The organism is Brevibacterium sp. AGC70 (assembly GCF_057334195.1).
This window is the reverse complement of the sequence record NZ_JBHFIH010000002.1, coordinates 1-56,098: the sequence shown is the minus strand read 5'-3', so window position 1 is coordinate 56,098 and position 56,098 is coordinate 1. Positions and strand designations below refer to the sequence as shown.

Genomic DNA, 56,098 nt, shown 5'->3' with positions numbered 1-56,098 from the left:
TTCCTACGATGTCGCGGCACATTTCTCATTTCTGTCCCGGGTCTGTCTCGCGTCATCGTTCCGGTCATGTCCTACGTCATGGTTCCGACTGCTCCTGCTTTCCTCCGAGCCGGCCGGCGAAGATCATTGTGACTGCGCCGATGACGATCAGCACTGACAAGCCCCAGCGCAGCGTACCGAGGCTGGCGATGGTACCGACCAGCGGGCTGGTGCCCAGGAATCCGACCCTCATGATCCAGTTGACCAGCGTCACTCCTCCGGCTCTCCCCATACCTGGAATGTGAGCAGCAGCGCCGAGCGCTCCTGGAACCAGGGTCGCCGATCCGTACCCCATGAGTGCCAGTCCGACCAACAGCTGAAATGGCTCGAAGGCAGTGACGACACCGATCCCACCCAGGGCGATGAGGCCTCCCCCGAGGCGAGCTATCCGGCTGGCGCCGAAGCGCTGGACCAACAAGTCCCCACTGAAACGGCCCAGACACTGACTGCCGATGACCACGCTGAAGGCGATACCGGCGGTCGCGGCAGGCACCCCGCTGAACTCGACCGCTGCTATCGCGGACCAGTTGTTCGCAATGTCCTCAACAGCCGTTCCGCAGATTGCTACGACGGCCAGGGGCAGCGCCACCAGCAGAACCGCACGCTTCGAACTTGGTCGATCACCACCTGAAGGCTCGCTGACGTCGGCTGCGGCCTCAGCGTCAGCGCCCGTTGCTGCCCGTCGTCTGCTCAGACCGACGTCCCCGATCAGCCTGCGGGCCGACATGATCACGATGAAAGACACTACCGCGATCAGGGCCAGATGAACCCTCATGTCCACGCCGTTGCCTGCGGCAATGGTGGCAGCTGCACCGCTGGCGAGACCCCCGAGGCTCCACAGCGCGTGCATCGACGAGAGAATGACGCGCGACAGGCTCTCCTGCACCCCGATGCCGACGACGTTCTGCGCCACATCCACAATGGCATCGAAGAAGCCGACGAAGAACAGGCAGGCGGCCATCATCCAGCCATTGACGGACCACGCTGTGGCGGCCGCGGAGAGCCCCAGGAGAAGAGTGCCTCCAACGACGACAGCGTTGGCTCCGAACCGTGAGATGAGGTGAGCCGGGACGACAGAGGAGACGATGGCACCGAGGGCGAAGGAGGCGACGACGAGCCCGAACTCCAAGGAGGTCAGTCCCAGTCGCTCGACCAACAGCGGGTACCACGGCAGCAGTGCCGCGAACACGAGGCCGTTGCAGCTGAAGTAGAGACCGACGCCGGCTATCGCACGGGCTCCGGAGCTGGGCCGATAGCTCATTCGCCGGACTCGCTCGCCCGGCCGATCGAGCCGGGTCCTTCCTTCGCTTCACGTCGGCCTGCTCGCACATTCAGCCCGGCTCTCCCGAGCACGAGCAGAGTCAGCACGACGCCGAGGAGCTTCCACCACACGCCATCGGTCATGAACAGCAGCAACAATGCGGCCAGGATCGGGACCAGGTGGGACATCGACCACCCGACATAGCCTCCGAAACTCGGCATCGCCACGTTCGCCGAGTCCGCAACGGATTTCACCATGAAGTTCGGCCCATTGCCGATGTAGGTGATCGCCCCACCCATGACTGCCCCCAGGGACACCGCGATCAGCAGTGTCTCTGCAATACCAGCCACCCGGGGCTCCCCCGGCACCTGAGAGGCCATTTCGAAGAAGGTCACATATGCCGGAGCATTGTCGAGCACCGAGGAGAGGCCACCGCTGAAGACGAACAGTTTGCCGGTCAGAACGATGAGTTGGAAGTATTCCACCAAGGCATGGGAAACGGTGGAACCGGCTCCGCCGATGAGGAACCACACAGCGATCGGCACGCCGAGGACCAAGGCCACTGAGAGTTTGACGAGATTGCGGTCCCAGATCTTCTCAGTGGCCGGGAAGAGCGGCAGGACCGCGATGCAGCCCAACAGCAGAACGAACGGCAGAATACTCCACCAGGCAACAGCCATCCGGCGGTCCCTTTCTCATAACGGTGATGACGAGTTCCACCGATCTCGTCGACGATGACGTGGCACCACTCTACTGACGTTTGGGCCCAATCCCCGCAGTGGCCCACCTCACGGACAGTCGCGTGCTCAACCGCATGTCGGTGGCATACCCTGGGGTGCAGCTCATCGACGTCACATTCGCGCCGCGTGCCGAATGTCATCCTCAGGAGGAGACTCGCTTGTCTCAGAACGCCCCATCCCCCGATGGCAGACTGCACGGTCGAGATCGGGTGAACTCCCGTATCGTCGGAATCTCATTGGCCGCCGCGCTGGGCGGCTTCCTCTTCGGCTTCGACACAGCTGTCATCAACGGCGCCGTTGACGCCCTGGCAGAGGAGTTCGCCCTCAGCGCTGGCCTGAAGGGCTTCGCCGTCTCCTCGGCGCTGCTGGCGTGCGCACTCGGAGCCTGGTTCGCCGGCTCTCTGGCCAATCGCTACGGCAGACTCCCCGTCATGGTCGTCGCGGCGGTCCTGTTCCTCCTCTCTGCCGTCGGCTCGGGCTTGGCCTTCGGCGTCACGGATCTCATCATCTGGCGCATGGTCGGCGGACTCGGCGTGGGCGCTGCGTCTGTCATCGCTCCTGCCTATATCGCCGAGGTGTCCCCCGCCCGTGTGCGTGGGCGCCTCGGTTCGCTGCAGCAGCTGGCGATCGTGACCGGCATCTTCGCGGCACTCCTGTCGAATGCGCTTCTGGCATCGTTGTCCGGCGGAGCCGCCGATCCGCTGTGGTTCGGAATCGAGACCTGGCGCTGGATGTTCATGGTCGAGGCACTCCCCGCTCTGGTCTACGGACTCATGGCATTGGGGCTTCCGGAATCTCCGCGGTTCCTGGTGGCCCGTGGCAGAGAGGACGAAGCCGCACGAGTTCTGCGAGTCTTCACAGGGGTCACCGACACCGATTCCCTCATCGAACGGATCCGCGACTCGATCCGACGGGAGGACAAAGAGTCCTTCAAGGACCTCATCGGCAAACGTTTCGGCCTCAAGCCGATCGTCTGGATCGGAATACTGCTGTCCGTGTTCCAGCAGTTCGTCGGCATCAACGTCATCTTCTACTACTCGACGACGCTGTGGAAATCGGTCGGATTCGACGAGTCCAGTGCCCTTCTGACTTCGGTCATCACCTCGGTGACGAACATCGTCGTGACGATCGTGGCGATTCTCCTCGTCGACAAGGTCGGACGTCGGAAGATGCTGCTGGCCGGTTCGTTCCTGATGGGTATCGCCTTGGCAATGATGGCGGTGTCATTCTCGTTCGCCGAACTCGCCACCGCTGCCGATGGCACCACCAGTGCCCAGTTGGATGCGCCGTGGTCGATCATCGCGCTGATCTCCGCGAATGTGTTCGTCGTCGGATTCGGTGCCACATGGGGCCCTCTGGTGTGGGTGCTCCTGGGCGAGATGTTCCCCAATCGGATCCGTGCCGGTGCCTTGGCTGTCGCTGCTGCGGCCCAGTGGATCGCGAACTTCGCCATTTCGACGACGTTCCCGATCTTCTCCGACATCAGCCTGACCTTCGCCTACGGCTTCTACGCCTTCTTCGCGATACTCTCGTTCTTCTTCGTCTGGTGGAAGGTTCCCGAAACGAAGGGAATGGAGCTGGAGGACATGACCGAAGAGCTCACGGTGCGTCCACACGACTGACTCCGCCGAGGTTGTTCCTGGCAGGGCTGGTCACGCCGAGGCTGTCCCCGGCAGAGCCGGTCACGCCGAGGTTGTTCCGAGCAGGACCGGTCAGGCCGTGCCGTTAGCGGCGGGCTCGGTCTGCTCGTCCTTCTTCTTCAGCCCGATGAACAGGCCGAGGATGGCCAGGCCGAAGACGGCGCCGAGCCCGATCGTCAGTCCGGGCTCCGCCTGGTAGGCCGTGGCCAGGGCCTTGAATCCGATGAGGCCGACGGTCGAATAGATCAGGGCCCACAGAGACCCGCCGACGACGAGAGCGGGAAGATAGCGGCGGTAACTCATGCCGCTGGTTCCAGCCGCCAGATTGAGCACGGTCTGGACCCCGATCATGAGGAAGCTCACGGCGATCACCGGTGCACCGAAACGCTCGATCATCGCTTCGGCCTTTCGGTACTTGGGACCGGACATGATCGTGTCGATGCGTTCGATCCTGCGAATGCCCTTGCGTGCCAACCGCCCCAGGAGGAAGGTTCCTCCCGCGCGGGCCAGGATGATGCCGAACAGGATGAGCCACGTCACGGCGATGGGAAACGACCAGTTCAGTGGGTTCATCGTGAATCGTCGGCCCTGCACCCTGCTGCGTCTAGGTCTCCGCTGTCGGCACTGGCGGTGCGGTTTGCCTTGGCACCGCGGTACGCCCTCGCACTGCACGGATGGTTTCGATTGCTCACGCCACGATTGTACGCCAGGTGAGGTTAGTCTCCCCTCACCTGGCGTACTCTCCCGCTGTCGTGCTCAGCCGTTCGGCCCGGCTCCTCAGATGAGTTCGCCGCCCAAATGCACTGAGCTCACTCGCGACTCAATTCCCCTGACATCTTCGGTGCTGAGGTCGCCGTCGACCACCACGAGGTCGGCGAGCGCCCCCTCAGCGATCCGGCCGACGTTGTCATGTCCCAGCAGTTCGGCCGCGACGGAAGTCCCCGCTGCCAGTGCCTCGGTGGTGGAGAGGCCGGCGCCGGCCAGGAGGCTGATCTCTTCGAGGTTCTCACCGTGCGGGCCGACACCGGCATCGGTGCCCATCGCGATCTTCACCCCCGCCTCGTGGGCCTTCGTGATCGACTCTTGGTGCGCCTCGATCACTGAGTGGGCTTTGTCGACCACGGACTGAGGCAGAGCCGATCCGGCCTCGGAGGCTTTGATCACTGCCTGCGGAGCCTGCAGGGTCGGGACCAGGAAGGTGCCGTTTTCGAGCATGAGATCGATGGCTTCATCATCTAGGTAGATGCCGTGTTCGATGGAGCGCACTCCCGCACGGACAGCATTCTTGATTCCTGGCGCGCCCTGCGCATGGGACATGACGTGCGCGCCCTGGGCAGCCGCCTCGGCGACGATGACTGCGATCTCAGCCTCGGTGAACTGGGAGTGCCGGGGATCATCACGCGGCGAGAGCACGCCTCCTGTCGAGCAGATCTTGATGTGATCGGCTCCGGCTCGCAGCAGCTCACGAGTCTTGCGCTGCACCTCTTCGAGACCGTCGGCAACACCCGAAGGCCGGCCTGGGTGTGGGGCCAGGAACGGCGAATCGGCGCCCGATACCAGGTGGAAGTCACCGTGCCCGCCCGTCTGGGACATGATGTTCACCGCAATCGACAGACGTGGCCCGCGAACGATGCCCGTCTCGACGGCGACCTTCGCACCGAGGTCGGTGCCACCGGCATCGCGCACGGTGGTCACTCCGCCCTTGAGCGTCTTCTCCATATTGTCGACGGAGTTGTAGAACTGCAGCGAGAACGGATCATGGAATGACGAGGTGTTGCTGGCCCCCGTGCTCATCAGGTGCACGTGGCAGTCGATGACGCCGGGAATGATCGTCTTGCCGGCACAGTCGACATAGGTGTCTCCGGCATCGTGTGAACCCTGTCCACCCTCGGTGACCGAAGAGATCGATCCCCCGTCGACGACGATGTCTCGCAGCCCAGGAAGGAACCTGGTTCCATCGAAGACCTTGGCGTTCTTGAAGACTGTGACCATTGGCGTTCTCCTCATCATTGAAAATAGTGCGGGTGGCTTAAGGATAATGAAGTGCCAGCACCATAGTGAAGAGGCTCACGGTCCGAGATGTCATCACCGCCGTGTTCACGTTCGAGACACCTTGTCGATATATAGTCTTGGTCGGTGACTGGCGGCACGCACGCCGTCGTCCATCTCCAGCCCCGACCCGGAAGTCCTGTGACCATACATTCGGCTCAATTCCCCGCGACTTCGCGACCACGCGAGGACCGCACACTCATCGACGTCCTCCTCGAAGCTGCAGGCGCACATGGTGACCAGCCCGCAATCGATGACGGGCGCGGCGTCCTCAGCTATTCCGAATTGATCGTCGAGATCCGTGATCTCGCTCTCGAATTGGCCGCTGTCGGCATCGGGCCGGGAGACAAGGTCGGCATCCGAGTGCCTTCCGGCTCCGCCGACCTCTACGTCTCCATCCTGGCCACGATGATGCTCGGCGCTGCGTACGTTCCCGTCGACGTCGACGATCCCGATGAGCGTGCGCACACCGTCTTCACCGAGGCGGCTGTCACAGGCATCATCACCGCCGACCGAGCAATCGAGTCGCGAACCGATCGAGGTCCGCTCGCACGTTCCGAGCTGCGCCGCCCGACCCCCGACGATGACTGCTGGGTCATCTTCACCTCCGGGTCGACAGGAAAGCCTAAGGGCGTGGCAGTCTCCCACCGCAGTGCGGCCGCATTCGTCGACGCCGAGGCGGCGATGTTCTGTCAGGAGGAGCCGCTGGGGCCCGGAGATCGAGTGCTGGCCGGACTGTCCGTGGCCTTCGACGCCAGCTGTGAGGAGATGTGGCTGGCATGGCGACACGGCGCCTGTCTGGTCCCAGCGCCCCGCGCCCTTGTGAAGTCCGGGATGGACCTGGGGCCGTGGCTGTCCTCACGTGGCATCACCGTCGTCTCGACCGTTCCCACCCTCGCAGCGCTGTGGCCCGCCGACAGTCTCGATGCCGTGCGTCTCCTCATATTCGGCGGCGAGGCATGTCCGCCCGAACTCGGGCGGAGGCTCAGCGATGAGAGTCGCGAAGTCTGGAACACCTATGGCCCCACCGAGGCGACCGTGGTGGCCTGCGGGGCACAACTCGATGGTTCCGAGCCTGTTCGGATCGGACTGCCCCTGGACGGGTGGTCCCTGGCCGTCGTCGATGCGGCAGGTATCCCGGTCGCTGACGGCCAGACCGGTGAGCTCATCATCGGCGGGATCGGTCTTGCCCGCTACCTGGACCCGGCCAAGGACGCCGAGAAGTACGCTCCGATGCCGACCCTCGGCTGGGATCGGGCCTATCGTTCGGGCGACCTCGTCATCAGCGACCCCGAGGGATTGATCTTCGTCGGCCGAGCCGATGAGCAGATCAAGCTCGCCGGCCGTCGCATCGAGCTCGGTGAGATCGACGCCGCTCTCCAGGCCCTGCCCGATGTCGAAGGTGCTGCGGCCGCAGTGAAGCAGACTCCGGCGGGCTCGGACATCCTCGTCGGCTACATCGCGTCGGGCACGGCAAATCCCGGGGACCGCATCTCCGAATGGGAACAGGCACTGCGTGCCGAGCTGCCTGCGGCTCTTGTGCCGCGACTGACGCTCATCGACGAACTTCCGACGAAGACCTCCGGCAAGGTCGATCGCAACGCACTGCCTTGGCCGATGGGCGACAGCGCCGAGATCGAAGACAGCTCCGAGACCTTCGAGCCCGAGATCGAGTGGATCGCCGAGCAGTGGTCGGCAGTGCTCGGATCACGGCCAGGGTCGGACAGCGACTTCTTCACCTCGGGTGGCGGCTCACTGGCGGCTGCGCAGTTGGTCTCCCGGCTGAGGACCCAGCATCCCAGCGTCACCGTCGGCGACATCTATGCCCATCCGCGCTTCGGCGCACTCGCGAATCTGTGCAGCGCCGACGACGGAGCCGCGGCGGGCGCCGGGCGTCCGAAGCGGACGATCACACGGACCTCGAGGGGGATGCAGGCCTTCCAGACTCTGCTCGCGGTACCGGTCCACATCCTCGGCGGGGTCAGGTGGGTCGTCATTGCGATGGTGCTCGCGAATCTCGGCAGCAGCCTCGGCGCGGATCTCCCGGTCACGCCCTGGCCTGTGATCATCACCCTGTTCCTCGTCTTCGTCACCGCGTGGGGCCGTATGCTCATCTCCGCAGGTGCCGCGCGCGCACTCATGCTCGGTATTCGTCCGGGTGACTATCCGCGGTCGGGGTGGGTGCATAAGCGCCTGTGGCTGGCCGAGCACATCGCCGATCTCGCTGCGGCCGTCTCGGTGGCCAGCGCCCCCTGGGTGACCTGGTACGCGAAGCTCCTTGGCAACCGAATCGGCTCCGATGCCGATCTGCACTCGGCTCCCCCGGTGACCGGTTTCCTGACCGTGGGCGAGGGCGCCGCAATCGAGCCAGAGGTCGATCTCAAGGGCTGGTGGGTCGACGGCGACCTGCTGCGCATCGGCACGATCAACGTGGGCTCCAACGTGACGATCGGAGCTCGCTCCACCTTGATGCCGGGCACCCGAATCGGGGAAGGCGCACTGGTCGAAGCCGGATCGGCTGTGACCGGCAAGGTGCGCCGGAACCAGATCTACTCCGGTTCCCCCGCTGTCCGGATCGGCAAGGCCAAGAAGAGCTGGCCCGCTCCACCGCCTCGCCGGCGACTGCCCTTCCTGCTCTATGCTGTGGGCTCTCAGCTCAACGCGGCTCTGCCCTATCTGGCTGCTGTGCCGGGCATTGCACTGATGATTGCGGTCTCAGGCATCGGCGTCGTCGAGTCCCCGTTGCTCGTTCTCGCCTGGTCCCCTCTCATCGCCTGCATATGGTTCGTCTGCACGGCCCTGTTCATCCTCGTGTCGGTGCGGCTGCTGTCCATCGGAATGGAGGAGGGAGAGTTCCCGGTCCGCTCTGCTCACGGCTACCGTGTCTGGGCCACGGAGCGCCTCCTCGATTTGGCCCGTGATCTCCTCTTCCCTCTCTATGCCTCGATGCTCACCCCTTGGTGGCTGCGACTGCTCGGAGCGAAGGTGGGCCCGGGCACCGAGATCTCAACGGTGGTGTTCGTCCCCAAAATGACGACCATCGCCGCAGGTGCGTTCCTGGCCGATGACACCATGGTGGCCAGTTACGAACTCGGTCACGGGTGGATGCGAGCCGGCAAGGCGAAGGTCGGCAAGCGCGCCTTCCTCGGCAACTCGGGCATAGCCTCCCCTGGACGGCGAGTGCCCAAGAACGCACTGGTTGCCGTGCTGTCGGCAGCCCCGGCGAAGGCGAAGAAGGGCTCGTCGTGGCTCGGCTCTCCCCCTGTGCAGCTGCGCAGGGCAGCGGTCGACGCCGATGAGGCGCTGACCTATGCCCCGAAGCTCGGCGTCAGATCGGCCCGGGCGTTCTTCGAGACTCTGCGGATCACCTCGGTGATGGTCGCCGGTGCACTCGTCGCCGCGGTCCTCCTCACGATCGAGTTCCTCCTCGGACTGCCAGGGGCAGGGTCGTCTGCGGCCGGTACGGGCGCGATGGGCACAACTGGTGGCGCGGCTGGCGATGGCGGATCGTTCTTGGCCTCTGTCGGGCTCGCCCTGCTGACCTCGGGCATCGTGATGATGGCCGCTGGTGCGGTGGCGGCGGGGCTGGCCATCGCGGCCAAGTGGATCTGCGCCGGTCCCATCAGAGCCGGCGAACATCCCCTGTGGTCATCGTTCATCTGGCGCAACGAGGTCGCGGACTGCTTCGTCGAGCTCATCGCCGCACCATGGTTCGCCCGGAATGCCGTGGGGACTCCCGCCATCGTGTGGTATCTGCGGGCCATGGGAGCGAAGATCGGCCACGGAGTGTGGTGCGAAAGCTATTGGCTGCCCGAAGCCGACCTGGTCAGCCTGGGCGACAACTCCACGATCAACCGCGGCTGCGTGGTCCAGACCCATCTCTTCCACGACCGGGTCATGAGCTTGGACACCGTCGAATTGGTGCAGGGATCGACTCTCGGGCCCAACAGCGTGATACTGCCCGCCTCCAGCTTGGGCACGAATTCCACGGTGGGTGCGACCTCGCTGGTGATGCGCGGAGAGTTCGTGCCGGCCCACGCCTATTTCAGCGGCAATCCTGTCATACCCTGGGTGGATGCACCAGAACTTCCTGAGGGCGGATCCAGCGGGCCCGAAGCAACCCCAAGGCGGCACCACGATGCTTGATCCCTACACCCCGAACGTCGGTAACGCCGAGCTCACCATCGACCACTACGATCTCGACCTCGACTACCGGATCGGGCCCAACCGCCTCTCCGCACATGCGAGCCTGACGGGTCGTGTGCTGCAGGAGACGAAGACGATCCTCCTCGACCTCACAGGTCTGCGAGTCACGAAGGCCGCCGTCAACGGCAAGAAGGCTCGGTACTCCACACGGGGCAAGAAGCTGCACCTGACGACAGATCCCCTGCCGAAGAACCAGCCGGTGCGCATCGACGTCTCCTATGTCGGAAACCCGCAGCCCGCGATCGGAACCTGGGGTGACGTGGGCTGGGAGGAGCTCGAGGATGGCGTCCTCGTGGCCGGGCAGCCCGTCGGCGCCTCAACCTGGTTCCCCTGCAACGACCACCCCTCGGACAAGTCGAAGTACCGCATCCGCGTGCTCACGGAATCCGAATATACGGTCGTGTCCAACGGAGAACTCGTCGACAAGGTCCGCAAGGCCGGCCGCACGGCATGGACCTACGAGTCACGGACCCCCCTGGCGACATATCTGGCCACGGTGCAGATCGGCCGCTACCGACACGCTCAGATCGACGCCGAGGATGGTGCTGAGCCTTCTCCTGTCTCCCTGGGTCTCTACGCCGGTGAGCACTGGAGAGCTGCGTCCACGCGTCTGCAGATCCAGCATTCCATGATGAACGAGTTCATCGAACGGTTCGGTCCCTACCCCTTCGATCGCTACGACGTGGTCGTGACCGACGACGAACTCGAGATCCCCCTTGAGTCACAGCCTCTGTCCGTACTCGGCCCCAACCATCTCGGCGAGGAGTGGGAGGCCGAGCGACTCGTCGCCCATGAGATGGCCCATCAGTGGTTCGGGAACTCGCTGACGCCTCGGCGCTGGTCAGACATCTGGCTCAATGAGGGCTTCGCCTGCTATTCGGAGTGGCTGTGGTCGGAGGCATCGGGCCGCAGCAGCGCGCATGAGTGTGCGCAGACTTGGCGGGAGGCTCTGGCCGACGAGCCGCAGGACTTCGTGCTCAGCGACCCGGGCGGTCCCGATATGTTCGATGACCGTGTGTACAAGCGCGGTGCACTCTGCTTGCACGCGCTGAGGCTCGAGATCGGCGATGAGGACTTCTTCGCTGCGATCTCCGAGTGGACGACGAAACATCGTCATTCTTCGGTCGATACCTCGGATTTCCTCGAGTGCGTCTCTGGTGTAGTCGGCCGCGACCTCGCCGAGGTTGTCCGGCCGTGGCTGTTCGACAAAGAGCTGCCCGAGCTGGCCTAGTTGGTCCGGCTAGTTCGGCTGGCTGGGCTGGCTGGTTCCTGATGTCATGGCTGACTTCGCCTCAGTCACTTGAGCCGGCGGACGAGAATGTCGGCGTCTCCATTGCGCCCGACCGTGACGAAACCGCGGTCGTGGTAGAGACGAGCCGCGCCGTTTCCGTCCTCGACGGACAGGCTGACGGCTGGGAAACCGCTCATCTTCGCCAAGGTGCACACCACATCGAGGAGCATGCCGCCGATTCCTTGGGACTGATGATCAGGCAGAACAGCCAATGACAGCTCGGGGATGTCCCCGGCCACCCAGCCGTACCCGGTGAAGCGCGAACCCGCCTCGGCGGTGGTGTCGGTCGACTTTTCGATCACTGCATCGAACGCGGCCAGACGCAGCCATGCGAGTCCGATGATCTCCGGTTCTGAATCCGCGGCACCGGTGTGTCCGTCGGCGGACAGGTCGTCGGCAGGCTGCTCATCGGCAGGCTGCTCATCGGCAGGCTGCTCATCGGCGGACTGCTCATCGGCGGCGTCTCCACCGTTCGGGCCCTTCGCATAGGCGGCCACCGCAATGTCGCCCTCGCGCCCCCAGTCCTTGAAGTAGAAGGCCGCATCGTCGCGCTCGAGGAGCTCATCGACGTCGATCCTCGGCTTGTCCAAAGACCAGTTGAAGCACAGATCGAGGAAAGGTAAGAATGCCTCATCTGGGGTCTCTGGACCCAGCGGGCGGATCCGTGACCTGAGTTCGGTCCGGCGAGCCGCCTCGGCGGAATCCTGGTTCTGACGTTCGTTCATGAGGTTCCTTTCTCGACCGCACGAGCGATCCAACTGCGATTGCGCACCCGCCATCCCAACGTCAGCGCCCGAAGGCCGACGAAGCCGATGCAGAACGCGGCCCACAGGCCCAGAGCACCGGGCCAATAGAGGACGATCGGAATCAGCAGGATCGCATATCCGCCCACAGCAACCAATTGTGCCAGAGCCAGATATCTGGCGTCCTCGGCACCCATGAGGACGCCGTCGAGGACGAATACATAGCCGGCGATGGGCATACTCAGGGCCAGCACGGGAAGGAGACTCGTCATCAGTGCGACTACTGCCGGGTCCGAAGAGAAGCCGCGGGGGATGATTCCGGCACCTGCTAACAGGATGAGACCGACGATGACCCCGAAGACGATGCCCCACAGACACAGCCTGCGGTTGATCGCGGCCACCGCGTCGACGTTCCGTGCGCCCAGCTGCAGTCCGATCAGGGCCTGACCGGCGATCGCCAGTGAGTCAAGGGCGAGTGCGAGAGCGAAGAAGATGCTCTGTGCGACTTGGATCGCGGCGAGCTCGGTCGTTCCCATAGCGGTGGCGAGGAAGACGAGGATGATGAGAGCCGCGCGCAGGGATGCATTGCGCACCAGCAGCCAGCCGGAGGTCTTCGCCGAGGAGAGCACTCCGGACCAGTCTGGTCGGAACGTGGCGTGGAATCGTCGTGCCGCCCTGATCGAGATCGCCACATAGACGGAGCACATCCCCGCTTGCGCGATGACGGTGCCCAGCGCGGAGCCGGCAACTCCCATATCGAGGCCGTAGATGAAGATCGCGTTCAACCCGATGTTGGCGATGCATCCGGCCGCTGCCACGATGAGTGGTGTGCGCGTGTCCTGCAGCCCGCGCAGGAGTCCTGTGGCGGCGATGACGACGAGCATGAACGGCAGGCCCCACCAGGAGATGGCGAGATAGGAGTGCGCCCCCTCGGCTATTTCAGCGCCGGGTTCGAAAGCAGCGATCACCGGCTTGAGCAGAGGCAGCCCGATCGCCAGCAGCAGCACTGAGGTGCACAGGGCAAGCCAGATTCCGTCGAAACCCGCGTTGATGGCACCGGAGCGGTCTCCGGCACCCATTCGCCTGGCGACCCGAGGGGTGGTGGCATAGGCGAGGAAGATCATCAGTCCGAGGACGGTCTGCAGAATCGTCGACGCGATCGCCAGCGATCCCAGTGAACCGGCGCCGAGGTGGCCGACCATGGCCGTGTCAGAGAGCAGGAAGATGGGTTCGGCAATCAGTGCTCCGAGGGCCGGAAGTGCCAAACGGAGAATGTCTTTGTCGATCGCTGCCACGGATTGAGTCTAGCGAATCGGTGACGCAGCTTCTCAACACGGTTGCGCAGGCTCTCGTGTCGGTGGCGCTCGTTCCTGTGTCGGTGGCGCAGCTTCTCGCGTCAGTGGCGAATGGGATCATTTAACAACAAACAGGACTTTTTCTACAGTAATTGCCGAAGAATCCTCATATGAGTCTCAAAGCGACGTCTTTACGCACTATATCTATTTTCTATCCCTTGATTGTTCGTCTATTATTCGAATCTTCCCGGCTTTACGTTCTATTTTTGGTTATACTGTGACTAGACGCCAAATTATCAGCAGACTCCACATCGCAGTGGAGAGGAGGCGACGCGATGAAGCACATGGACGATGACAGCTCTCACTTCGGTGTGCACTCGGATGATTCCAGCTCATCAGCCTTCAGCGGCCGCAGCCTTGATATCGATGAAGATTCGCCATTCAGCGACCTGTCGGCTGTCTACGCCTGCAGCGACCAGGCACAGTTTGCGGCACTGGACGCAACCAGCAGCATCTTCGTCCGAGAGGTTGCGCACTACCTTGGCCTCGCGGGTCCTGACCTGACGAATCCATACGACTTCGCGCCGCTCGCGGAGACCGTCAGTCGACACAGCTGCCGCAAACGCCCCAGCGGCCGTTCCACGAAGAGCACGAAGGCGAGCGCCAAATCGGGCAACACGGGTGACGCGGGTGACACGGGTGGGGCGGGCGAGGCGGGCACAGCTGACGCCGCCGGCGGGTCAAGCAGAAAGAAGGACCGTGGAGCGGGGCGAAGGAAGCGTCGTGAACAGAGGGAAGCCCGAGAACATCCTGAACCGCTTCCCGACTTCCCTGCGTACAGACCCACGTCGACGTTCAACGGATGGACGCATCAATACGCTTGTGCCGAAGACATCAGCGAATACTCGGCACTGCTCGGCGCGACTACGTCCGGAGCCTATAAACACATCACCTCTGCGATGACCTTGGTGCACGGGCTCCCGAAGTTCCACCAGCGTTGCGTCGACGGCGATTTCACCATTGAACATGTTGCCTTCGTGACGCGTCGTTGCCGGGACGTCGCATTCAGATACCTGCCGAGCATTGATGACTATCTGGCCGACAGGCGTGCGGATATCACAATCGAAACGTTCAAACGCTCTCTCGCGCTGAAGATCGCGGCGACCCAACCAGCACAGGAGACCCTGGAGAAGGTCGCAGTTCGCCGCCGAGTCGATATCAGCACGGGTGATGACGGCACCGCCTACCTCACTCTCACCGGGCCAGCCCCCGAGCTCCACGCCTGCTATAGAAGAGTCGAAGCATTCGCTCGCTCCGTCTACAAGGGAAACACTTCCGCGTTCGGCGACCAGCTGAGCCCCGGAGACTCATTCGAAGACGACCGCGGCATCGATGCGCTCATGCTCGACATATTCACTCGTACCCGGCCGCAGCTGAAACTGCGGATCACCAGCAACAACACCACAACTGGCGAGACGACGAGTACCGACTTCCCGATCGACGGTCTGTTCGTGGGACCAGACGGTGTCCCCATATCTCCTGAAGAATCCCTACTCGATTACATCGAGCGGACCTTCGGCAAGATGGACGACGAGGTTTCAGCGCCGGCCGACGCCGAAAAGGAAGATCAGGGGCAAGCATCGTCCGACTGCTGGCTGCGCGACCCACGGTTCTTCGAAGCGCTGAAGAACAGCCGACCAGCACCCGGTACCTCATTTTGGCCGACAGGGTTCGACCCTGATACGGCATTCGGCTCTGGTTCCTCGTCCGAACCTGACGGATCAACGTGCGAAGTCAGCTACGAGGTTCTCCTCGACTTGCCCACCCATGAGTATTGGCTCTCCCACCAGGCGCGGACGACGATCACCGTTCCTATGTTCACGCTGCTCAGCCAGTTCCTGGCTACCTCCGACGACGCAGCGAACGCAGCAGAAACCGCAGCCGCAGAAGGAACAGAGGCAGCCACGGCGACAACGTCTGCTTCGACCGACACCGCTGCCGAGCAACGGACGGATACAGATGTATGTGATTTGGCCGGAATGCTTCCAGACGGCTCTCCCCTTCCAGCCGACATGGCGCGCCGGCTCGCGGGATGTGCATCGATATGGACGCGGATCCTCACAGACCCAGCGACCGGCACGCCGCTCGATGCAAAGGCCACCAGTTACACGATCCCCAACAGCATTCGACAGCCTCTCGCCGCACAATGGATGAACTGCACCGTGCCCGGTTGCACTCGTCGTGCCGAGCTCACCGAGGTCGATCACATCATTCCCTTCGACCACGACAGTCCACAGACCGGCGGTCTAACTCGATTCGGCAATCTCCACAATCTGTGCAAGCTCCATCACCAAGCGAAGACAGACCGGAAGTTCTCAGTCAGAATGACAGAACCTGGGCGGCTCGAATACATCTTCAGGCACGGAATCACCACCGAAGTCATGCCGCCCGACAATCCGATCAACGTCGAGCACGCGAGACTCTTCCTCAAGTATTTCGCCACCGCCCCGCCCCAGGCGACTGTTCCACCACCGGCTGCGTCTTCGACAGCCGCGCCTCGAACAGCTGCGTCCTCGACGGAATCTGCACCTCAGAGGGAACCTGCACCCGCTGACACAGAGAATCCGCCCAGGAAGAAGAACCGACGCCAGAGATCAGAGACGGCAGAAGAAGAGCCGTCGACCATGCAGTCCAAAACTGCACAGGCGACGGCTGGTCCCGCCGAGGGACTCCAGTCCCCCGGCCGGGCCGAATACATCGATCCCTTCTCCCACCGACCCGAACAGAACGCGAAGCAGTGGTTCTGGGACTCGGGTGAACAGCCACCGTTCTGATTACTCGGTATGTTCTGATGACTCAGTATGTTTCGATGACTGAGTTTGCTCTGATGGCTCAGCCAGCCCTGATGTATCAGCTGGCTCTGGTGTTTCTCTCGGTGATGTTGACTCAGCAGACTTCGAAGAGTCCCGCAGCACCCTGTCCGCCGCCGATGCACATCGTGACGACGACATACTTGACTCCGCGACGACGCCCCTCGATGAGAGCATGGCCGACAAGGCGACTACCGGTCATTCCGTATGGGTGACCGACTGAAATACCGCCACCGTCGACGTTGTACTTCTCAGGATCAATCCCCAACCGGTCACGGCAGTAGAGGGCCTGCACCGCAAATGCTTCGTTGAGCTCCCACAGCCCGATGTCATCGATCGACAGCCCCTGTGCCTTGAGCAGCTTCGGAACCGCGAAGACGGGCCCGATCCCCATTTCGTCGGGATCACAGCCGGCCACTGCCATACCTCGATAGATGCCCAGTGGCTCCAGACCTCGCCGACTCGCTTCATCGCCCGACATCAGCACCGAAGCAGAAGCGCCGTCGGAAAGCTGCGAGGCGTTGCCCGCTGTGATGCTCGGAACCTTGGACGCATCGCCGGGCTTGAGCACGGGATTCAACCCTGCCAAACTCTCCAATGTCGTCGATGGACGGTTCCCCTCGTCGCGCTCAAGCGTCACCTGCTGGGTCGACGATTCCTTCGTCTCCTTGTCGACGACGATCTTCGTCGACGGCAACGGTACGATCTCATCATCGAACCGACCGGCCTCCTGAGCGGCGGCAGTCCGCTGCTGCGAGGACAGCGAGTATTCGTCCTGCGCTTCACGACTGATTCCATACCGCTCTGCAACCACCTCGGCGGTGGCGAGCATCGGGTAGTAGATTCCGGGAACATGTTCGACCAGCCACGGGTCCTGCGCCCGGTACATGTTCATCTTGTCGTTCTGCACCAGCGACACCGACTCAACGCCTCCGCCGACTGCGATCTCCTGGCCGTCGAAGAGAATCTGCTTCGCTGCCGTCGCAATGCCCATCAGACCGGAGGAACACTGACGATCGATCGTCATTCCGGGGACTGTTGTGGGGAGTCCTGCTCGGAGTGCCGCTTGGCGTGCGACGTTGGTGGACTGGCTGCCCTGCTGGAGGGCCGCACCGAGGACGACGTCATCGACTTCGGCCCCTTCCAGACCGGCCCGTGAGACAGCGTGAGAAATGGCGTGGCCAGCAAGTTCCTGGGCCTGAGTGTCGTTGAACGCTCCTTTGTACGCCTTTCCGATCGGAGTTCTTGCGGTGGAGACGATAACTGCTTCGCGCATGATGTGCCTTTCTTCAGTGTGGTGCGCCGGACCTGAGTTCGCCGCGATGATCGTGGAACCAGAATTCGCTGCGGGTCAGTCCTTCGGCCCTCCGGCCACATAGATAACCTGACCGGAGACGAACCCGGCGCCTTCGGAAGCGAGGAATGAGGCGGTGTGGGCAATGTCTTCGGGTTTTCCCGTGCGCGCCACCGGAATCTGGCCGACTCCCGCTGCGATGAAGTCGTCATAGTTCACGCCCATCCGCTCAGCGGTGGCTTTGGTCATATCTGTTTCGATGAGGCCGGGCGCAATCGCGTTTGCCGTGACCCCGAACTTGCCGAGTTCGATCGACCACGTCTTCGTCATCCCCTGGATCCCTGCCTTGGCAGCAGAGTAGTTCGTCTGCCCGCGGTTGCCCTGCGCCGATGTCGACGACATCGATACGATGCGTCCGAATTTCGCTTCCACCATGTATGACTGAACGGCCTTGGTCATCAGAAATGCCCCGCCGAGATGAACGGAGAGGACCTTTTGGAATTCCTCGTGAGTCATCTTGAACAGCAGGTTGTCCCGAAGAATGCCGGCATTGTTGACGAGGACGGTCGGAGCACCGAGAGTCTCCGCGACAGTCTTCACAGCGGACTCGACGGAGGCTTCGTCAGAGACATCGGTGTCGACTCCCAGCCCCTTCATACCTGCGGATTCGACAGCCTTGACCGAGTCTTCGGTGGGGCCCATGTCGAGGATCGCGACGTTCATTCCGTCCGAGGCCAGGCGCTGGGCGATGGCGGCTCCGATGCCGCGGCCGCCACCAGTGACGATTGCTGTCCGAGTCATGACGATTTTCCTCCGAGATGATAGTTCGTAATTGATGACGAGGAGGGTGACCTGGATCTCACCTCTCGCAGTTTCCACCATAGACCACAAAAGTAACTGAACGATTGTTTGCTCAAACATTGGACCGCGGATTTCACCCGCCTTTGCCAGATGCCCACGTAAGTGCGAACCGGGCGCAAGCCAGGCGCAAGCCACGGGTGAGCCAGGCGCAAGCCAGGCCGCACAAGCACGAAGGACAGATGACAAGTAAGCATGAAGGACAGATGACAAGTAAGAAGGACAGATGTCAGGGATTTCGAAAATGCGATTGACATCACATTTGATGATGTATAGGTTCCTATCTAAGCCTCAATCGAATATTCGTTCAGATTGGCTTCGGGCTTCCGCTCAGGCATCCCGACAACCTTGAGGAGCGTTGTTGCTCCGTCTCACTTTTCAAAGGAGAAAAGATGACCTCAACCCCGCGAAGGGCGAGCCGTCCTGTGCTTGCGGCGGCCGTGATCAGCACATTCGCACTGACCCTCGGAGCCTGCGGTGGGGGCGGTGGAAGCGGTGACTCCGGTGGCGATGACTCGGTCGTCATCGGCTATACCGGCCCCCTGAGCGGCGGCGGCGCGGCCTATGGAGAGAACGTCCAGACGGGCCTCCAGATGGCTGTCGATGACCTCAACAAGGATGGGCTCGAAGTCGGCGGGAAGAAGGTCACTATCGAGCTCAAATCCCTTGATGACAAGTACGCACCCTCCACCGCGGCTAGCAACGCCCAGCGTCTGGCAGACCAGGACAAAGCACCTGTCGTCGTCTCCCCCAATGCCGGCGCGATCAAAGCGATTCAGCAGATCAACGACGGCCGATCCAAGTTCATGATCTCCGCGTACACCTCGGATCCCGCCATCGTGCAGTCTGACAATCCGCTGACGATGATGATTCCGCCGAACTTCGAATCCTACGCCAAGCCGTTCACCGAACAGGGAATGAAGAATGGTGGCAAGAAGCTCGCGCTGCTCGGCACACAGAGTGAATACGGTCAGCAGTGGACGAAGGCAATCACGGACGAGTGGAAGAAGGCGGACGGCAAGATCGGCGCAGACAACAGCATTGACTACGCCACCGTGTCGGACTTCGCGGGCCCAGTCTCAAAGGCCCTGTCCGAGAAGCCGGACAGCATCTTCGTCGGTGGCCCCTCACAGCCGACTGCGCTGATCATGGAAGAAGCGAAGAAGCAGGGCTTCGAGGGCAGCTTCCTCGTCATGGACCAGGCGAAACTCGACGAGATGGCAACCGTGACGAAGCCCAAGAACCTGACGAATTCCGTCGGAGTGCTGCCCGTCAAGGAATACGAAGATCCGGGCACGAAGGACTTCCTGAAGAAGTTCGCGGAGGTTGCCGGTGAGAAGAAGGTGGCGACCAGCGAGACGGCGCTGAACTATCAGAGCATCGCCATCATCGCCAAGGCGATGGAGGTCGCAGGGACCACCAGCGATCCCGAGAAGATCCGGGCGGCAGTGCCGGATGCGCTGAGCGAGGTCGACGACAAGTACAAGGTCAACGGCTTCCCGACGAAAATCACCGATCAGGGGCATTTGATGAATCCTGAATTGGAGGTCACCTACCTGAACAAGGACGAGAAGTACACGAAGGTACCCGTCGAACAGGTTTCCGACGCCAAGTAGTCACCATCGTCGGCGCTTCCCACAGCGGGGTATGAGCTTCATGCCCCGCTGTCGCGCCGTCTGACGTCCTGTGAGGATTCGCTTCATGACACTTTTCACCCAACAGCTCTTCAACGGCGTTGCACTCGGCGGTGTGTACTGCCTTGCCGCAATCGGTCTGACCCTGGTCTTCGGCGTCCTGCGCATTCCCAACCTCGCGCACGGTTCGCTGTACATGCTCGGCGCCTACGTCACGTACTTCTTTCTGACCACTGTCGGCGTGCCCTACGTGGCTGCCATCGGCATTGCAGCACTCATCCTGTTCGTCCTCGGTGTACTGCTCGAACGCTTGGTCTTCCACCCTCTGCGCAACTCACCGCACACTCATCACATGATTGCCGCCATCGGCGCCATGTTCTTCTTCCAGGCCGTCGCGCAGGCGATCTGGGGTGCTGATTTCCGGAGGATGGAGACACCGATCTCCGGAAGCCTGAAGATTCTGGGCGCAGAGATCTCCACGCAGCGCATCGTGATCATCGTGACTGCGGTCGTTGTGCTCTCCCTGCTGACATGGTTCATCAAACGGTCCATTCACGGCCAGACGATCGAGGCCATCGAGCAGGATCGGACCGGAGCCGCTCTGGTCGGAATCAACCCCGCGATGGTCTCGATGCTCACCTTGGGCCTATCGGCACTTCTGGTGACAATCGCCGCCGGCCTCGTGTCTCCCATCAACCTCCTCTCCCCCACTATGGGTGATTCGCTCAACCTGAAGGTGTTCGCGATCATCATCCTCGGCGGGCTCGGTTCACTGCCGGGCGCCATCGTCGGCAGCTTCGCGCTTGCGATCACCGAGACGATGACATCGACGTACATCTCCTCGGCTGTCGGCGAAGCCGTGGCCTTCATCGTTCTGGTGGCGGTCCTGGCGATCAAACCCACGGGCCTGTTCGCAAAGGCGGTGCAGCGATGAGTGCACTGAAGAATCCTCGAATCATCGGAACCTTGGCCGTTCTGCTCATCATTGCCCTGACACCGATGGCATTCGGCGATGAGAATTACATCATGCGCGTGATCACCGTCGGCCTGTGTTCGGCGATCGCGGTCTACGGGATGAACATCATCCTCGGCTTCACGGGGCAGCTGTCACTGGCCCAAGGCGGGTTCTTCGGAATCGGAGCTTATACAGTCGGCTTGCTGACGACCGATTTCGACTGGTCGTTCTGGCAGGCTTTCCTCGTCGGAGTGGTCGGCACTTCTGCCATCGGGTACCTGTCCGGACTGATCGCACTGCGTACGAAGGACGAGTACTTCGCCATCTTCACGATGGCCATCGGCTTCATCATCTACCTGACCATCAGCCGGTGGGAGGCGGTGACTCACGCCCATTCCGGCGTCAACAATGTGAAGTTCCCCGAGGCTGGAGACATCGTGGACTTCAGCAATCCGACAGCGATGTTCTACCTCGTCTTCATCATTCTGCTGATCTGCGTCTACATCACCTACGCGATTCGACGCTCAAGCGTTGGACGCACGCTGCTGACGATTCGCACCAGCGAAGACCTTGCCGATGCGATCGGCGTCAATGTGGGGCTGAGCAAGCAGCTCGCCTTCGCCGCCTCGGCGTTCTTCGGCGGGATCGGCGGCGGCCTCTACGCCTCCGTGGTCGGTTTCATAGGCCCCGATGCGGCGACCGTGGACAAGACCTTCGAGTTCCTGATGTTCATCCTTGTCGGAGGAATGGGCACTGTCGCGGGGCCACTGGTGGGCACAATGATTGTGACCTTCCTCTTCGAGCTCTTCCAGGACTTCCAGGCCTACCGTTTCATCGTGCTCGGACCCATCATCATCGCTCTTGTGATCTTCGCACCTCGCGGAATCGTGGGGTATCTGGGAGGGTTCATCGACAAACGAGCTCGGAAACGACGGATCGGCTCGGCCCACAAGGATGGGGCTGCCCGGTCACACGGCAACGCACAGGCAGACGGCACTGCCACAACAGACGACTCTGTTCGGGCCGCCAAGTCTGCCGACTCAGACGGCTCCACTCGTGCCGGCGCCGCTGAGCGCAGGGAAACGGCTGCCGACACCATCACCACCGAGGAGGAGAAGTGATGCTGCTCGAAATTCGAGGGCTCGGGAAGCGCTTCGGCGGCCTCGATGCCGTGAAGAACGTCGATCTCGATGTGCAGGAAGGACAGATCACCGCTGTGATCGGCCCGAACGGTGCCGGCAAGTCAACGCTGTTCAATCTCATCCACGGGTTCTATCGCCCCACCGCCGGAACCGTGTTCTTCAACGGTCGTGATATCACCCAGTCGTCTCCGCACAACTCGGTCAACGGAGGTATTGCGCGAACCTTCCAGACGACGCACCTCTTCGATGATTCCACGCTGTTGGAGAACGTGTTGGCCGGTCGCATCGTGCGTTCCAGGTCCCATGTGTTCGACGCGATCTTCCACACTCCACGGCATCGACGCGAATCGGCGCTCAACCACGACAAGGCGCTCGAGGCACTCGAATTCTGCGGTGTCGCCGAGTTCCGCCACGATCTTGCTTCAAATGTGCCGCAAGAAGTGCAGAAGCGTACGGCCGTGGCCATGGCGTTGGCGACCGAACCGGAGCTGATACTCCTCGACGAGCCGGCAGGAGGCATTCCCGAAGAGGAGACGACGGACTTCGGCAATCTCATCCGTTCCCTGCCCAGTCGCGGGGTGTCGGTGCTGTTGGTCGAACACAAGATGTCGATGGTCATGGACCTGGCGGACACGATCCTCGTCCTCGATCACGGCCAGAAACTGGCGATCGGCTCTCCAGCGGAGATCCAGAGCAATCCAGACGTGATTCGTGCCTACCTGGGATCGACCAAGGATGAGGAGAACTGATGCTGTCTCTGGAGAACATAAGCGTCGGCTATGACGCGACTGATGTGCTGCACGGGGTGAGCATCACCGCTCGGCCCGGTGAACTGACGGTGATCCTTGGTGCGAACGGGTCTGGGAAGACCACCTTGTTCAAAACCATCAGCGGACTTCTGCGAACTCGCTCGGGAACGATCGAATACGACGGGCAGACGATCCAACGAACGCGCCCCAACAGCATCGTCAAGCGCGGCATCGCACATTGCCCCGAGGGGCGGCATCTCTTCGGGAAGATGTCAGTGGAGAAGAATCTTCGGCTGGGCACGTACCCGCACAGGGACCGCACCCGCACCGAGGAGATCCTGAGCGAAGTGCTCGAGCTGTTTCCCATCCTGAAGGAGAAGTCAGCCCAGCCGGCAGGTTCGTTGTCAGGCGGGCAGCAGCAGATGGTGGCGATCGGTCGCGCACTGATGTCGGATCCCAGTCTGCTGATCTTAGACGAGCCGTCTATGGGGTTGGCTCCCCTCGTTGTCGAACAGGTGCTCGAATCGATCGCCCAGATCAACAGGAACGGGATCGGTGTGCTGCTCAGTGAGCAGAATGCGAAGGCTTCATTGGCGATCGCTCACCGCGGTTATGTGCTGGCAGAAGGACGTGTAGTGCTCGCCGATGATGCCGAGAGACTGCTCGACAATCCCCAGGTGCAGGCAGCCTACCTGGGGTTGTGAGCGAGCTCGTCGGAACCGCCGACGCTCATTCGAAGCGTGAGACGTCTCCGGCCCCGACGCGTGCGACCTCGGGTTCCCGACCGGTGAAGTCGATGACGGAGGTGGGAACTGTTCCCGGCACTCCCGACTCGATGACCACATCCACATCGTGTCCGATCTGATCGACGACATCGTCGGCCTGGGTCAGCGGGTCCTCTGCGCCAGGCAGCAGCAGCGTCGATGACAGAATGGGTTCGCCCATCGCCTCAACAAGTGCCAGAGCAGTGACATTCTCCGGGATCCGCGCACCGACCGAGTGCTTTTTGGCGTGCATCATACGACGTGGGACTTCCTTCGTCGCCTTCATGATGAACGTGTAGGGCCCCGGGGTCATCGACTTGATGACCCTGAAATCAGAGTTGTCGACGATGACGAACTGTCCCAACTGCGCGAAGTCGCGGCACATCAGAGTGAAGTGATGTTTCGAGTCCAACTGTCGGATGCGGGTGATCCGCTCGATCCCAGCCTTGTTGTCTAAGGCACAGCCCAACGCATAGCACGAGTCTGTGGGGTAGGCGATCAGTCCGCCGTCCCGCAGAGTCTGCACGGCCTTTTCGATCATTCGGTTCTGTGGATTCTCAGGATGGATCTTCAGTAGCGTCGCCATACTTCATGCTAACCATTCACAGCGCACGAGGCGAGAGGCAAGGCACAATCGCTCGGACAATTCTTCGTCCGTCGACCCAAGGGGTCAATTCGTCGGCGACTCGTCTGCCCGCGTGCCAGGTGACTTGCCTGAGGTCGACACGTGAGCTTGCTCATCAGGTGACTCAGGTGGCTCAGGTGATTCAGGAGTCTCGCCGTCTGCATCGGACGCTGAGGCATCTTCCCCAGAGTCCTCCTCAGCCGTCCCGAGAGGCGACACCGGTGGGTCCTGCGCCGACGAATTCGCAGTCCCAGGGTCGGAGGCGATGAGGATGTTCACCCATTTCGCCTTCGGGTCCGCATCGACGAGCAGCGCCTTCAACAGCAGCGTCGCAGGCAGCGCGAGCAGGGCGCCGAGCCATCCGAACACCCACACCCAGAACAGCAGCGACAGGAAGGACACCAACGGTGTGACTCCGACAGACTCGCCTGTGAACTTCGGTTGGATGATCGATTGGATGACGAAGTTGAGCACGCTGTAGGCGATGACGACCCACAGGCCCGACTGCCACCCGCCGTCGACGAGTGCGAGCAGCGCGGGAGGAATGAGACCGATGACGAAACCGATGTTCGGAATGTAGTTCGTCAGGAATGCCAGCACACCCCAGACCCAGATCAGCGGCACATCGATGATCGCCAAGGCGATGACGTCGAGGAGAGCGACGATGAGGCCGAAGATCGTCGCCACGATCCAATAGCGTCGCACCCCACTGGCGAAGCCGCTCAGCGAGGCCGAAAACGCGGGTTTGGCGTCGTGCAGCATCAGCATGCGCTTATTGATGCCCATTGAGTCCATGGCGACGAAGAACACCGCCATCACCACGGTGGTGAGCAGGCCGGCGACCATCGAGACATTGGTCAGCAGCGGGTAGATGGCATCGAAGATGGATCTGACATCGAACTGTTTGAACTGCTCTTCGAGCACCGTGGACGTCACACCGATGTCGGATAGGAAGGCCAAGGCGTTCTGGTAGTTGGCGACCAGCTGCTCGCCGTAGCTGGGAATGAGGATCACGAGCTCTGCGACAGACCATGCCGTGAGCCCGAAGAAGCCGAAGATCATGACCAGCACGAGGATCACTGAGATACAGGCACCGATTGCCCGTGGGACCTTCAGCTTGGTCAGATAGTTCTGCAGCGGATAGACGACGATGTAGAAGTTCAGAGCCAGGAACACTGGAGCGGCGATGTCCTGAAGTCCCCTGAAGAACATCAGAGCATACGCGAGGCCGGCAAGAGTCAGCGCGATTACCAGCACCCTGGCAGGCTGACTCGTATGCCAAGGACGATGCTCCCGAGTCAGCCCCTGCGGCTGCTCGCGGATCTGACCGTCATCGCTCACTCAGCGCCCTTTCCGCTTCTCCCTGATCCGCATCGACACCTCAATGGGAGTTCCCTTGAATCCGAACGTCTCACGCAGACGCCTGATGATGAAACGACGATACCCCGGATCGAGGAAGCCGGAGGTGAAGAGCACGAATTTCGGCGGGCGAGATTGTGCCTGGGTACCGAACAGGATCCTCGGCTGCTTGCCGCCGCGCACCGGGTGGGGGTTCGCTGCGACCAGTTCCCCGAGAAATGCGTTGAGTCGTCCGGTCGGGATGCGCGTGTCCCACCCCTCCAGAGCCGCTTCCATCGCTGGGACCAGTTTGTCGGCGTGGCGTCCTGTCTTCGCTGAGATGTTCACTCGCGGTGCCCAGGCCACATGTGCCAGGTCCCGTTCGATCTCACGTTCGAGGTAGTAGCGACGTTCGTCGTCGAGCAGATCCCACTTATTGAACGCCAGCACCACGGCACGACCGGCTTCGGCGGCTGTCGTGACGATGCGGACGTCCTGCTCACTCAGCGGTTCCTGGACCTCGAGGAGGACCAGGGCCAGCTCAGCGCGTTCCAGAGCGGTCTGGGTGCGCAGCGCCGCATAGAAGTCAGCACCGCTGGCCTGATGTGCTCGACGGCGGATGCCGGCGGTGTCAACGAAACGCCACTGCTTGTCACCGAGCTCGATGAGTTCGTCGACCGGGTCACGGGTGGTGCCGGCGACATTGTCGACGAGCACACGGTCGGAGCCGATGAGCTGGTTGAGCAGGGAGGACTTTCCGACATTCGGTCGGCCCACCAGAGCGATCCGGCGCGGTCCGCCGTCTTCGATGCGGGTTTCGACGGCGGAGACCTCAGGCAGGATGTTCAGCACTTCATCGAGGAGGTCAGCGACCCCGCGACCGTGGAGTCCGGAGACCGTCCATGGCTGTCCCAGGCCCAGGCCCCAGAGCTCGGCGGCCATGAGCTCGCCGCGTTCGTCATCGACCTTGTTCGCTGCCAGGATGACGGGCTTCTTCTTCCTCCGCAGCATCTTCACGACCAGCTCATCGGTCGCGGTCGGGCCGGTCGTCGCATCGACGACGAGGACCACGGCATCGGCCATGTCGACTGCGACCTCGGACTGGATCGCGATGCGGGAGGCCATGCCCTTGGAATCGGAGTCCCAGCCGCCGGTGTCGACGAGGGTGAATTCCTTCGTGTTCCATTCCGCCCGGTAGCTCACCCGGTCACGGGTGACTCCGGGGACGTCTTCGACCACGGCTTCGCGGCGGCCGAGGATCCTGTTGACCAGGGTCGATTTGCCCACGTTGGGGCGACCGACGACGGCTAGGACGGGATCAGCCCCGCGGGTCTCTTCGGCTTCGAAGTCGAAGCCGTAGGCGTCGAGCAGTGCCCGGTCTTCGTCTTCGAGATCATAGCTGGAGAGTCCGGCTTCGAGAGCAGTCGCCCTCTTCTCGGCCTCCTCGTCGCTGATGTTCTCGAGACGCTCGGCCAGATGCTCGTCCGGGTTCTCGTGGAATTCTGAATCAGTCATTGTGAGTCCTTCACCAGTTTCAGCACCGTCTCGACCACCTGGTCGAAATCGATGTCACTGGTATCGAGTGTGTAGACGCCTTCGGAGGCCTCTAGGAAGCTTGTTGTCGCTGAGTCCTTGGCGTCACGGCCTGTGACCTGGGATTGGGTGGCGGCGAGTGCCTCGGCGTCGGCATTTCCATGGAGCTCCTTGGCCCGGCGGGCCACGCGCACCTCGTCACGAGCGGTCATGAGGATGCGGACCGGGGCATCCGGAGCCACAACGGTCGTGATGTCACGCCCCTCGACGACGATTCCCGCGGGTGCCGCGGCGATGATGGTCCGCTGCATGTCGATGAGTTCTTCGCGGGCATCGACGACGGCAGACACGGTCTGCACGTTCTCCGATACCTCGGGTTCACGGATCTCCTCGCTGACATCGATTCCGTCGACGGAGACGAAGAACTCGTCCGGATCGGTCGAAATCTCCAGATCGACCCCGCGCACCTGTTCGAGGACGTCGACCGGGTCGGTCACACCCCGGTTCAGGCACAGCCAGGCCATCGCACGGTACATGGCACCCGTGTCGAGGTAGCTGTAGCCCAATCGGCGGGCCGTTTCCTTCGCGGTGCTCGACTTGCCGACCCCGCTTGGTCCGTCAATGGCGACGACGCTCATGCAATTCCCTCTTTCTCGATGGCGGATTCAGGAATCTGCCATCCCTTCGACAACAAACCGATTTCAAGTTCCTGCTGGGTGGCCGGCACCACCGAGACATCGACGATTCCGAGCTTCTGGTCCGGTGCGTGGTCCATCCGGAAGTCCTCGACGTTGATGTTCAGGTCACCGATGTCCTTGAACAGTGTGGCCAGGGTTCCCGGGGTGTCGGGAATCAGGATCGTGACTACAGCATATTTGGTCGGAGCCTGTCCGTGCTTGCCTGGGATCCGATCGTGACCTTCGTTGCCCAAGGCAATGGCCTTGGCCAGCGCACCGGTTGCGCCCGGGCCCATCTCCAAGGCGGTGATGACCTCGTCGAGTTCGGTCCGCAGGTCCAACAGCACGGAGCGGACCTCCTCGGAGTTTCCGGCCAGGATCTGTGTCCACAGACGCGGATCGGAGGCGGCGATCCGCGTCACGTCCCGCAGTCCCTGACCTGCCAGTGCGACTTCCTCCAGCGGCGCATGCCGGAGCTGGGAGGCGACCAGAGAGGCGACGACCTGCGGCACGTGGGAGACCTTCGCGACCGCGGCATCGTGGATGCGCGGATCGAGGTGGATGACCGAGGCGCCGGTGGCCTCCGCCATGGTCACGACCTCACCGAGGCGGTTGTGCGGTGTGTTCTCGTCCGAGCAGATCACCCATGGTCGAGCTGTGAACAGGTCCGACCGGGCAGCGATCGCTCCCGACTTCTCCCTGCCTGCCATCGGGTGGCACCCGATGTAGCGGTCGAGTTCGCTGCGTCCGACGAGTTCACGCACCGATTCGAGCAGGCTGGTCTTGACGCTTGCGACGTCCGTGACCGTGGCGTCCGGGTATGTTTCCAGAGCCGTTGCGATGGTCTGGGCCGCGACATCGGGTGGGGTGGCGATGACGACGATCTGCGGATCCCCGCCATTGCCGCCATTGCTGTCATTGCCGCCATCGGCGAAGATCGTCCCTGCACCCAGATCGGCTGCCAGCTGCTGAGCAGTCGGTGAGGTGTCCTCGAGGCTGACCTGGTACTTCTGTGCGCTCAGCGCCAGTCCGAGGCTTGCACCCAGCAGACCCGTGCCGATGATGTGGATTCTCACAACCCGACGGCCTCGAAGAGCTCGCCGATCTCATCTGAGCGCAGTGGGCGGATCTTGCCCTGTTTCTGTTCGTCCAAGGTGATCGGACCGAACTTGATCCGCACCAGACGCTCGACCGGGTTGCCGACCTCTTTGAGAAGTCGACGCACGATCCGGTTGCGCCCCGAATGCAGAGTCAGTTCGACCACCGACTTGCCCGGCGTCGAGTCCACGAGTTTGAACCCATCGACCTTGACGAAGCCGTCCTCGAGGTCGATGCCGGCCTTGAGGCGGGAACTGACGTCCTTGGCCAGCTGCCCCTTGACCTGAGCGAGGTAGGTCTTGGGAATCTCGTAGCGAGGGTGAGCCAGTCGGTTGCTCAGCTCTCCGTCGTTGGTCAGAAGGATGAGTCCTTCAGTCTCCGTGTCGAGGCGTCCGACGTGGAAGAGTCGTTCGACGTGGTTGTTGACGTAATCCGCCAAGCATGGTCGACCGTCCGGATCGCTCATCGTCGACACGACACCCGCCGGTTTATTCAGCACCAGGTAGACCTTCGCGGTCTGTGTCGAAATTCTCATTGTGTCCACGTATACGGACTGGGTCTCGGGGTCGATTCGGGTGCCCAGCTCGGTCACCATGGCACCATCGACTTCGACCCGACCGTCGAGGATCAGCTGCTCACATGCACGACGTGAGCCCAAGCCCGCCTCGGCGAGGATCTTCTGGAGCCTCACACCCCCGCTGACATGGGCATCCGACTTCTCGCCCGTGCCTGACTGCGAACGCTGGGAGCCCTTTGAAGAGGTGCTGGATCGCTGTTTTCGGGTCGGACGATTGTTGCGCCCGCCTGGCGCTCGGGGATCACGGTATGGACTCATAATCTCCATTCTCTCAAATCAATCGTCAACTCGTGACATCTCGTCGTCGAGATCGGCCATTTCATCCTCCACGGAGGCCAGAACCTCGGAATTGTCGGCACCCAATTCGGCGACATCGGCGTCCTCGGGAAGGTAGGGAGCGATCTCCGGCAGGTCATCGATGCTGTTCATCCCCAACGCGTCGAGGAACTGGTGCGTGGTGGTGTAGAGCAGCGCCGAGGTGGTCGCTTCCTTCCCCGCTTCGACGATGAGTCCGCGCAGGAGCAGAGTGCGAATGACACCGTCGACGCTGACCCCTCTGATGGCGGCGATGCGCGGACGCGATATCGGCTGCCGGTAGGCGATGACGGCGAGTGTCTCGAGCGCAGCCTGGGACAGTTTCGCACTCTGGCCAGACGTGAGGAAGTCCTTGACGATCTCGTGATAGTCCCCGCGGGAGAAGATCCTGAAGCCCCCGGCGACCAAGCGGATCTCGAATCCGCGCTGCCGTCCGCCGTCTCTGCCGTCGTAGTCGGCCTTGAGCTCGGCAATGGCATCCGTGATCGTGTCCTCGTCGAGTCCGAGGGCAGTGGCCAGCTCATTCGCCGACACTGCGGAGTCGCTGATCATGAGGACCGCTTCGATCCCGGCCAGAATTTCGTCGTCGATCATGCAGATCCCTCTTCGTCATCGTGCGCATTGTCAGGTTCGCCGTCGATGCCTTCAGCGTCCGCGCTGGCGACTCCTTGGACGTTCTCGGCGTCAAATTCCGCATCGCCGTCCCACTCCCCCTCGGTGCGCAGGTCCACCCCATCGTCGGTGGACTCGGTGCGGGAGATGAACAGCGGTCCGAGCGGCTCCTCTTGGGCGAAGTCGCAGAGGCCGACCTTGAACAGCTCCAGCAGTGCCAGGAACCGGGCCACGACGACCAAGGTGTTCTCGGACGTGTCGAGGAGTCTCTGGAAGTCGAGGTCCCCGGACCGCAGCAGGCTGAGGATGTGGCCGCGCTGCTCAGAGACGCTGACGAGGGGCAGGTGGATGTGGTCGACGGCGACGCTCGGCGGCGTGTGATCGCGCTGGAGCACAGTCGCATAGAGTCCGGCCAGCTCACCTGGGCCGATATGGATCTCCAGCGGGGGCAGCACGTCCTGGAACTCGGGCTCGAGTCCAACGCTGCGGGGCGCCCTGATCGATCCCGCGGCCATGGCATCGGCGAAGAATCTGCTCACGGATTTATAGGCCCGGTACTGCAGCAGGCGGGCGAAGAGAAGATCGCGGGCCTCGAGCAGTTCGAGGTCGAGTTCCTCTTCGCCGTCCTCGTTCGGCAGCAGACGTGCCGTCTTGAGGTCGAGGAGAGTCGCAGCCACCAGCAGGAACTGGGAGATCTCGGCGAGGCTGGAACCGGCTTTGGCACCTGCTCGTTGGCTCAGACCGGTCGTGTAGGCGATGAACTCATCGGTCACCTCGGCGAGGGCGATCTCCGTGACGTCGAGACGACGTTTGGAGATCAGGCCCAGGAGCAGGTCGAAAGGACCGGAGAAGTTCTCCAGCTCAACCTGGAACCCTTCGTGTACGGTCTCGCTCAGGGTGCGCCTCCACGGGCGATGAGCTCCCTGGCAAGGCGACGGTACGCCTCGGAGCCTGCATGCTTGGGGGCGAAGCTCGTGATCGGTTCGGCAGCGACCGAGGCGTCCGGGAACTTCACGGTGCGGTTGATGACCGTATCGAAGACCTTGTCATCGAAGGCCTCTGTCACGCGCGACATGACCTCCTTCGAGTGGAGGGTGCGCGAGTCGAACATCGTGGCCAGGATCCCGTCGACGACGAGGGAGGGATTGAGGCGGTCCTGGATCTTCTCGATGGTCTCCACCAGCAGTGCGACGCCGCGGAGGGCGAAGAACTCGGTCTCGAGCGGAATGATGACACCGTGCGCCGCCGTCAGAGCGTTGACGGTCAGCAGTCCCAGGGAGGGCTGGCAGTCGATGAGGATGACATCGTATTCGTCGGTGACCTTTGACAGCACTCGTGAGAGGATCTGCTCACGGGCGACCTCGCCCACGAGCTGGACTTCGGCGGCGGAGAGATCGATGTTGGCCGGGAGGATGTCGATGTTCTCGAAGTCAGTGCTGACGATGACCTCGTGCGGATCCATCCGCGAATTCATCAGCAGGTTGTAGATGCTGATTTCCAGGTCGTAGGGGTTGACGCCCAGACCGACGGACAAGGCACCCTGAGGGTCGAAATCGACGAGGAGCATCTTGCGCCCGTAGGCGGCCAATGAGGCGCCGAGGTTGATCGACGAGGTCGTCTTGCCGACGCCGCCCTTCTGGTTGACCATCGCGATGATGCGGGCAGGCCCATGAGTGTCCAGCGGTGCTGGCTCGTCGAAGTCCTGCTGCTCAGGGTCAGTGGATTTCGACTTGGGAATATCCAGTGCCTGTTGCGTATTCATCACCCGGATGGCCACCTTTCGTTGCTCTCTGCCCCAACCCTACCGCGCCCGGGGGTGAGAGGTCGCGTACACTTCCCGCAATGTTTCCTCTGACACCTTGGTATAGATCTGCGTGGTCGTGACTGACGCGTGTCCCAGCAGTTCCTGGACGACGCGAATATCGGCCCCGCCCTCCAGCAGGTGTGTCGCGAACGAGTGCCGGAACGTATGCGGAGAGACTTCTGCTTCCAGCCCTGCGAGTTCGCCTGCATCCTTGACGATCTGCCACGCGGTCTGACGCGACAGGCGAGTCCCCCGCGCATTGAGGAACAGGGCCCCGGCCGGTGCTGATGATCTGGCCTTCGCTGCCATGCTCGGTCGGATCCGCGACACCCAGGCACCAAGTGCTGTGGAAGCGTGGGAGCCGAAGGGCACGATCCGCTCCTTCCCGCCTTTTCCGTAGAGGCGTACGAGGCTGGTCTCGAGATCGACGTCGTCGAGGTCGACCCCGACAGCCTCGGAGATCCGTGCCCCCGTTGCGTAGAGCAGCTCCAGAAGTGCGGCCGCTCTGACCTGTGCGGGCTCCTCGCCGCCTGTTGTGGCCAGCATCGCTTCGACATCGTCCAGTGACAGCGCCTTGGGCAGGCGCAGCCCCTCCTGTGGAGGGCTCACCTCTGATGCGGGATCCGTGGCCGCCAATCCCTCACCGAGGGCGAATCCGTGGAAACGACGCACCGCAACGAGTGCTCTCGCACGAGTGCGTGGAGCCAGGTTCTCATCGAGCAGATGCAGAGCGAAGGCTTCGACGTGGGTGCGTGCGACCTCGCCGAGGCGACCGATCCCCTGCCCGTTCAGCCAGGTGCCGTACCTGGCCAGGTCACGGGCGTAGGCATCGATGGAGTTCCGCGAGAGCCCACGCTCGAACCGCAGTGAGTTCAGGTACGTTTCGAAGGCGCGGGACAGCGACTGCGGCAGCTCCGGGAGCAGTTCGGCACCGTGCCGGGCCATGGGTCAGACCTCAGGCTCGCGGTCGGCCATCAATGAGACGGCGGGGCGCATCGACGCCGCGGGTTCTGATGGGCTCCCCGGCGGCTTCGGCACGCAGGATGCGGTCCACCTGCAGGATCGCCAGCTGCGCGATCGAGTTCGTGATCTCTCCCGCGCCCACTGCGTCGAGAGCCTCGTCGAGGCTGGCCCAACGGAATCTGAAGCCGGCTTCCTCTTCGCTGCGTTCGTGCCGGTCCTCATCGGCGATGAGCTCGAGGTCCCTGGCCAGGTAGAGGCGGATCGATTCGCTGCTGCCGCCTGGTGTCAGGCAGGAGTCGGTGAGGACTTCCCAACGTCCGGCCCGCAGATCGGCTTCTTCTGCCAGCTCTCGCTTCGCAGCGGCGAAGGGATCTTCGCCGGGGATATCGAGGAGACCGGCGGGAACTTCCCAGAGCCTGGCCCGGACGGGATGGCGGTACTGCTGGACGAGCAGGATCCGCTCCTGCTCATCCACGCACGCAATGGCAACAGCACCCGTGTGAGCCATCATGTCACGGACCAGCCCAGATGCTTCGGGCAAGTCGAAGGTCTCTCGCCGGATGTTCCACACCGCTCCGTGGTAGACCACGTCGGATGCAGTGATTGTCGGCGTATAGGCCTCGTCGCGCAGATCGCTCATTCGGGGGTCCTGCCTATTTTTTGGACTTCAGTGCCGCTGCCACGAGTCCTGCGAACAGCGGATGCGGCTTAGTCGGGCGTGACTTGAGCTCGGGGTGAGCCTGCGTCGCCACGTAGTAGGGGTGCTCGGATTCCGGCAGCTCGACGAATTCCACGAGTTCCCCGCTGGGCGAGGTGCCCGAGAAGTGAAGACCGGCCGTGGCCAGCTGATCACGGTAGGTGTTGTTGACCTCGTAGCGGTGACGGTGGCGTTCGGTGATGAGCGTCGAATCGTAGACTCCGGCGACGACGCTTCCTTCGTCGAGCTTCGCCTCGTAGGTGCCCAAGCGCATGGTTCCGCCCAAGTCGCCTTCGCCTTCGACGATGGAGAGCTGTTCGGCCATCGTGGCGATGACGGGGACCTGCGTATCGGGATCGAATTCGGAGGACGATGCATCGTCGATGCCGGCCACGTTCCGGGCATACTCGATGACCATGCACTGCAGGCCCAGGCACAGGCCCAGGGTCGGAATCCCGCTCGTCCGGGCGTATTTGAGTGCGCCGAGCTTGCCGTCGATGCCGCGTATGCCGAAGCCACCGGGTACGCAGATCGCGTCCAGACCGGACAGACGCTCACGAGCGCCTTCCTCGGTGTCGCAGTCATCGGAGGCGATCCATTCGACCTTGACCTTGGCGTTGTTGGCGAATCCACCGGCGCGCAATGCCTCGGTGACCGACAGATAGGCGTCCGGGAGGTCGATGTACTTGCCGACGATGCCGACGCGCACGGTGTGCTCGGGGTTGTGGACGCGCTCGAGAACCCAATCCCACTTCGTCCAGTCGACATCTCGGAAGGGAAGGTTGAGGCGACGGATCACGTAGACGTCGAGGCCTCCGTCGTGGAGGACCTTCGGAATGTCGTAGATGCTCGGTGCGTCCACGCAGGACACGACGGCGTCGGACTCCACGTCGCAGGAGGAGGCGATCTTCGTACGGATCGAGTCTGGAAGCTCCCTGTCGGAGCGCAGCACGATCGCGTCGGGCTGGATGCCGATCGAGCGCAGTGCCGCCACAGAGTGCTGAGTCGGCTTCGTCTTCAGTTCGCCGGAGGGTCCGAGGTACGGAACCAGGGACACGTGGATGAAGAACACGTTGTCGCGGCCGATGTCGTGTCGAACCTGTCGTGCGGCCTCGAGGAACGGCTGGGATTCGATGTCACCGACGGTTCCGCCGATCTCGGTGATGATGACATCGGGACGTTCGTCGATGGGCCGTTCGGCCTGGGCCCGCATCCGCGACTTGATCTCGTCGGTGATGTGCGGGATGACCTGAACGGTGTCGCCGAGGTAGGCCCCGCGACGCTCCTTGGCGATGACCGAGGAGTAGACCTGTCCGGTCGTCACGTTGGCTGCGCCGTCGAGATCGACGTCGAGGAAACGTTCGTAATGGCCGATGTCGAGGTCGGTCTCAGCACCGTCTTCGGTGACGAAGACTTCGCCGTGCTGGAAGGGATTCATTGTTCCGGGATCCACATTGAGGTAGGGATCCAGCTTCTGCATTGCTACCGAGAGTCCGCGTTGAGTGAGCAGGTGGCCGAGGCTCGAAGCCGTCAGTCCCTTGCCCAACGAAGAGGCAACGCCTCCCGTGACGAAGATGTGCTTTGCCGTATTTGTGCCGCCTGGGCCAGTTCGATTCACCACGGGATTTGATCCTATCAAAGTTGGGCTCACGAATCCGACGATTCGGCGACTTCGGCGTAGAGGTCAAGCAGCGTCGCAGAGATCGCGGCCCCGTTGTTCACGTCAATCACGCGCTTCTTCGCGGCCACGGCCTGCGTTCCGCGTCCGGCAGGGTCGTCGAGAAGATGATTGATCTCACTCAGAAGCGCGTCGGTGTCGTCGGCTGCGACGGCTTTGGCCGCAGCGCCCCAGATGCCGGCGCGTCGCGGGTTGCCGATGAAGACCGCCGGCTTCGACAGCTGCATGAGGTCCTCATGGCTGAGTCCCGTCATGGTCTCGCTGGCGATGACGACGTCCGCGGCAGCTGCGACGTCGACGAGGTCATCGGCTGGGGCGACGATGACGCCGCGGTCGGCGAAGGCGGACTCAATCGTGGACCGGTCCTTGCCCGTGCCGGTGAGGACCGTGACGACGGGACGTCCTGGCCGCTTCGTGTTGATCTGGTCGGCCGCATCGAGGACCGTGGCCAGAGCAGTGTGGTCGCGCAGGGCAATGGGGCTGGCGACCATCCACGTGCCCTCTTCGACGCCGAGTTCCCGGCGCACCTGTGCGCGCGGTGTCCTGACGGTGAGGTCGACGTCGATGTCCGGGTGAACGAGTTCGGCGCGTTCGACGATCGGGACCTTGCCCCCGAAGTAGTCGACGACCGGTTCGGTGGTGCCCAGGAGCGCGGTTGCGGTGCGGCCCACGATCTCCGCGCCGGTCTTCTCGATCACGCCGGCTGCGTCGAAGGACTCGATCGTCGCGACGACCTTCGGGTGCAGTCGGGCGGGGAGACCGGTGAAGGCGAGACCGGCGAGCGTCGCAGCATGCAGGCCGTGAGCGTGGACGATGTCCACGTGCTGGTAGTACTTGTGCAGAGTGAATGCAGTATTGGGATCTGCCAAGGTGAAGCGTCGTCGGGCTGCCAGCTCGATCTCGCGGAAGTTGTCCGCCAGCTCTTCGGGGACTCCGAATGTGCCCAGCAGCGAACGGTGGGCAGCGACCGCTACCTTGAAGCCGGCGCGCAGATGCCCGAGCACTGCGAGTTTCGCGACTTCGACGACGGGACCCGTGGTTTCGGCGAGTACATGCAGAATCCTCGTGTCTGCGCTGAGTGGGTGGACCTCGCCGGATTCGCTCATTTCCTCATCCTTTTCATTAGATCGACGCTGCTTCTACCCTACCTGGGAGGACATGAGTTCCGTGTATATGCCCACCAGTTCTTTGGCCACTTCTCTCTCATCGGGAAGTTGGGCTCCGCGGGCCTTGGCCCGGGCAGCCAGTTGGGCCCTGCGAGCGGGATCCGAGGCCAGTTCACCGATGGCTGCGGCAAGGCCCATGTCGTCATCGTCGTCGATGAGAATGCCCGCATCCCCGACGAGTTCCGTCGTGCCACCCGTGCTGGTGGCGATGATGGCTCGTCCGGAGATCAGCGCCTCCTGCAGCACCAGTGCACGGGCCTCCCAGACGCTGGTGAGCACATAGAGATCGGCGGCCGCATTGAGTTCGGCGATATCGTCTCTGGGGCCGAGGAAATGCAGAGCAGGCACCGCCGAGGTGGCGGCGAGGTCCTCGTACTGCCCGTGCACCTCGTCGAGGACGGCCTGGTCGGCGGCTCCTGCGATGAGGACGACGAGTTCTGGTCCTTGACGCTCGGATCGCGCATTCGGCTCATGCGACTCGCCCGGCTCAGGCCCGCCGAGGCGGCCTAGGGCCCGGACGAGCATCGGATAGTTCTTCTGCGGTGCGACACGCCCGACGGCGAGCACGATGAGTGCGTCTGGTCCGAATCCGAACTCCGCGGCCAGTGCCGCACGGGTGGCATCGGCCGCCTCGGCGGGGACCTCAAGGACCTCCGGGGCTGCGGCGGGCACGAACCTGGCATCGCGTGCGCCGAGCTCCCGAGCCCTGTCCACCAAGTCGGCGCTGGCACCGATCGTCAGGTCCGCGCCCTTGGCAAGCAGAGTCTCGATACCGGTCTCGACCGTGGCTCTCAGCCCCTGACCACTGGCCCGGTTGTGGAGGCTGATGATGAGGCGGGGACGGTGGCGAATGGACCGCGTTGCCAGCAGGGTGACGAATCCTGCCCGGAAGCCGTGGGCGTGGACGATGTCGGCGTCGAAGCTGCCGATGAGCCTGCGCAGCCGGATGATCAGAGCGGCGTCGCGGGCACCGATTCCGGTTCCCATGTCGAGTGCGGCGAAGCGGACCCCGGGCAGGGCGGAGAAGCCGAAGTGCTCATCGGTCGAAGCGGGACCGATGACCCCGACTTCATGGCCGGCGGCGGCGAGGTCACGGGCCAGGGCACGCACATGGGTGCCGACACCCCCGGTCGATGTGCCGAGCACGTAGACGATTCTCATCTCTCATCCTCATTCTCTGTCGGAGTCATCGGTCGCGGCGCCTGTACGGCAGGGTCGGTCTGTTCGGCGAGGTCGGGACCACCTCGGCGATTCGACAGCAGTCCGCGCACCTCAGCGAGATAGCTGCGATCGATGGCGAGGATGCCGATGAAGATCACCACGCCGACGAGGGCGGAGACCACGCCGTTGATCACCGAGCCCACGGCTGCGGTGCCGAGAGAGTCGACCAGCCACCCGGATACGAGGACACCGGCGGCTGAGGCGACGGCCGCGGCCAGCAGGGAGAGGAGGCTGCGGCGCACAATGCCGCGCAGGCCAGCCGCTCCCAGGACCCGGCGCATCGAGATGAGCAGGAACAGACCGGCAACGCTCATGCCGAGGACATAGCCGGCGCAGATTGCCACGAGGGTCAGGCCGGCGTCTCCGTCCGCGTTTGTGACCACGATCGCGAGCACCATGCCGACGATGACGAAGACCCAGCCGACCGTGGTCGCCACGGCCGCGTGGCGGGAGCGTTCCATGGCGTAGAAGACGCGCGTCCCCCAGGCGACGAAGGACCAGCCGGGGACTGCGAGGGCCATGACCATGATCGCCTGGCTCATCGAGGAGAAGGGCGCTGATGCGTGTCCGCTGGCAGCATCGATGGCAGTGAAGAACGTCTCCAGGGCTCCGGCTGCGGTCATCAGGATCACCGTGCCCAGCAGGCCGATGCTGACGATGACCGTCGTAGTCGTCGACGTCAGCTGGTGCAGGCGCAGCGTGGCCGTTTCTCTGTCCTCGGCGCTCGCATCGGGATCCTTGGTCCGTCCCACCCATCCGGACAGGGAGGGGAACATGACCGTGACAAGTGGGATCGCAAGCACCCCGTAGGGCAGGAGGTAGACGGCGTTGATGTAGGCGAACAGGACGTAGGTGCCTTCACCGCCGGAGTAGTTCGCCATTCGCAGCGTCATCACCACCGCCGCCTGCTGAGCGAGCAGCGCGGCCATTCCTGCTCCGGCCAGTCGCAGTGCACGGTGGGCGACACCGGGAGGGAAGGTCCAGGTGGGCGAGATCTTGAGACCGGTCGAGCGCATCGGCAGAGCCAACGGCAGTGCCAGGGCCGCGACGCCGATCGTGGTGCCCCAGCCGAGCCAGCCGATGTGGGACTGCCAGGTGCCGTCGGTGCCGCCGACTGCCTGGTAGGCGAAGTAGCATCCGATGACGACGAGGCTCGAGAGCAGCGGCGCGAATGCCGGCCAGAGGAACTTCCGGTGTGCCTGGAGAACACCGGTGAGCACGGCGCCGATGCCGTAGAGGACGAGCTGAGGTGCGAACATGAGCAGGAATACCGCGGTCGCTCTGTGCTGCTCGTCCCCATCCTCGATCAGCAGGTTGGCGATCGGGTCGGCGAAGACCGCGAGGATGATGCTCAACGGCAGGGTGACTGAGACGGCCCAGGTCAGAAGCGCCGAGGCGATCCGTCCCGCCGTTTCCCTGTCCGAGCGTGCCAGGGGAATCGCCAGGAGCGGAATGACGGCCCCGGCCAGCGCGCCGCCGGCGACGACTTCGAAGAGGATGTTGGGAACCTGGTTCGCCGACTGGTAGGCGGTGCCGACGGTGCCAGCACCCACAGTCGGCGAGAAGACCAACCACCTCAGGAACCCGATGAGTCGGGTGAAGAGGGTGATGACCGAGACGAGTAACGCCGCAGAGGCGAAGACTCGAACCAGCTTACTCACACGGCCTCGCGGCCGAAGGCGTCGATCTCACGCAGTCCGGGGGTGGATTCGATGATGGAGGTGAACGAGACCTTCTCACTCAGCAGGGTGAGGCCGACCAGGCCAGACAGCACCAGAACACGTTGGGTGGCCGTCGAGTTCTCGGCGACGATCGTGCCCAATGCGGCGCCGAGGGCGTTGGCGCCCGTGTCGCCGAGCATCACCGCACCGTCGAGGTCGTCTGGCCACGCCGCGGCGCTGGCCCCGGCGATGGCTGCGCTGGGCGCCCAGGTCAGGCCGTGCTTGTGGGGCATGAAGAACAGCGTCAGCAGCCCCGCCTTGAGTGCGCGTCCAGGGCGGAGATCGAGCAGATTGAACAGGTTCGCCGTTCCGGCGATGACTCCCCCGGTGACGATGACGTCGACCGTAGAACCGAACCAGGTCTGGTCTGCGGTCGTTGAGTTCGAGGAGAACAGCCCGCGGCTGCTTGTGCATGTGCCGGTCCGCAGAATCGTCGCAGCCGCGATCGAGGCCAGCGGGATTCCGATGACTTTGAGCCCACCGGTCGTGATCTGGCCCTGGGCCAGGGCGCTGAGGTGACCGCGCAGTCCCTTCGAGTCACCTGATTCGAGGAAGTCATCAACCGCACCCAGACCTCCGGCGATGGTGGTCACCAGCATGGTCGCTGCGCGCTGACGCGGTGCTTCGATGAGGACACTGCCTGCGAGCAGTCCCGCGGTGACCGCTGGACCTTCGACGAGGGAGACATCATGGCCGGCATGGTTCGTACGCACGACCTTGTCATGGGTGCGCAGCTTCGAGGACAGGATCGCTTTGGTCGCCGTGTAGCCGAGGAGGCCGGCGACGGCGGAGCTGACGAGTGAGCGGATCATCTCAGTCCTTTCCTGGCATGATCTCTTCGGCATCATCGGAGAAGCCGTAGTGACCGTGGGTCCCGGCTTCGCCTGCGGCAAGGGCGCGGACGGTGATGACGGCCCCGGCTCCCAGCCCGAGCCCGTCGACGGTGCTGGCCCGCGACTTCTCGGTCCTGAGGATGGACACCAGCCCGTTCTGGGCAGAGCCCGCGTCTCCGGCCACGACCACGGACGTCGAGTCGGAGGTCAGCGAATTGATGAAATCGGTGATGAGGGTGCGGTTCGCCTTGTCATTGGTCGCTTCGGGGCTGGGCTCGGTCTCATCGGCGAGCTTCGAATTCTCATCATCGATGACGACGAAGAGCGAGGTCGGCTTGTGGTCGGTGTCGGTGCGCAGGCGTCCCGCGTCGACGAAGGCGTCGAAGATTCCGGAGGACTTCTTCTCCGCAGCGTCCCGGTCCTTGCCGCTTTCGAGCATCGTGGCCTTGCCCGTGAGAGCGATGACGAGGGCAGACCGAAGCGCCGTCGAATCGTCCTTCGGCAGGCTCGGCACCGAGTCCCTCAAGGTTTTGAGGAAGTCTTTGGAGTCCGTCAGCGACAGGGTGTTGTCCACGAAGGAGACGTCTCCGCCGATCTTTCCGCCGGCTTCCTTGATTCGGTTGGTGACCTCTTCGACCTGCTCGGGGTCGGCCTTCGGTGCGCCGATGATGCTGACGTCTTCGCCCTTCAGCGTGTCGCCGATGAGTTCGGGGGCGGCAGAGGTCACGAAGTCGTTCTGCTTGTCGATGTTGCCGTTGGCTGCATCGATCTTCGCTCGCAGATCGTCACGGTCGGCGCGCAGTGAGTCGACCTGGCTCTGCAGGGACTCACCGATCGGTTCCTTCAGCGGTCCAGCGCCCAGGACGATTCCCACCGCCAGGGCCAGGAAGACCGAGACGAGTGAGACAAGGTGGTAACGAAAATCAATCACTGGTCAGTCCTTGAATGATGCTGGCAGATTCTGAGGATGCGGCAGGGTCGCCGCCGAACAGGGAGCCGATCCAACCGAAGACCCCGTCGAGTTGGGCTCCGACGAGCCCGATGAGCGTCTGGCCGGCAGCTGTCGCGAACAGTGCCACACCGAGTGCGACGAGTCCCGCGATGATCAGGATGCTCAGCTGCAGGTTGGAGATCCGCTGACGGTACAGCAGCGAGACTCCCTTGGCGTCGATGAGCTTCGAACCCACTCGCAGGCGCGTGATGAAAGTCGAGGCCATGCCCTTTCGGCCCTTATCGAGGAATTCCATCACGGTGTCGTGTGTGCCCACGGCCACGATCAGGCTTGCGCCCTTGTCGTCGGCCAGCAGCATGGCGATGTCCTCACTGGTGCCCGAGGCGGCGAAGGCGACGCAGTCGACGCCCAGGGAATGGACGCGCTCGGTTCCGGGTGCGTTTCCGTCCCGGTAGGCGTGGACGACGATCTCGGCCCCGGAGGTCAGCGCGGTGTCGGACACGGAGTCCATATCGCCGACGATCATGTCGGGTTTGTAACCGGCTTCGATGATGGCGTCGGCTCCACCGTCCACACCGACGAGAAGCGGACGATACTCCCGAATGTAGGAGGCGAGGATCGCGAGGTCCTCTTTGTAATGGTAGCCGCGGACGACGATGAGGGCGTGTCTGCCGTCGAACTTAGTGGCGACCTCGGGGACGACAAGTTCGGCCGAGAGCAGGTCCGAGTCCTTGCGGATGTATTCGATCGTGTTGTCGACGAAATCCACGAGCACGGAGTTCATCCCGGCCTCGGCTGCGTGCATGTCCTCCGCGATCGTCTCCGAGGTCTGGACGATGCCGGTGGCGATCTCCTTCTCGTCGAGGAGCACTGTGTCATCGGCGATGCTGATCTGGGAGTTCTCCTCGACCAGGTCGAAGATCTCCGGGCCGGTGGCGTCGATGAGCGGGATTCCGGCGTCGACGATGATTCCCGGCCCCAGGTTGGGGTAGCGACCGGAGATCGACTTGTCCGCGTTGATGACTGCGGCGGGTCTGCAGGCAACGAGCGCCTCGGCAGAGATCCGGTCGATGTCGGCGTGTTTGATGACCGCGATATCGCCTGCGCTCAAACGTTTGGTGAGGTCTTTCGTCCGCCGATCGAGTCTGGCAGGAGCCGGGCCGGACCTGGTTGGGACTGTGAGCTTCTCCCGAGTTCTACGCACTTTCATGGTCCGCCCATTCTCTCATGTCAGCGCGGTCTGACCGGTCTTGACCTGCCGTGCTGAGTCGAGGAGTTCGGCTGCATGGGCCTTCGCTGAGGAGGAGTCCTCCATTCCGGCGAGCATGCGTGAGAGTTCGATGACCCGTTCGTCTTCGCTGAGTTCTCTGACGCCGGATTTCACGGTCTCGGCGTCGTCGTCCTTGACGATGGTGACGTGGGTGTCAGCCCAGGCTGCGACCTGGGGCAGGTGAGTGACGACGATGACCTGTGCGTTCTCAGCAAGTTTGGCGAGGCGTCGGCCGATCTCGACGGCGGCCTTTCCTCCGACACCGGCGTCGACTTCGTCGAAGACGTAGGTGGGGATGGCCTCCCCCGCCGCGCGGACGACTTCGATGGCGAGCATCACGCGTGAGAGCTCACCACCGCTGGCGACCTTGCCGATGTCATCACCGGCCGAGGAATCGTGTGGGGCGAAGGTGAGACGGACATCGTCGCAGCCGTGTGCTGTCGGTTCCCGTTCGGTGAGTTCGAACGTCACCTGGGCCTTCGGCATCGACAGGGCGGCGAGCTCTGCGCTCACGGCTTGGGAGAAGGATGCTGCCGTCGCGGTTCTGATCTCTGTCAGCGCGCTGCCGGCAGCTTCCATTGCGCTGCGTGCTTCGTCGAGTTCGGCGTCGAGCTGTCCGAGATCGCGATCATCGGCTTCGAGCTCGGCCAGTTCCTGAGCTGAGCGTGTTTCGAAGTCCAGCACTTCGGCCACGTCCTGCCCGTAGGCGGACAACGATCCGAGTTCGGCTCTGCGAGCTTCGGTCTCTTCAAGTGAGGTCTCCCCCAGTTCGTCGAATCCGGTCAGGTAGGAGCTGAGCTCTGCGGCGGAATCGGACAGACGCAGGACCGCGTCATTGAGGGCGGCCTTGATTCGAGCCAGTTCCGGGTCCGCGGATTCCACATCGGTCAGCGCGCTGATCGCCTGGTGCACGTGGTCGACGGCGGCGCCTGCATCGTCGAGTTCGCTGCCGAGAAGGAGGTCGTGGGCACTGCCGACGGCCTGTGTGATCTCAACCGCGGCTCCGAGTTTCGCAGCCTGCGCGGTCAGTGCTTCATCTTCGCCTGGGACCGGACGGACCTTGTCGATGGCTTCCAGGCAGCCGCCGAGCCACAGGATCCTCTCCCGTCTGGCCGCGGTGCTGTCCTTGATTCGGGCGACCCGGGTCTGGGTTTCGCGCCAGTTCTCAAATGCTGCACGGTATCTGCTAGCCACAGCCTCGAGTTCGGGGCCTCCCGCTGCGTCGAGCAGCTGCCGCTGTTGGGCGGGGCCTTTGAGTCGCAGCTGTTCGGACTGTCCGTGGAGGGTGATGAGCTCATCGGAGATCTCGGTCAGCACGGAGATGGGGACGGTGCGTCCACCGGCGGTGGCGCGGGCGCGGCCCTTCTGTGCCACGGTGCGGGAGATGATGGCTTCATCCTCGGCACTGCCTCCGGCTTCTTCGATGCGGGAGCGCACCGAGTCGGTGACGGCGGAGAAGATTCCTTCGACCTCGGCCTTCTCTGCGCCTTTGCGAACCACACCTGAACCGACCTTGCGGCCCATGAGCAGGCTCAGTGCTGAGACGAACATCGTCTTACCGGCACCGGTCTCACCGGTCACGACGGTGAAGCCTGTGGACAGTTCGACCTCTGCTTCGGCGATCACGCCGAGGTGGGAGATTCTCAGTTCGGAAATCATCTACGCCTCCTCGATCGGTCCCCGCCAACCGGAGACAGGCAGTCGGAACTTCGCCACCAATCGATCGGTGAAGGGGCCGGTGTGAAGTCGGGCCAGTTTGATCGGTGACTGTGAACGCTTGGCTTCGATCCGCGCCCCGGCTGGCAGTTCGAGGGCTCTCCGGCCATCGCACCACAGGACGGCGGAGAAGTCGGGATTGCGCGGGGAGATCTCCACGCCGAGGCGGGAGTCTGGGTTGACGACGAGCGGTTCGGTGAACAGGGCGTGGGCTGAGATCGGGATGAGCAGCAGTGCTTCGACCTCGGGCCAGACGATGGGACCGCCTGCGGAGAAGGCATATGCGGTCGAACCGGTCGGTGTTGCCAGGATGACACCGTCACAGCCGAACGACGATACCGGTCGAGCGTCGACGCCCAGGACGACGTCGATCATGCGGGCCTTCGACGTCTTCTCGATTGTGGCCTCGTTGAGGGCCCAGGCGTTGTAGATGGCCTCCCCCTCGTGCCAGACGGTGACGTCCAGGGCGAGGCGCTCCTCAACCAGGTAGTCACGCTGGGAGGCCCGATGGACAGCCTCGGCGAGGTCTTCTCTTTCGCTCTCGGCGAGGAATCCCACGTGTCCGAGGTTGACGCCCATGAGCGGGACCCCGGAACCGTGGAAGCGTTCGGCTGCCCGCAGGATCGTCCCGTCGCCGCCGAGGACGATGACGAGTTCGCATCTTGTCTTCCAGGTCGCGAGCTGGGCTGGGTCGATGACCTCGCAGCGGCTGAGGAGTTCCTGCTGCACGTCGGCGTGGGAACTGCGTTCGGCGAAGTCGAGGACCTCTTCGTCGAGGACGACTGGGGTGATTCCGTCGTCGAGGAGCGCCTTCCACACGCTCACTGCTGCCACTGCTGATTCCTCGCGCTGGGGATGCAGCAGCACCATGATGTGTCGGCTCACGGCTCTCCTCTCATAATCTGATCCAGATGGGTTGCGATGTCCGCCTCGTTGAGCCTATCGGACTCGGTTCGTGTTTTCCCTGGTCGAACACGCAGGAAGTACTCCAGGTTTCCACTGGGACCGGGAAGCACGGATCCCGCGACATCGACCACGCGGGCCTCGTATTCGGCGATACCGGCGAGGACGGAGTCAAGGGCCCGCCGTCGCTTGCTCACGGTGGAGACGACGCCGTGCTTGTCGAGTGCACCACGGGCGAGTTCGAACTGGGGTTTGACCATGAGGAGCAGTTCGCCGGTGGATTGTGTGGCTGCCAGCAGCGGAGCCAGCAGCAGGCGCAGGGAGATGAATGACACGTCGGCGACGACCACATCGACCTGCGGCACGTCGGAACTCTCCAGGTCACGCAGGTTGAGGCCTTCTCGGACACGGACTCGTGGGTCCTGGCGAAGCCCCGCGTCGAACTGGTCGTGTCCGACGTCGACGGCCCAGACTTCCTTCGCTCCCCGGTGCAGGAGGACTTGGGTGAATCCGCCGGTGGAGGCACCGGCGTCGAGCGCGGTTCTGCCTGCGAAGTCAGCGATGGAGAAGGACTCCAGTGCACCGAGGAGTTTGTGTGCGCTGCGTGCCACCCAGGGGTCGGGTTCTGTGACTGTGAGCTCGTCGGCGTCTGTCACATCCTGCGAGGGCTTCGCGGCTGCTCGGCCATTGATGCTGACCCGTCCGGCAGCGATCTCCCGTGCCGCTCGGGACCGGGTGGCGATCAGTTCCCGTTCGACCAGTTCGCGGTCGAGTCGGCTCACAACGAACTCACCTGAGAGTCGAGGTCATCAAGGAGCGTGGACAGGAGTCCGTGTCGTTCGGTGCTTGGTGCTTCGTCGATCTGCTCAAGGTCACGGCGCCAGTTTTCAACGGGCACATCACCGTTGACAGAAGCCGGGGTGGGAGCCTGTGGCACGGGTCGGCTCGGCGATGCCGGCTGGCTAGGCGCTTCGGCCTGTTGTGGTTCGTCGTTCTGCTGTGGTTCGTCGTTCTGCTGTGGTTCGTGCATCGGTTCAGTCATGGATCCTCCGTGGCAGATTCCCTGGAGCCACGTCATCGCCGCGGTCCATCGCCTCCCATGCTAGTCGGAGAGCGTCCTGGACGATGGCGGCCCCAACGTGGGCAGAATCGTCCAGGCACAGTTGACCATCGACGATCCGACAGCCCGCAGATCCAAGCGCTCCGTCGGCCGATTCTTGCGCATCCTCGCCGCCAATGAGCTTCGGCAGGCCACGCAGGCTGGGCAGGATATAGGTGGGACGCAGACCGGGACGGGCACGGAGGGCGTCATGAATGTCGTGGACGCCGGTGAGGACGAGAGCGGTTTCGAACCCTGCTGAGTTGCCGCCTTCGATATCCGTGTCGAGGCGATCTCCGACCATCAGAGGTCGTTGGGCTCTGATCCTGCGTGCCGCGAATTCCATCATGTGCGGGGCGGGTTTGCCGACGACGGTCGGCTGTGCACCGGTGAGTTTGGAGAGCATGTCGATGAATGCCCCATTGCCTGGGACTCGGCTCCTGGGACCGACCATCGAATAGTCGGGGTTGGTCGCCCACCATTCGATGCCTGATGTGATCGCTTCACAGGCGCGCACGATCGCCTGGTACGTGATGTCCGGGTCGAGGCCCTGAGCGATGGCGACGGGGCCGTCATCCAGATTGTGGGTGAGTGTCAGTCCCTCGGATTCCAGCGCCGTGGCCAGTCCGGTTGCGCCCACCAGGTAGATGAGTGCCCCGGTTCCGAATCTTTCGGCAAGCCGTCCGGCCAGCACCTGCGCCGAGGTGGTCACCTCAGCCGGTGTCGTGTTGATTCCCAGCGTGGAGATGTGCTCGGCCACCACCTCGGCGGTGCGGGTAGCGTTGTTCGTCACATAGTTGACGGGGATGGACTGCTCGTGGAGGAAGTTGATGCCCTCCACTGCTCCGGAGATCGGCTCCGGACCGTGGTAGACGACGCCGTCGAGGTCGAACAGCACACAGTCGATCGGTGCGCCCGATTCCTCAGGCGCACGTCGATCGACCGGTGCTGCTGCGTTGGCGACTGGCGTCACTGATGACCATTCAGCCGATACGAGACGTTCGTCTCCTCTGAGCTCGCATTGTCGGCAGGCTTGAGGCTCGTGCCCGATGCTTCGGGGTCCGCGTGAGCTTCTTCCTCGGAGGACTCGGAAGTCTCCTCATCGGAAGCGGCGCTTCCTTCGGCATCCTCGAGCAGTTCGTCGAGTTCAGCTTCGATCTCCTCGTCGGAGACCTTGACCTTCTTCAGTTCCTTCTCTGAGACGTGCGTCTTCGACTTCGCCGGAACGTGATCGTCTCCAGCCGCGTCAGCAACGGCATCTGTGATGGCGTTGTCTGCGACGAGGCTGACCGTAGGAGCTTCGTCGGCCTCATCGGCCTCGGCGTCGCCAGCGTCCTCGTCGAACTCTGCTTCACCCGCGCCCTCAGCGTCTGCATCGTCGAAATCGACATCATCGGCGCCTGAACCAGCCGCGGTCGGACGCTCGGTCTCGGCATCGTCGAACTCAGCATCTTCGAGTTCTGCAGCGTCCCTGTTGTCAACGCCGGCCATGCCGACAGCATCGGCATCGTGTGCCGAGCCGTACTCAGTCTCAGTCTCAGCCTCAGCAGGAGCATCGTCGAGTGAGGCAGGCTCATCATCGTCGATCTCTTCGACGGTCTCGATTTCCACGCCGAGGTTGGGGTCTGGCTCTTCGTCCCCGAAGAGAGTGCCCGTGGCCTTGGCAGTGCGACGCGAGAGCTCTTCGTACTTGTCAGCCATCTCGGTTTCCCCGTGCAGGCGCAGCACTTCAGAATATGCGGCCATCAGGCGCACCAGCGCACCGCTTGGCTTCTGGGTGAAGTCTTCGGCTTCGATCAGAGCCCGTGCGCCCTTGAGTTCACCGAGGTCCGATTTCGCTCCGGCGGCAACGATGACGAGTTCGGTGCGAGCATCGTTGTCGAGTTCAAGCTCACCGGCTGACTCGAACAGCTCGATAGCCTTCTGAGGCTTGTCACGACCGCGTTCTGCATCAGCGATGAGCGCAATGTTGTCGTTCGAGCCGGAGATTCGTCGGTGCGTGCGCAGTTCGCGAACTGCCTCGTCGTACTTCTCCACGTGATAGGCGGCAATGCCGAGTGCTTCTCGGACCAGGCCAACGCGACCCGCGCGGGCCATGGCTGCCTTCGCATGCTCGTAGGCGCGTTCCGGATCGACATCCAGGAACCCTCCGGCTGAGACGAGGTGCTTGGCAACTGCTGCTGCGTTCTCCTTGTCGAGGGTACGCAGCTGTCCCAGCAGCTCTTTGCCGAGTTCCTTGCCGGTGACCTCTTCGGGAATAGGCGGCTCTTGGATGCGCGGACGGCGTGCGCGCTGTTCGCGTGCGTATTCGCCGGTCTCGGTAGAGCGCACGGCTCTGCGGTCATTATTGTTACGCCCGAAGCCTCCGCGGTCACCGCCGCCGTCGCGACGTCGGCTTCCTCCGCGGTCATCGCGGCGGTTGCCCTGGTAACCACCACGACGTTCTCCGTCGCTGGAGCGATTGCCCTGAGATCCACCACGGCGTTCACCATCATTGGAGCGGTCACCTTGGTAACCGCCACGACGGTCACCGTCCTTATTGCGGTCCCCTTGGTATCCACCACGACGCTCATCACGACGGTCGCTGCCGAAGCTGCGGCGTTCACTGTCGTTGGACCGGTTGCCCTGATAACCACCACGACGCTCACCATCATTGGAGCGGTTGCCCTGGTAACCACCGCGACGTTCACCGTCGCTGGAGCGGTTGCCCTGGTAACCACCGCGACGTTCACCGTCCTTATTGCGGTCGCCCTGGTAGCCGCCACGACGCTCATCACGACGGTCGCCGCCGAAGCTGCGGCGTTCACTGTCGTTGGAACGGTTACCCTGATAACCACCACGACGCTCACCATCGCCGGAGCGGTTACCCTGATAACCACCACGACGCTCACCATCGCTGGAACGGTTACCCTGAAAACCGCCACGGCGTTCACCGTCGCTGGAGCGGTTGCCTTGGTAACCACCACGACGGTCACCGTCCTTATTGCGGTCGCCTTGGTATCCACCACGACGATCATCACGACGGTCGCCGCCGAAGCTACGGCGTTCACCATCATTACGACGGTCGCCACCATTGCCACGGTTGCCCTGGTAACCACCACGACGCTCACCATCGCTGGAACGGTCGCCTTGGTAACCACCACGGCGCTCACCATCGCTGGAGCGATTGCCCTGATAGCCGCCTCGGCGGTCGTCGCGACGATCGGAGTTACGTGACCCGCGCTCGTCCCGGGACTGGTGGGAGTCCTGTCGACGATTGTGATTGCTGTCGCGATCTGAGCGGCGCCCGCCGTCCGAGCGGCGGTTCTGCTGGCTGTCTCGCGAATCCCCTGGGGCCACGATTCTCCCTATAAAGTCTTTTCAATGATTCCGCACCATTCTAGTCCACTCGAAACGGGTAAGTCGTGTGCGTGGGAACACGAATTCATTGTCGACAAAGTGATGCGATGGTCACGGTAAGTTCTCGTTCGCAGCCACCGGTCAGGTCCGGGCCACACAATCCGCAGTCTCCGACCACCTCGATTCATCGGACGAAGCGGCGCTGCATGGTTAGGCGGACCACTCCCCTATTAGGCATCAGGCCATAACATCAGAGCAAGATCGCCTCTAAGTGCTCTGTTAGAATCGTGGCGAACCGTGCCCTCAGCAACGGCATATGGGGACACACGGTCATCTCATCGCGGTCAGTAGGGGATTCATGAAGCCTGGTGTGGAAAATTCGAGCATGCTGGTCCACTCTTTTCACGTCCCCGCTTCAACCGCATTATCGCCACATGAAACTACATCAGCAATTGCCCCTTTCCTGATGTCACACCTGAATACCGGAACCCAGATCAGGCACCGTTGCATGATTACCCGGTGTTTCAAATACTCTATCGACGTCCCGACAATTGTGCTCATTGTCACCGCAGGCTCAGTGCACAGATCGCAGCACGAGGTTCCACACAGCAACGACTGTTCCGGACCCCTCGCAGACACGGAAGCCTTCACCCCAGACCGTGCAAGGCCGCATGTGCGCACAGTATCGTCGGCAATCTGTGACTCTGTTCATCCGATTGAGCATCGGATGCCCTTGTTCGCATATCGTGGCTCTCGGAAGCGTCACCACCAGCGGAAAGAGGAGACATGCACTCAGCAAGGACTCGCACTTCGACATGGGTGACCAAGACAGACTCAATCTCAATGATTTTCACCATCAAGGAATAGGAGACATCGTGCCCAACACGCTTTTCATCGATGGACAGTGGGTTTCGGCCCAGAACGGCGGGATCAGAGAGATCCATAATCCAGCCGACGGCAGTTTCGTCGCCGAGGTGGACGAAGCCAGCCCAGCAGACACCGAACTCGCAATCGCTGCCGCCCGTCGCGCCTTCGACTCGGGCGTCTGGTCGAGCGTGCCCGCCAGCGAGCGGGGCGATCTGCTCCTCAAGTTCGCATCGGTGCTGCGGGAGCGCAAGGCAGAGTTCGCCCGCGCCGAATCGCTTGACACAGGCAAGCGCTATGTCGAGTCCGAGATCGATATGGATGACATCGCCAACTGCTTCGACTACTTCGGCAAACTGGCCGCCAATGACGCCGGCCGCGTCGTCGACGCCGGCACCGACACGGTCGCCAGCCGCATCGTCCACGAGCCCGTCGGCGTCTGTGCCCTCATCACCCCGTGGAACTACCCGCTGCTGCAGGCCGCCTGGAAGATCGCGCCTTGCCTGGCAGCCGGAAATACGTTCATCCTCAAACCTGCCGAACTCACCCCGCACACTGCGATCCTGACGATGCAGGTGCTCGCAGAGCTGGGACTTCCGGCAGGAGTCGGCAACCTGATTCTCGGTGCCGGCGCCGATGCGGGTGCACCGCTGTCGACTCATGAGGACATCGACATGGTCTCCTTCACCGGCGGCCTGGTCACAGGACGCCTGCTGGCTGCCAACGCGGCAGCAACCGTGAAGAAGATCGCACTCGAGCTCGGCGGCAAGAACCCGAACGTCGTCTTCGCCGATGCCGACTTCGAGGCCGCTGTCGACAACGCGCTCAACGCCGCATTCGTCCACTCCGGTCAGGTCTGCTCCGCAGGGGCCCGACTCATCGTCGAAGAATCCATCGCCGAGAAGTTCGTCGACCGCCTCGTCGAGCGTGCTCAGCAGATCCGCCTCGGCGGACCCTTCGATGACAATGCCGAAACCGGACCGCTCATCTCCGCGGCCCACCGCGACAAGGTCACCGCCTATGTCGACAAGGGCGTGGCCGAAGGCGCTCGCGTGCGCTGCGGCGGCACATGGGGCGAGGGCGATCTGGAGAAGGGCTACTACTACCTGCCCACCATCCTCGACCAGGTCAAGCGCGGAATGTCTGTCGTCTCCGACGAAGCATTCGGCCCTGTTGTCACCGTCGAGACCTTCTCCACGGTCGATGAGGCCGTCGAGATCGCCAACGACACCTACTACGGTCTCGCCGGGGCGGTCTGGAGCCAGGATGCGGGCAAGACTCAGCTGGTCGCCCAGCGTCTGCGCCACGGAACCATCTGGATCAATGACTTCCACCCCTACCTGCCACAGGCCGAGTGGGGCGGATACAAGCAGTCGGGCTTCGGCCGCGAACTGGGACCGACCGGTCTGGCCGAATACCAGGAAGCCAAGCACATCTACCAGAACCTCGAGCCCGCCGTCACCGGCTGGTTCCCCGATCACAGCAAATAAGGAGAATCAGAACGTGGAAACTACTCATAGCTTTGACTATGTCGTCGTGGGCGGAGGCTCCGCGGGCGCTGCCGTGGCCGCGCGCCTCAGCGAGGATCCCGAGGTCAGCGTCGGATTGCTGGAAGCGGGCCCGACCGACGTCGGCGAAGACGTCGTCCTCAGCCTCAACCGGTGGATGGAACTCCTCGAGTCAGGCTTCGACTGGGACTACCCCATCGAGAAGCAGGAGCACGGCAACTCTCATATGAGGCATGCCAGGGCGAAGGTCCTCGGCGGCTGCTCCTCACACAACTCGTGCATCGCCTTCTGGGCCCCGCGTGAGGATCTCGATGACTGGGAGACCAAGTTCGGCGCCACCGGGTGGGGATCGAAGGACACCTTCGGCCTGTACAAGAAGCTGGAGAGCAACGAGCTTCCCGGTGACCACCACGGTCACGACGGCCCCGTGCACCTGATGAATGTGCCGCCGAATGACCCATGCGGTGTCGCCCTGCTCGACGCCTGTGAGCAGGAGGGCATCCCCCGCGTTCAGTTCAACGAAGGCGAAACCGTCATCAACGGTGCCAACTTCTTCCAGGTCAACCGGAAGGCCGACGGCACCCGTTCGTCCTCCTCGGTGTCCTACCTGCACCCGATCCTCGACCGTGAGAACCTCACGATCCTCACCGACACTCAGGCCAAGGTCCTCGAGTTCGATGATCAGGAGAACTGCACCGGCGTCCACGTCGTCAACAACGCCTTCGGCCACACCAAGCGCATCGAAGCCAAGCGGGAAGTCATCGTCTCCTCTGGTGCGATCAACACTCCTCAGCTGCTGATGCTCTCGGGAATCGGTCCCAAGGATCACCTCGCCGAGGTGGGTGTCGATGTTCGCGTCGATTCGCCGGGTGTCGGTGAACACCTGCAGGACCACCCCGAAGGTGTCATCGCCTGGGATGCGAAGAAGCCGATGGTCGACGACTCCACCCAGTGGTGGGAGGCCGGAATCTTCACCCCCACCGAAGAAGGCTTGGACCGCCCCGACCTGATGATGCACTACGGTTCCGTGCCTTTCGACATGCATACACTGCGTCAGGGCTACCCGACGTCGGAGAACACCTTCTGTCTGACTCCGAACGTCACGCATGCCCGCTCACGCGGCACCGTGCGCCTGCGTTCGCGTGATTTCCGGGACAAGCCCTACGTCGATCCTCGGTACTTCACCGACCCTGAGGGCCACGATATGCGTGTCATGATCGCCGGTATCCGCAAGGCTCGTGCCATCGTGGCTCAGGACGCCATGTCCGAGTGGGCCGGTGAGGAACTCTTCCCCGGCAAGGATGTCCAGACTGATGAGCAGATCGAGGACTACATCACCCGCACCCACAACACCGTCTACCACCCGGTGGGCACGGCGCGGATGGGTGCAGCCGATGACCAGTCATCGCCCTTGGATCCCCAGCTGCGAGTCAAGGGTGTCAATCGACTCCGTGTCGTCGATGCCTCCGCAATGCCGGAGATCACGACGGTCAACCCGAACATCACAGTGATGATGATGGGTGAGAAGTGCGCCGAAATGATCAAAGCAGGATCCTGACGCCTCATCACGGAATCCTGATCGGTCGACGCCGGTCAGTGTTCTGAGAGATAAGGACCACCCAAGAGGGCCTCGCTGACAAGCGGGGCCCTCTTCCACATCAACCAACACTAACGGTGCGGTGGAAACCCTGTCCGGTGACCGATGTGTCCCTCCCGGACGGGCTTGAGCACCCCGGCTTATACATCGGCTCAGTCTGATCAAAGCAGAGGGACTGGCCACACCCGGCACGCAGGCTTGGCCAGTCCCCTAGCCTGTCCTAGGCGGGACGCGTCACTTCACTCGCGTCAACCTGGATGTTCCGGCTCGCTCTTGGCGCTGCCTGTTCGGCTGGCCAGCGTTCCATAGCGCTTCTTCTTCCTTCCATCACCCGGGACGTAGGGGTCACGGAACTCAGGAGCCGGCTCAACAGCTTCAGGCGTAATCACGACCTCTTCATCTTCGTCGTATTCGTGCCCGAAGACGTCATCATCATCGGTCCTGCGCTCAACTTCTTCGGGTGGCAGCACCTTCTTCCATTTGCGCATCCGCACACGTGGCAGTTCACCTGCGTCTTCGCGCAACGCGCGCATGAGAGCGTAGATCTGGAAGTACGCGATGATGAAGAACGGCAGCCCGACGAGGATGATCGTCGACTGCAGTGCCTCGAGCCCGCCCGAACCAGAGAAGACGAGCAGGGCCGCGGTGACAACAGCAACAGAGACTGCCCAGAATATGCGCTGACCCAACGGATTGAAGTCCTCGTGACCGTTGTTCATCGTGTCCACCACCAGCGCAGCGGAGTCCACCGAGGTGACGAAGAAGATGACGACCAGGATGATCGCAATCACCGACACCGGCCCTGCGAGCGGATAGTGATCGAGGAAGGCGAACAGCGCTCCTGGGATGTCTCCCTCGCCGACAACACGATCGACGAGGCCACCACCCTTGTTGAACTCGATGTCGAAGGATGCGTAGCCGAAGACTCCGAACCAGAGGATGGAGAAGGCCGAGGGAACAGCGAGGACTCCGATGACGAACTGTCGGATCGTGCGACCACGGGAGATTCGGGCGATGAAGATGCCGACGAAGGGCGACCAGGTGATCGTCCACGCCCAGTAGAAGACTGTCCACGTATTCTGCCAGCCGGTATCGGCGAACGTATCGTTCCACAGTGCCAACTCAGGAAGAGTCTGAATGTAGGTGCCCAATGACTCGAAGATGCCGCGGGCCATGAACAGCGTCGGTCCCAGAACGATGATGAAGATCAGCAGCAGCACCGCAATGACGATGTTGATGTTCGACAGAACCTTGATGCCCTTGTCCAGGCCCAATGACACGGAGATGGTTGCCAGGCCGCAGACGACACCGATGATGATCAGCTGCCAGAGTGCATTCTCTGGAATTCCGATGATCTCTGCCAGACCACCGTTGATCTGCAGTGTGCCGAGACCGATAGATACAGCAATGCCGAATACCGTGCCGATGATGGCGACGACGTCGATGAGCTTCCCGATGGGACCGTGGATCTTCTCACCGAGAATCGGCTGGAAGATGGAGCTCACACGCGGTGGAAGGTTCCTCTTGTGGATGAAGTAGGCGAAGCATAGAGCCGGAAGGGTGAAGATCGTCCAGGTATGCAGGGTGAAATGGTAGTAGGTGAAGTTCATGGCGTCCGTCGCCGCTTCAACGGTGCCGGGTTCGATGCCGAGCGAGGCTCGTGGCGGATCGCCGAAGTGGCTGACTGGTTCTGCCACTCCCCAGAACATGAGGATAGAACCGATGCCGGCAGCGAACAACATAGCGAACCAGGCACCGTTCGAGTGTTCTGGCTCTTCATTGTCCGGACCGAGTTTCGCTCGACCATATCGCGAGGCCGCAATGTAGATGAGAAAGACCAAGAACACGGTGACACCGAGGATATAGAACCAACCGAGGTTCGTCAGCAGCCAATCCGAGGCTGCAGAAACTCCGGTATCGAGGGCGTCAGTGAAGAAGATCGTAGCAAGTACGAACAATATGATGACCGCGGCCGACGAGAAGAAGATCGCCGGATTCGTCCGGAGCCTGAGGGTATCGTGCAGTCGATTGAGCATGGGCGGTACCTTCCTTCTGTATGTGCGGCCCACACTACCCAACCAGGGGCGATGTGGGTGCGATCATGCGCGGAAAGGTTCTCCATCGTTGCCCGATAGGCCGCGCACCATCAACTCACCTGGTGTCAAGAGAATCTGAGCAACCTACTCCTGAATACGAGAAAGGGGCCACCCCACAAAGTGGAATGACCCCAAACCCATCAAAAAATATTGCGGCAGTCACTTACTCTCCCACAACCACCAAGTTGCAGTACCATCAGCGCGAATGGGCTTAGCTACCGGGATCGGAACGGTTAACCGGGCGTTTCCCCACCACTATCACCACCGCAAAACCAACAAACCACCAACCACCCCAAGAACCTCACAGTCCTCTAAGAGCAGAGTAGCGGTCCAAGAACCGTACAGCGAACGCGAACACCACAATAA

The 56,098-nt window shown here is 62.7% G+C and carries 45 protein-coding genes and 1 rRNA gene; 12 read left to right on the top strand and 34 right to left on the bottom strand.

The features are described 5' to 3' along the window. Nucleotides 1–76: 76 nt before the first annotated feature. Together ACE03M_RS02630 and ACE03M_RS02625 are read right to left on the bottom strand one after the other, a co-directional pair. Complete coding sequence (locus ACE03M_RS02630) at nucleotides 77–1,300, bottom strand: MFS transporter (protein WP_485932678.1); 1,224 nt, start codon at nucleotides 1,298–1,300, stop codon at nucleotides 77–79. Continuing rightward, nucleotides 1,297–1,980, bottom strand: a complete 684-nt coding sequence (locus ACE03M_RS02625; protein ID WP_485932676.1) for a sodium:proton antiporter — start codon at nucleotides 1,978–1,980, stop codon at nucleotides 1,297–1,299. The genes ACE03M_RS02630 and ACE03M_RS02625 overlap by 4 nt, the downstream gene beginning before the upstream one ends. A gap of 134 nt (nucleotides 1,981–2,114) precedes the next feature. Between ACE03M_RS02625 and ACE03M_RS02620 the strand changes: the two genes are divergently transcribed. Further along, a complete protein-coding gene (locus ACE03M_RS02620) occupies nucleotides 2,115–3,662 on the top strand; it encodes a sugar porter family MFS transporter (RefSeq protein WP_485932717.1) in 1,548 nt (515 codons plus the stop codon). A 90-nt stretch (nucleotides 3,663–3,752) separates the two neighbouring features. Here the strand turns inward: ACE03M_RS02620 and ACE03M_RS02615 are convergent, their stop codons facing one another. Together ACE03M_RS02615 and ACE03M_RS02610 are read right to left on the bottom strand one after the other, a co-directional pair. Further along, a complete protein-coding gene (locus tag ACE03M_RS02615; RefSeq protein ID WP_143923804.1) occupies nucleotides 3,753–4,253 on the bottom strand; it encodes a DedA family protein in 501 nt (166 codons plus the stop codon). A 204-nt stretch (nucleotides 4,254–4,457) separates the two neighbouring features. Further along, on the bottom strand, nucleotides 4,458–5,672 hold the full coding sequence (locus ACE03M_RS02610; RefSeq protein ID WP_485932674.1) for a metal-dependent hydrolase family protein: 1,215 nt from the start codon (nucleotides 5,670–5,672) through the stop codon (nucleotides 4,458–4,460). A gap of 198 nt (nucleotides 5,673–5,870) precedes the next feature. Here ACE03M_RS02610 and ACE03M_RS02605 point away from each other — a divergent pair, with 198 nt between their 5' ends. Both ACE03M_RS02605 and ACE03M_RS02600 read left to right on the top strand, forming a co-directional pair. Next, complete coding sequence (locus ACE03M_RS02605; RefSeq protein ID WP_485932672.1) at nucleotides 5,871–9,875, top strand: non-ribosomal peptide synthetase; 4,005 nt, start codon at nucleotides 5,871–5,873, stop codon at nucleotides 9,873–9,875. Further along, on the top strand, nucleotides 9,868–11,166 hold the full coding sequence (locus ACE03M_RS02600) for a M1 family metallopeptidase (protein WP_485932670.1): 1,299 nt from the start codon (nucleotides 9,868–9,870) through the stop codon (nucleotides 11,164–11,166). Before ACE03M_RS02605 ends, ACE03M_RS02600 begins: the two co-directional genes overlap by 8 nt. Nucleotides 11,167–11,231: 65 nt before the next feature. Here ACE03M_RS02600 and ACE03M_RS02595 read toward each other — a convergent pair whose 3' ends face one another. After that, complete coding sequence (locus ACE03M_RS02595; RefSeq protein WP_485932668.1) at nucleotides 11,232–11,951, bottom strand: GNAT family N-acetyltransferase; 720 nt, start codon at nucleotides 11,949–11,951, stop codon at nucleotides 11,232–11,234. Next, the gene (locus tag ACE03M_RS02590) at nucleotides 11,948–13,264 is read right to left on the bottom strand and encodes an MATE family efflux transporter (protein WP_143923808.1); all 1,317 of its coding nucleotides are present in this window, start codon (nucleotides 13,262–13,264) and stop codon (nucleotides 11,948–11,950) included. Before ACE03M_RS02590 ends, ACE03M_RS02595 begins: the two co-directional genes overlap by 4 nt. A 335-nt stretch (nucleotides 13,265–13,599) precedes the next feature. Here ACE03M_RS02590 and ACE03M_RS02585 point away from each other — a divergent pair, with 335 nt between their 5' ends. Continuing rightward, the gene (locus ACE03M_RS02585; protein WP_485932666.1) at nucleotides 13,600–16,098 is read left to right on the top strand and encodes an HNH endonuclease signature motif containing protein; all 2,499 of its coding nucleotides are present in this window, start codon (nucleotides 13,600–13,602) and stop codon (nucleotides 16,096–16,098) included. A gap of 112 nt (nucleotides 16,099–16,210) precedes the next feature. On the opposite strand, the gene ACE03M_RS02580 is transcribed toward ACE03M_RS02585, so the two are convergent. Further along, entirely contained in the window at nucleotides 16,211–17,410 is a 1,200-nt protein-coding gene (locus ACE03M_RS02580; protein ID WP_485932664.1) for an acetyl-CoA C-acyltransferase, read from the bottom strand. 75 nt (nucleotides 17,411–17,485) lie between these two features. Beyond that, nucleotides 17,486–18,229, bottom strand: coding sequence for an SDR family oxidoreductase (locus tag ACE03M_RS02575; RefSeq protein WP_485932662.1), 744 nt, complete (start codon nucleotides 18,227–18,229; stop codon nucleotides 17,486–17,488). Nucleotides 18,230–18,678: 449 nt separating this feature from the next. Between ACE03M_RS02575 and ACE03M_RS02570 the strand changes: the two genes are divergently transcribed. From ACE03M_RS02570 to ACE03M_RS02550, 5 genes are all read left to right on the top strand, one after another. Continuing rightward, on the top strand, nucleotides 18,679–19,902 hold the full coding sequence (locus ACE03M_RS02570) for an ABC transporter substrate-binding protein (protein ID WP_485932660.1): 1,224 nt from the start codon (nucleotides 18,679–18,681) through the stop codon (nucleotides 19,900–19,902). Between the two features lie 85 nt (nucleotides 19,903–19,987). Then, nucleotides 19,988–20,854: a branched-chain amino acid ABC transporter permease gene (locus ACE03M_RS02565; protein ID WP_143923812.1), complete on the top strand. Its 867-nt coding sequence runs from the start codon at nucleotides 19,988–19,990 to the stop codon at nucleotides 20,852–20,854. After that, nucleotides 20,851–21,996, top strand: coding sequence for a branched-chain amino acid ABC transporter permease (locus ACE03M_RS02560; protein ID WP_485932657.1), 1,146 nt, complete (start codon nucleotides 20,851–20,853; stop codon nucleotides 21,994–21,996). Before ACE03M_RS02565 ends, ACE03M_RS02560 begins: the two co-directional genes overlap by 4 nt. Further along, nucleotides 21,996–22,766 (top strand): ABC transporter ATP-binding protein, encoded by a 771-nt coding sequence (locus ACE03M_RS02555; protein ID WP_485932655.1) that lies wholly within the window; start codon nucleotides 21,996–21,998, stop codon nucleotides 22,764–22,766. The genes ACE03M_RS02560 and ACE03M_RS02555 overlap by 1 nt, the downstream gene beginning before the upstream one ends. Then, nucleotides 22,766–23,470, top strand: a complete 705-nt coding sequence (locus tag ACE03M_RS02550; RefSeq protein ID WP_485932654.1) for an ABC transporter ATP-binding protein — start codon at nucleotides 22,766–22,768, stop codon at nucleotides 23,468–23,470. Before ACE03M_RS02555 ends, ACE03M_RS02550 begins: the two co-directional genes overlap by 1 nt. A 25-nt stretch (nucleotides 23,471–23,495) precedes the next feature. Here ACE03M_RS02550 and ACE03M_RS02545 read toward each other — a convergent pair whose 3' ends face one another. The 24 genes from ACE03M_RS02545 to ACE03M_RS02430 form a co-directional block, all read right to left on the bottom strand. After that, nucleotides 23,496–24,116 carry an L-threonylcarbamoyladenylate synthase gene (locus tag ACE03M_RS02545; RefSeq protein ID WP_143923815.1) on the bottom strand — a complete coding sequence of 207 codons (621 nt, stop codon included), beginning with the start codon at nucleotides 24,114–24,116 and terminating at the stop codon, nucleotides 23,496–23,498. 84 nt (nucleotides 24,117–24,200) lie between these two features. Next, nucleotides 24,201–25,496, bottom strand: a complete 1,296-nt coding sequence (locus ACE03M_RS02540) for an AI-2E family transporter (protein WP_485932652.1) — start codon at nucleotides 25,494–25,496, stop codon at nucleotides 24,201–24,203. Beyond that, nucleotides 25,497–27,008: a ribosome biogenesis GTPase Der gene (gene der / locus ACE03M_RS02535; RefSeq protein WP_485932651.1), complete on the bottom strand. Its 1,512-nt coding sequence runs from the start codon at nucleotides 27,006–27,008 to the stop codon at nucleotides 25,497–25,499. Next, nucleotides 27,005–27,664, bottom strand: coding sequence for a (d)CMP kinase (gene cmk / locus ACE03M_RS02530; RefSeq protein ID WP_485932649.1), 660 nt, complete (start codon nucleotides 27,662–27,664; stop codon nucleotides 27,005–27,007). The genes der and cmk overlap by 4 nt, the downstream gene beginning before the upstream one ends. Continuing rightward, nucleotides 27,661–28,779 carry a prephenate dehydrogenase gene (locus tag ACE03M_RS02525; RefSeq protein ID WP_485932647.1) on the bottom strand — a complete coding sequence of 373 codons (1,119 nt, stop codon included), beginning with the start codon at nucleotides 28,777–28,779 and terminating at the stop codon, nucleotides 27,661–27,663. Before ACE03M_RS02525 ends, cmk begins: the two co-directional genes overlap by 4 nt. Further along, nucleotides 28,776–29,636 (bottom strand): pseudouridine synthase, encoded by an 861-nt coding sequence (locus ACE03M_RS02520; RefSeq protein ID WP_260848236.1) that lies wholly within the window; start codon nucleotides 29,634–29,636, stop codon nucleotides 28,776–28,778. The genes ACE03M_RS02525 and ACE03M_RS02520 overlap by 4 nt, the downstream gene beginning before the upstream one ends. Nucleotides 29,637–29,654: 18 nt before the next feature. After that, the gene (gene scpB / locus ACE03M_RS02515; protein WP_485932645.1) at nucleotides 29,655–30,287 is read right to left on the bottom strand and encodes an SMC-Scp complex subunit ScpB; all 633 of its coding nucleotides are present in this window, start codon (nucleotides 30,285–30,287) and stop codon (nucleotides 29,655–29,657) included. Next, entirely contained in the window at nucleotides 30,284–31,123 is an 840-nt protein-coding gene (locus ACE03M_RS02510; protein WP_485932716.1) for a segregation and condensation protein A, read from the bottom strand. The genes scpB and ACE03M_RS02510 overlap by 4 nt, the downstream gene beginning before the upstream one ends. A 74-nt stretch (nucleotides 31,124–31,197) precedes the next feature. Then, the gene (locus ACE03M_RS02505; RefSeq protein WP_143923821.1) at nucleotides 31,198–32,067 is read right to left on the bottom strand and encodes a ParA family protein; all 870 of its coding nucleotides are present in this window, start codon (nucleotides 32,065–32,067) and stop codon (nucleotides 31,198–31,200) included. A 39-nt stretch (nucleotides 32,068–32,106) separates the two neighbouring features. Next, entirely contained in the window at nucleotides 32,107–33,054 is a 948-nt protein-coding gene (gene xerD, locus ACE03M_RS02500) for a site-specific tyrosine recombinase XerD (protein ID WP_143923822.1), read from the bottom strand. A gap of 10 nt (nucleotides 33,055–33,064) precedes the next feature. After that, nucleotides 33,065–33,712: an NUDIX domain-containing protein gene (locus tag ACE03M_RS02495; RefSeq protein ID WP_485932642.1), complete on the bottom strand. Its 648-nt coding sequence runs from the start codon at nucleotides 33,710–33,712 to the stop codon at nucleotides 33,065–33,067. A gap of 13 nt (nucleotides 33,713–33,725) precedes the next feature. Next, a complete protein-coding gene (pyrG, locus tag ACE03M_RS02490) occupies nucleotides 33,726–35,408 on the bottom strand; it encodes a CTP synthase (RefSeq protein ID WP_485932715.1) in 1,683 nt (560 codons plus the stop codon). A gap of 8 nt (nucleotides 35,409–35,416) precedes the next feature. Further along, a complete protein-coding gene (locus ACE03M_RS02485) occupies nucleotides 35,417–36,553 on the bottom strand; it encodes a group 1 glycosyl transferase (protein ID WP_143923824.1) in 1,137 nt (378 codons plus the stop codon). 33 nt (nucleotides 36,554–36,586) lie between these two features. Further along, complete coding sequence (locus ACE03M_RS02480) at nucleotides 36,587–37,774, bottom strand: glycosyltransferase family 4 protein (protein WP_485932640.1); 1,188 nt, start codon at nucleotides 37,772–37,774, stop codon at nucleotides 36,587–36,589. Further along, a complete protein-coding gene (gene murJ, locus ACE03M_RS02475) occupies nucleotides 37,771–39,495 on the bottom strand; it encodes a murein biosynthesis integral membrane protein MurJ (protein ID WP_485932638.1) in 1,725 nt (574 codons plus the stop codon). Before murJ ends, ACE03M_RS02480 begins: the two co-directional genes overlap by 4 nt. After that, nucleotides 39,492–40,367 (bottom strand): hypothetical protein, encoded by an 876-nt coding sequence (locus ACE03M_RS02470; RefSeq protein ID WP_485932636.1) that lies wholly within the window; start codon nucleotides 40,365–40,367, stop codon nucleotides 39,492–39,494. The genes murJ and ACE03M_RS02470 overlap by 4 nt, the downstream gene beginning before the upstream one ends. A gap of 1 nt (nucleotide 40,368) precedes the next feature. Further along, nucleotides 40,369–41,319: a copper transporter gene (locus tag ACE03M_RS02465; protein WP_143923828.1), complete on the bottom strand. Its 951-nt coding sequence runs from the start codon at nucleotides 41,317–41,319 to the stop codon at nucleotides 40,369–40,371. Beyond that, a complete protein-coding gene (steA, locus tag ACE03M_RS02460) occupies nucleotides 41,312–42,550 on the bottom strand; it encodes a putative cytokinetic ring protein SteA (protein ID WP_485932634.1) in 1,239 nt (412 codons plus the stop codon). The genes ACE03M_RS02465 and steA overlap by 8 nt, the downstream gene beginning before the upstream one ends. A gap of 15 nt (nucleotides 42,551–42,565) precedes the next feature. Next, nucleotides 42,566–44,269 (bottom strand): DNA repair protein RecN, encoded by a 1,704-nt coding sequence (recN, locus tag ACE03M_RS02455; protein ID WP_485932632.1) that lies wholly within the window; start codon nucleotides 44,267–44,269, stop codon nucleotides 42,566–42,568. Further along, nucleotides 44,270–45,211 carry an NAD kinase gene (locus ACE03M_RS02450; RefSeq protein ID WP_186293183.1) on the bottom strand — a complete coding sequence of 314 codons (942 nt, stop codon included), beginning with the start codon at nucleotides 45,209–45,211 and terminating at the stop codon, nucleotides 44,270–44,272. Continuing rightward, on the bottom strand, nucleotides 45,208–46,011 hold the full coding sequence (locus ACE03M_RS02445) for a TlyA family RNA methyltransferase (RefSeq protein WP_485932630.1): 804 nt from the start codon (nucleotides 46,009–46,011) through the stop codon (nucleotides 45,208–45,210). The genes ACE03M_RS02450 and ACE03M_RS02445 overlap by 4 nt, the downstream gene beginning before the upstream one ends. Continuing rightward, the gene (locus ACE03M_RS02440; RefSeq protein WP_485932628.1) at nucleotides 46,008–46,271 is read right to left on the bottom strand and encodes a hypothetical protein; all 264 of its coding nucleotides are present in this window, start codon (nucleotides 46,269–46,271) and stop codon (nucleotides 46,008–46,010) included. The genes ACE03M_RS02445 and ACE03M_RS02440 overlap by 4 nt, the downstream gene beginning before the upstream one ends. After that, entirely contained in the window at nucleotides 46,264–47,301 is a 1,038-nt protein-coding gene (locus ACE03M_RS02435) for an HAD-IIA family hydrolase (protein WP_485932626.1), read from the bottom strand. The genes ACE03M_RS02440 and ACE03M_RS02435 overlap by 8 nt, the downstream gene beginning before the upstream one ends. Next, nucleotides 47,298–48,659 (bottom strand): tetratricopeptide repeat protein, encoded by a 1,362-nt coding sequence (locus ACE03M_RS02430; protein WP_485932624.1) that lies wholly within the window; start codon nucleotides 48,657–48,659, stop codon nucleotides 47,298–47,300. The genes ACE03M_RS02435 and ACE03M_RS02430 overlap by 4 nt, the downstream gene beginning before the upstream one ends. Between ACE03M_RS02430 and ACE03M_RS02425 the strand changes: the two genes are divergently transcribed. The 3 genes from ACE03M_RS02425 (at nucleotide 48,597) to ACE03M_RS02415 (ending at nucleotide 53,597) form a co-directional block, all read left to right on the top strand. Then, on the top strand, nucleotides 48,597–49,544 hold the full coding sequence (locus tag ACE03M_RS02425; protein WP_485932622.1) for a hypothetical protein: 948 nt from the start codon (nucleotides 48,597–48,599) through the stop codon (nucleotides 49,542–49,544). The genes ACE03M_RS02430 and ACE03M_RS02425 overlap by 63 nt on opposite strands. A 998-nt stretch (nucleotides 49,545–50,542) precedes the next feature. Next, nucleotides 50,543–52,021, top strand: coding sequence for an aldehyde dehydrogenase family protein (locus tag ACE03M_RS02420; protein ID WP_485932620.1), 1,479 nt, complete (start codon nucleotides 50,543–50,545; stop codon nucleotides 52,019–52,021). A 13-nt stretch (nucleotides 52,022–52,034) separates the two neighbouring features. Next, nucleotides 52,035–53,597 carry a GMC family oxidoreductase gene (locus ACE03M_RS02415; protein ID WP_485932619.1) on the top strand — a complete coding sequence of 521 codons (1,563 nt, stop codon included), beginning with the start codon at nucleotides 52,035–52,037 and terminating at the stop codon, nucleotides 53,595–53,597. 287 nt (nucleotides 53,598–53,884) lie between these two features. On the opposite strand, the gene ACE03M_RS02410 is transcribed toward ACE03M_RS02415, so the two are convergent. Next, nucleotides 53,885–55,672 (bottom strand): BCCT family transporter, encoded by a 1,788-nt coding sequence (locus tag ACE03M_RS02410; RefSeq protein ID WP_143923836.1) that lies wholly within the window; start codon nucleotides 55,670–55,672, stop codon nucleotides 53,885–53,887. Nucleotides 55,673–55,882: 210 nt separating this feature from the next. Then, nucleotides 55,883–56,001, bottom strand: a 5S ribosomal RNA gene (gene rrf / locus ACE03M_RS02405). Nucleotides 56,002–56,098 lie beyond the last annotated feature (97 nt).

Coding starts and splice junctions, on each gene's coding strand:
- ACE03M_RS02480 (WP_485932640.1), bottom strand. CDS start 37,774: ATGAGAATCGTCTACGTGCTCGGCACATCGACCGGGGGTGTCGGCACC.
- ACE03M_RS02565 (WP_143923812.1), top strand. CDS start 19,988: ATGACACTTTTCACCCAACAGCTCTTCAACGGCGTTGCACTCGGCGGT.
- ACE03M_RS02600 (WP_485932670.1), top strand. CDS start 9,868: ATGCTTGATCCCTACACCCCGAACGTCGGTAACGCCGAGCTCACCATC.
- recN (WP_485932632.1), bottom strand. CDS start 44,269: ATGATTTCCGAACTGAGAATCTCCCACCTCGGCGTGATCGCCGAAGCA.
- ACE03M_RS02595 (WP_485932668.1), bottom strand. CDS start 11,951: ATGAACGAACGTCAGAACCAGGATTCCGCCGAGGCGGCTCGCCGGACC.
- cmk (WP_485932649.1), bottom strand. CDS start 27,664: ATGAGCGTCGTCGCCATTGACGGACCAAGCGGGGTCGGCAAGTCGAGC.
- ACE03M_RS02615 (WP_143923804.1), bottom strand. CDS start 4,253: ATGAACCCACTGAACTGGTCGTTTCCCATCGCCGTGACGTGGCTCATC.
- ACE03M_RS02555 (WP_485932655.1), top strand. CDS start 21,996: ATGCTGCTCGAAATTCGAGGGCTCGGGAAGCGCTTCGGCGGCCTCGAT.
- ACE03M_RS02440 (WP_485932628.1), bottom strand. CDS start 46,271: ATGACTGAACCGATGCACGAACCACAGCAGAACGACGAACCACAGCAG.
- der (WP_485932651.1), bottom strand. CDS start 27,008: ATGACTGATTCAGAATTCCACGAGAACCCGGACGAGCATCTGGCCGAG.
- ACE03M_RS02545 (WP_143923815.1), bottom strand. CDS start 24,116: ATGGCGACGCTACTGAAGATCCATCCTGAGAATCCACAGAACCGAATG.
- ACE03M_RS02560 (WP_485932657.1), top strand. CDS start 20,851: ATGAGTGCACTGAAGAATCCTCGAATCATCGGAACCTTGGCCGTTCTG.
- scpB (WP_485932645.1), bottom strand. CDS start 30,287: ATGATCGACGACGAAATTCTGGCCGGGATCGAAGCGGTCCTCATGATC.
- ACE03M_RS02625 (WP_485932676.1), bottom strand. CDS start 1,980: ATGGCTGTTGCCTGGTGGAGTATTCTGCCGTTCGTTCTGCTGTTGGGC.
- ACE03M_RS02410 (WP_143923836.1), bottom strand. CDS start 55,672: ATGCTCAATCGACTGCACGATACCCTCAGGCTCCGGACGAATCCGGCG.
- ACE03M_RS02485 (WP_143923824.1), bottom strand. CDS start 36,553: ATGAGCGAATCCGGCGAGGTCCACCCACTCAGCGCAGACACGAGGATT.
- ACE03M_RS02550 (WP_485932654.1), top strand. CDS start 22,766: ATGCTGTCTCTGGAGAACATAAGCGTCGGCTATGACGCGACTGATGTG.
- ACE03M_RS02505 (WP_143923821.1), bottom strand. CDS start 32,067: ATGAATACGCAACAGGCACTGGATATTCCCAAGTCGAAATCCACTGAC.
- steA (WP_485932634.1), bottom strand. CDS start 42,550: ATGAAAGTGCGTAGAACTCGGGAGAAGCTCACAGTCCCAACCAGGTCC.
- ACE03M_RS02585 (WP_485932666.1), top strand. CDS start 13,600: ATGAAGCACATGGACGATGACAGCTCTCACTTCGGTGTGCACTCGGAT.
- ACE03M_RS02570 (WP_485932660.1), top strand. CDS start 18,679: ATGACCTCAACCCCGCGAAGGGCGAGCCGTCCTGTGCTTGCGGCGGCC.
- ACE03M_RS02580 (WP_485932664.1), bottom strand. CDS start 17,410: ATGCGCGAAGCAGTTATCGTCTCCACCGCAAGAACTCCGATCGGAAAG.
- ACE03M_RS02575 (WP_485932662.1), bottom strand. CDS start 18,229: ATGACTCGGACAGCAATCGTCACTGGTGGCGGCCGCGGCATCGGAGCC.
- xerD (WP_143923822.1), bottom strand. CDS start 33,054: ATGGCCCGGCACGGTGCCGAACTGCTCCCGGAGCTGCCGCAGTCGCTG.
- ACE03M_RS02470 (WP_485932636.1), bottom strand. CDS start 40,367: ATGATCCGCTCACTCGTCAGCTCCGCCGTCGCCGGCCTCCTCGGCTAC.
- ACE03M_RS02630 (WP_485932678.1), bottom strand. CDS start 1,300: ATGAGCTATCGGCCCAGCTCCGGAGCCCGTGCGATAGCCGGCGTCGGT.
- ACE03M_RS02610 (WP_485932674.1), bottom strand. CDS start 5,672: ATGGTCACAGTCTTCAAGAACGCCAAGGTCTTCGATGGAACCAGGTTC.
- ACE03M_RS02495 (WP_485932642.1), bottom strand. CDS start 33,712: ATGAGCGATCTGCGCGACGAGGCCTATACGCCGACAATCACTGCATCC.
- ACE03M_RS02520 (WP_260848236.1), bottom strand. CDS start 29,636: ATGAGTCCATACCGTGATCCCCGAGCGCCAGGCGGGCGCAACAATCGT.
- ACE03M_RS02620 (WP_485932717.1), top strand. CDS start 2,115: ATGTCGGTGGCATACCCTGGGGTGCAGCTCATCGACGTCACATTCGCG.